The sequence below is a fragment of the Brucella sp. genome (assembly GCF_032066345.1).
Classification (GTDB): domain Bacteria; phylum Pseudomonadota; class Alphaproteobacteria; order Rhizobiales; family Rhizobiaceae; genus Brucella; species Brucella pseudogrignonensis.
Genome location: NZ_DAMBKZ010000006.1, coordinates 113017 through 170687 on the forward strand (window position 1 = coordinate 113017; position 57671 = coordinate 170687).

Below are 57671 nucleotides of genomic sequence, written 5' to 3' on the forward strand. Positions count from 1 at the left end.
GATACGATATGAGAACTCGCCTCTATGTTTTTGATCTACTTCCCGCAGCGTTGCGGGAACAAGGTCACATCAAATTGCTGCGCACCAAGCGTCGGATTCCTCTGAGGCTCAGTCACGATCATGGCCCGAATAGAGCATGGTCCGGCAATGACCCGATACTGATGGCGCTTCTGATAAATCACTTTTGTGATTGGATGAGCAGGAACCAGTTTGGCAACCGCTTCGATGACGGCAGTCATCTCTTTTGCTCTTTGGTAATTCGGAGCGATGGCAGCGTCAGCAGCGGATGACAATGCGCACAAGCCAACAAGGGCGGTAACAATGGATTTGAAATACATGCCCATCTCCTTAATTCAACTGTCTGAAGCCTCAATCATGGCCGGAAAGCAAGTGCAGACCCTGTTCGTGTCGCACAAGCAATGATCGCGTCACATTGCCTTGCACCGCTTTTCTCTCTTGAAGATAAAGTGACGGCCCCATTATGAGGTCGGTAAACCTGGATTTAAGTGGGAACTTTTCGCTCTGCTTGGTGGACGTTGCGGAGTCCGCACTCGCCGTATTGTCGCCTGGCTTTAAACTTTCACGCATCGCAAACCTCGTGAGGTCGGCGTCGAATTCAAAGCTGGTGGGGCTTTGGTTTCGATGTAGACGCCGATATCAGGTCGTCGACCCGGGACTATTCTGTTCGGCTAGAAAGCATCTGCGCCGCAACTTGAGCGTGATCGACCGCGATACGATCACGATTTCGCCCTTGAAGAGGCTTCGAAATCTGACACCGTTGTAACCGTGTACGGATTATTGGTCACCTTGGAATTTAAGCTTCTCGTAGGCTAAGAACAGGTCCGTCACGAGCACCCCATTAATCTTCATTCCGGTTAAATCAGCATCCTCAATGCTCGAGTTTGCCAATGTAACACCTGTTATAGACAGTCCTGATAGATTGGCGTTTGTGAGCGTGGCTGCTGATAAGTTCACGTTATTAAAGCGTGAGCCGGCAAGGTTGATGTCGTCAAAAATTGTTTCGCCCAAATTGGTGTCGGTGAATTTGGCTTTTGTGAGTACCGCATGAAATTGAGCACCCGCAAGGTTGACGCCATCGAAATGCGTACCCGTCATGTCAGCTCTCTCATAATGCATTCCCTGCAACTGGGGGCCATCAAAAGAGCCCTTTTTTTCTCGGTCGTTCATCGTCGCTGGCTCCAGGTTAACGTTCTCGATGATAAGAATGCTCGATTCCTTCGTGTTTGGCCATCATTGCTCATGAATGGAACGTGCTGAAACTAACGCCGACCATGCATATCCAATATGATTTCACGATCATAATCGCCAATTCTGCCTGCTCGACTTGTAAAGTCGGATTGTCACGCATCATTGTGCTGCGAGGTGTTTACTCTAGCCTTCAACCATTCAATCAGCCTGAATGCATTATCGCTGGGGGTTTTTATTCGGCTTTGTAACCAAATAGCATGATCACGTGGCAGTCGCCTTTCACTAAGTAAAACAAGCCGGCCGCTCCTGATTTCTTCCGCCGCCAAAAACTCGCTAACTAGTGCCACTCCCAATCCTTCGAGCGCAGCATGGATTATAGCTGTTGCTTCGCGAAGACGCAGAATCAGACCCGAATTTGAAGCTTCAGCAAAGAGCCCATCTGATTGCCATCTGCTCCAGTCGGAACCGAACGTGCCTATCTTTGGTATTCCCTCCAATTTATTGCCGTTGTTTCTAACCTGCTCGGCCAGTTCAGGCGATGCAACAAGGACAAGGCGATCAATCCATAGGAGTTCACTGTCGGGAGGAGGCGCTGCAGGTGATGCGCTCACAAGACTGAAATCCACCGATGAACCAGCCTCTCCTCGACCGGTACCTATAATCTGAAGCATGATGGTGGGGTGTAAAATACGAAATTCACGCAGACCAGGCAGGAACCAATGATGAAGAATTGAGCGGGCGCAAGCGACTGTGACCGGTGTCGTTTCAAGTGATAAGGCGTTGGTGGCTTCGAGAAGCTCCTCCAGTATTCTGCCCAGGTTAGTGGCAAATTGCCTTGCTTCCGGCGTTAACTGGATTGTCGCAGCGTGGCGCTTGAAAAGTTCACGTCCTAAGTGCTCTTCGAGCTGGCGCACTGCCTGGCTAACCGCTGACTGAGTGACGTTCAACTCCTGCGCGGCAGCTGTAAAGCTGCCGAGGCGCGCAGAGGCTTCAAAAGCGCGTAGAGATGGCAAGGGTGGAATATGTCGTGGGTTCATCGCCCATTAGTAGCACTAATCGGTAGGATAACAAAACCCCGTTCGACTGGTAACCCGCATTCGAGGTATTAATACAACTTCAAGAAATCACTGATGCCTGACGCTGGTTGTGACAAGACCCCAAACTCCGCAAAGGTTGCAAAATTGGTTAAACCGACCCTCCTTCTTGCTTGCGATTTTTCAGACCGATTCAAGGATATCCTCTCAGAAAACTACAAAATATCGTCGCCCGCTGCGGTTCGACAGATCGAGGTGGCTGCAATCAGGTTTGACGGTGTTGAAGCCCTGGTCACAAAAGGCGGAATAAAACAAAATCAGCAGATTATCGATGCTTCACCTGATCTCGGAATGGTTGCCTTCTTCGGCACCGGTTTCGAGGGTATTGATTTGGCAGCTGCATCAGCACGGGATCTGGTTGTTACCCACAGTCCCGGTGCCAATGCTTCAAGCGTTGCGGATTTCGCTATGGCGCAAATTTTGGCTTCGACACGTCAGATTCTTGCAGCAGATCGCTTCGTTCGGGACGGAAAATGGGTCAGCAATGCGCTCGTCAGCATGCCAGCGGTTGCCGGTGTCAAAGGGGCAAAGCTTGGAATATTTGGACTGGGCGCGATTGGTTGCAAAGTGGCACAGCGTGCTGCCATCTTTGAGATGGATATAGGCTACTTCAGTCGTGCACGCAAAAAGGAACAGCCCTACCGATATTTGCCAAGTCTTGAGCAATTGGCTGACTGGGCAGATATCCTGCTCGTTGCTGCTCGGGCAGATTGCAACAATCGCCACATCATTGGGAGTGATATAATCTCACGATTGGGAACAAGTGGCTATATTGTTAATATAGCGCGCGGTTCTTTGATAGATTCAGCCGCCCTTGCAAAAGCGCTTGAACAAGAAGCCATTGCGGGGGCTGCTCTTGATGTCTTTGAGAACGAGCCTCATGTCTCCGAACGCCTATTGAATGCCCCCAACCTGATCCTTTCTCCGCATATTGCCTACGCAACGGTTGAAGCGCGTGAGGCTCAGGAGGATATGGTACTTGCGAACCTGAAAGCATATTTTGCAGGTGCTGCTGTTCCTAATCCAGTCATCAAAGTTTGATGCGGTCACTCCCTGCGATGTGTGCTATGTTCTTCGCCTCCCAAGGCCTCGGGAGGCAGGATCGGAGCGCGCTGAGATCACGGAGAAGCTTCATCAAAACGCCGAAGGCCCTGGTGCGATTGTACGCACCAGATCAATATGAAAGTCATATCGGTGATCGCAACCAGAATGGGTCCGCGAGGGTGTCATAGAGCGCACATGATGACCACTGGCAGTGATGGTGCTGCTCCTTCAAAGTTTTTCTTAAGTGAAACTGTGTCGTTTCGGAGTACGTTACCGCTGTTCTATCTATCCAAGTTGATACGGTCAGTGGGCCGAAAGCGGCTGGCGAGCACCGCCAGAACCAGACACAAAGCAGCCATCAGCCACCAGGCAGGCGTGAGGTCGGCGAGGCTCTGCCTGATAATACCCGCAGCGAAAGGAAGTGATGCCGCAAGGACGTAGCCACCGCCCTGCACAAAATTAACGATCGCACCGGCTATCTCATCCTTGGTGCCATGGTCGAGAGCAGTGATGAGAGAAAGCGGAAACAATGCGCCTATGCCAAAGCCAGTGAGTATAGCGGCGGGCCATGCAAGAGCGACCGGCGCAAGACACAAACAGATTAGTCCGGCCAGCAGCGAGGCTAGTGCCGTCAACAGCATCCAGCGCCGATCTTTGATTTTGCTGACGAGCAAAGATACTGCAATTCCTGCTACCACTTCCGCTGCGGTCAGCAATCCTAGGATCGCCCCTGCTGCTTTGGCCGACCACCCCAACTGCGTGTAAAATGGTGGAAGCCATGCGAGAACCAGCGTGTAGGCGCCGGTGGCCAGTCCAAAGAAGACCAGGAGCGCCCAGGCGCGGAGACTCTTGTACGGGTTTCCTGGTGGCCTGGAAGATACTGATCCCACTCCTTCGCCAAGTCTCACCCACAATATAATCGCAATGATTGCGGGTATGGCCCATACACTCAGCGCGATTTGCCAGGAGCAAAGATCCGAGATCCATGGTGCCGCACTGCTGGCCACAAGTGCTCCACCCATAATAGCGGTTGAATAGATGCCCATCAGGCTTGCGGAGCGTTGTCGGCGCTGTGTTCTGATGACAATGGGCATGAGTGCCTGCACGATTGCGATTCCGATCCCACCGGCAATTGCCGTGATGAGGAGTTGCGCGGAACCCGGGGCGAACGCGCGCGCAATACTGGCAAGAAATATGAGAATAAGCCCCACAAGGATATCATTATGGTCAGTCAAAACTCTTCTGAGCCTTGTTGCGCCTAAAAGACATACACCCATCAGCACCACAGGCACTGTCGTCAAAAGGCTCGCTAAACTGTCATTGAGTCCGGTATTTTCCTGAATGACATCCATCAAAGGGCTGACAGATGCTAGTATAGGCCGGAGGTTCAGGCCGGCCAGAACGATACTGAGCGAGAATAAAAATGGGCGAACGGAATGCGACATGCCCTTATCCATCTCCTTGCAAATAGGGATTAGAGAATATATCTCTACGTAGAGATATTCAGTTCGTTTAGGTATAAAGTATCTCTACGTCAAGATAGGTGGGCGATGGATCGCGCAAAATTTGCGGCTACTCAATGGGCAAATGAATTGCCCGATCTCAAAACAGGACCAATGGTTCTGCTCGGGCGTCTGGGAGAGACAGCGTTGGTGATAACGCGAGACAGGGTGAATCCGCTCTTGGAAAAATTCGGGCTGCAGCCCGGAGAGTTCGATGTTCTTGCCACGCTAAGACGCAGTGGTGCACCCTATGCCCTAACGCCGACCGATCTTTACGAAGTGGCGATGATTTCGTCAGGAAGCATGACGAACAGATTGGATCGCCTGGAGAAAAGTGGCTTCATTGAGCGTCGTCCTAACCCAAATGATAAGCGCGGCTCAATTGTCGCGCTGACTGCGTCCGGAAGGAGGGTCATCGAAAGCGCTATACTCAGCCATGTCGATAATCTGGCCGCGATTGTTCAGGGCCTGAGCGACGACGAGCAGGCGGCACTCTCAACTTTGCTCGAAAAACTGCTCGCCTCACAGTTGAACCAGCCGTGACGATGACAGGGTTTTGTGAGAAAGGAAGCTGGCCTCTCGGTGCGGACCATGGGTGCATCCAAGAACCGTTCTGCCGTGCTATGGTTAGCGCGGGCTTGTTTGGAATGAACTCCTATCCAGACAGCGGAAGCGTTTCCAACGCGGCGTTAGAGGGGTGTGGTAAACTGTTCTGCTGAATGCGTATCGTTCGCAGGACACGCCTGTGTTCGGTTGTGGAAGACAGACGATCATCTTTATTTATCCCGAGCCTTTCAGCGTGAGCGGACGCTACCGCCTTAACTTTGCCCCACAGGGCAGGTTAGCGACAATGCATATAATCACTCTCGGTCTTTATGGAGCTGCAAAATGAAGCTGTCCTCGCTATCGCTCAAGCTGATACCGCTACTCGTGGCGTTTGATCCCACGCTGGTGATGGCAAATGATTTTCAAACCAAAGCGCAAGCAGCCTTTGCGCCTATTGTGCAAGAGTTTAATGTCCCAGGCCTGATTGTCGGTATAACACGAGATGGTGTCCATGAGTTTTATGCGACGGGATTGGCGTCGCGCGAACAACAAAGTCCCGTGACGCCTGATACACTTTTTGAACTGGGCTCCATCAGTAAGATCTTCACCGCCACCCTCGCAGCCTGGGCTGAACAACGCGGGGACCTCGATCTCAATGAAACAATGGCGCATCATCTTTGCGAGGACAAATGTACAATCGGCGATAAACTCACCCTGATGGACCTTGCGACCCATCATTCGGGCGGCCTGCCGCTGCAGGTACCCGAAAAGGTTGGGGACATAGCCGGCTTGGTCAACTGGCTGAAGGAGTGGCGGCCCTCCGATCCGGGTGCGCGGAGCTATTCGAATATCAGCATTGGAATGCTTGGCTATATTAGTGGCAAAGCCTTGGGTAGCGATTACAGGACCGCTGTGCAAACAATGCTGTTTCCGGCGCTCGGTCTGCGCAATAGCTGGATAGATATTCCCAGCGACAAAATAGAAACCTATGCCTTTGGTTATGATCGGAAGACCGATGCTCCCATCAGGGTCACGCCGGGCGTCCTCGACGCCGAGGCCTATGGTGTGAAATCGACCGCCCGTGACATGCTCAAACTTCTTGATATCGAATTGGGAACGGGTGCCGTCTCGCACGAGCTGCAGCAAGCTATCAACCGCACGCAGCAAGGCCAATACAAGACGGCTCTGTTCACGCAGGATATGATCTGGGAACAGTATCCGTGGCCAGTCGCCGTCAAACAGATGGTGGAGGGCAACGGGTATGATTTTATCTTGAAACCACAACCGGTTGAAAAGATCGACCCCACTCTTGCGCCTCAGAAGCAGGTTATTCTCAATAAAACCGGCTCAACCAACGGATTTGGTGGCTATGTCGCCATGATCCCAGGCGAACGTCTGGGAGTCGTGGTGCTCGCAAACAAGAATTATCCCAACGAAGCCCGCGTTACCGCCACATACGCACTGATCGAAAGCTTGCTCAAGCAGTAGTTTCGCCTGCGGAGTGAGCAGAAGCAAAGGCAGTAACATTTCGTCGCGCCAACCGTTACGCCGTAGTTGTGGCGCAAGATCAACACCGTGAAAGCGCCTTCAGCAAATCAGCTCCATCGCCCTATGGCAGCGGATTGATTTCAACGGCTGTGCTGGGAGGTAAGAGACATCTTCTCCCGCATGCTGTGGGTATCTTTGCATTCCGGATGGTGGTGAAGCGTAGCGTGCTGGAACGAGCCGGGATCCCGCTGATGGAGATCGGCCAGTTTGAAAAGCACAGACTGCAAGATGCACTGTCCAAACGGTTCAAAACATTACTGGGCAGAGTGACGGCGGGGGGCTAAGGCATAGCTGCCTTGCTCCATTCATCGTTTGACAATCAGGCCGGCCGGCAAATGCATGCAGCGGCTCAATGTCCTTGCGCAAAACAGAGCCGCCGGCTACGGCGACGACGGCCCCGTCTGGCCGATCACAACACTGTTCGGGCGGGTTTCAGCGACAGGCCAAGCCTTGCTTGTCAAATGGCAACAGATTGCCTAAAGCAAAGCAGCGTCCAGCGCCGCCGCATTCAATCCTGTCAGGATGATTGTTCAATGAATCTCGTCTTGCATCTGCCCTATCATGAAGCGTTGGCGCGTGAGCGCGCCCTGCTCGGCGAGACACCGCACGACCCTGAGCTCAAGTGGATGCTCTGGCAGACGCCACCCTGTATTGTCGTGCCGCGCAGCCATGCCAATTATCACAATTTCGAGCAGGCGATCGCAGCATCGGAAGCCAGAGGATGGCCGGTATTCCTGCGCGAAACGGGTGGCGGGGCCGTCGTGCAGGGGCCAGACGTCATCAACCTCTCAATGCGCTTTTCGGCCGATGCCACTGGCCATGATCGGATCGGATCAGCCTATCGCCTGTTGTGCCAGCCCTTGATAGCGATGCTTGCCACGCGCGGGATCACGGGTCACTACCAAGCGGTTTCAGGTTCGATGTGTGATGGAATCTATAACGTCGTGGTCGCGGATCGAAAGCTCGCCGGCACCGCGCAGCGCTGGAAGGCACTTGGGCGCGATCATCCCGGAGAATACGCAGTTCTTGCGCATTTTGCGATGTTCCTGAGCCTTGATCACGATATTGCAGCACAGGCTATCAACGCATTATATGCCGATATGGCCATGGAAAGTGGTGTCCAGGCGCCAACCCATATCAACTGGATCGAGATCGATCCGACAGCCCGCGCCGACGTCGTGGATTGGGTAGCCCATCAACTCAATGGCTAGTGTGTGCGGCTGAGAATCCGTCCATCCTGAGCAGTCCCATCAAGCAACAGCGTGATGAGAAGGGGATCACGCCTCTCCACACGCATGATCGTGCCGCGTGACGCCGGTGCGTTAGACCCTGTTCGAAAATGAGGTGGAGGCCTGGCAGGTTCCCTGCTGTCCCAGCACCGACAAGGCGAGGAGCTTGTCGACCGGCAAATTCAAATGCAGCGTAAGGCATTCAAAAGCTAAGCCCTTTAGACGACATAGATTTTGCTGCTCCCTCCGCATGTTCCATTGCAGGCAGGCCAGCGAGCAAAGGGAGCACGGGCTCTCCGGTATTTGTGGATAGGGCAGGCTAAGCCAGAGTGCGACGCTTGTGAAGGCTTGGGCGAAAGCAAGCGCTGCTGCAATGAAGCATCTTTGCCCGAAGAAGCCAACTGCAATAAAAAGGGATGATTATAAGTCACCAGAAGATCAGGTCCGCGTGAAGAAGCAATGCAGAATGCGAACAGCTGTGATCTGGCACATTCTTTGTGATCATCGGCGGGCAGCCTCACACAATCTCGTGGATTGCAGAAAGCAACCTGTCAATCTGCAGCGGACTATGCTCGGAAAAGACTGCCAGCCGCATTGTGGGGACATCAGGGGCATCCGAATAGCCATGGGCCGGCGTGATTTTCACCACGATGTCGCGCTTGTCGAGTTCCCGTCGCAGATGTTCGAGATCGACGGCCCGGCGCAGCGAGATGATGGGGACCGGACTATCATCGACAGCAAAACCAAGCCTTCTCAATCCGCCCCGAAGATGCAGCACATTGCGTTGAAGATTCGCGCGCATCTGCGGCTGCGCCTTCAACAGTCTCAGCGCGGTAATTGCCGCTGCAGCAGCAGCCGGCGGTGGCAGCGACGCCCCGCGCAGGATCATCGATTTCTGCCTGATCTTTTCCGCAAGCATGCAGGTCGCGGGAACGATCCCACCAAGCGAACCAAACGCCTTGCTCAAAGTTCCCGACAAATAATGTCCCTCCCGCTCCAGATTGGCATATTGCAATGATCCGCGACCACTTTGTCCCAGCACTCCAACCCCATGTGAATCATCGACACAGAGCAGGCAATTGTCATAGGGTGCCATCGCATCGGTGTAATCGGCAAGCGGCGCCAGTGCCCCCGTTGAGGGAAACACGCCGTCGGTGACAATCACCGCGCGTTGTCTTGCCGCCAGATGAAAGCCAAGCGCCTCACTGAGACTGTTGGAATCAAGATGCCGGAATTGATAAACCGGCTTACCAAGTCCGGCGATCGCATCCCGGCTGCTATAGTGGGTCGCCTGATCAACGAACACCACATCAAAGTCATCGCGCAGCCCCTGCAACAGGGCCATCGGGCTGACATAGCCGGATATCATCGGCACCACATCCTCTGTGGCAAACCAAGCGCATAATGCGGCGTTGAGTTCCGCATAAATGGGCATCAGCGCAAGCGTCCCCGGACCAAGCCCATACTGTCTTGTTGCGGCACAGGCCGCATCAATAACGTCTTTGTGGCCGTGCAGGCAAAAATAGCTCGTGCCACAAAAATAATCGACCGGGCGGCCATTAATCCGCATGCGCGCGGCCAGTGGTTCTTCCATGGTGATCGTGATAGCCATCAGCGCCAGTAACCTTAAGCTGCCTGTGCCGCCTGACGGCGCTGCAGGAACATCGGTCCCACGCGGATGCCCTCTCTGCCATTCTCGTCAACGGCGCCGAGTTCCAGAATCTCCTCTTCATAAAGAAGCCCGCGCATCCGGAAACGGCCCCCATCGACAGGCTCGCAGCTATGGGTGCAGAAATACTCGATCAGGCATTTCAGCTGGCCATGGCTATAGGTCAGGTAAGTGATGTTGAAATCCGGTCCGTATTCACCCAGATGGATGGCGATCTCTGGCGGTACCTGCTCGGCCGGGAGGCTGTCGACCCTCACCCAGTCCTGGTCCTTCCAGTTCAAGGAGTCGGCGCCGTTAAATGACAGGTTCATATGCGGATAGTCGGCGCCACGGCCATAAATGCGGCCGTCGATGACGAAGGCGTCATCAACTGTCGGACGGATCTGCAACGGTACGCCTTCGCCCATCAGATAGAGTTTGCCCGCCTTTTCCTTGACCTCCACGACCTCGCCGGTTTCCTGCTGGCGATACAGTCCGGGCAGCCGTGCGAACTGCTCGCTGGTAATCGCGGGTGGCAACGCGGCGCTTTGCGGGCGCTGACCCATTCTGCGTTCAAAGAGCGCGAGGCGCAGACCATCGCTTGCCAGACGGGATGCGATCTGATTGGCGAAATCCAGCGTTGCAAAGATCAGGACGCCAATCCCAGCCTGTGGCAGCAATGTCATTTGCGATGCATAGCCATAAACGGCCCCGCCATGGCCAACCGAAGTCCAGCCGTCCATGTCACCCACACCAAAGCACAGCCCGTAGCCGTTCAGGGTCTTGTCATGATTGCTCGGCCGCCGTCCGATCGGGTTCCACATCTCGCGCAAGGAGGCGGGACTGAGAAGTGGCTGGCCATCCGGTGTAAACCCGCCCCGCAACAGGCATTGGGCATAATGCGCCATATCGGTATTTGTCGAGAAAATATTGCCGGCCGGCGACCCGCCGAGGCTGAACACCGGGGCAGGGCTGTCGCCATCAAGCGTCCACATATGCGCCGGCGCCAGCCGTTCGCGAATGCCATCCGCCATGCCGGATGAGGTGTCGGACATCTCAAGCGGCTTGAGGATATTTTCCGCTATGTAGTCGGCGTAGGATTTTTTTGACACTTTCTCAATCACCAGACCGACAACCGCAATGCCGGCATTGGAATAATGCATGGTCCCGGCACTGGGATCCTGCTTGAGCGTTGACGTGGCAAGCTCGGTGACAGTATCCGCCAGCGGCGGCCGGTGGGCATCAAGATAATGCCCGCTTTTGGGTTCTCTCACGATGCCCGCCGTGTGGCTCATCAGCTTGCGCAGGCTGATATGGGAACCATAGGGCCCGCTTTCGCGTCCGATGAACGGATTGACCGGCTGAAATCCGGGAAGATATTCCGCCACATCGACATCCAGATCCACGAGACCTCTTTCTACCAACTGCATGATCGCCACCGCGGTGAAGGTCTTGGTGATCGAACCAATACGGAAACAGGTCTTGTCATTCATCTCGAAATGACGCGTGGAATGCTGAACATGCCCCTCCGCCAGCAAGCCATTCCGGTCGACAAGAGCGTAGGAAATCGAGGGGATGGCCTTGTCTTCGACTTCGTGGCGAATGAGGCTCTCAAAGAGTTCGATCGATAAATTGGAAAGCGTAGGCACAGTTATTCTCCCACTTTAGCTTGAGTGACGGGGGTCAAGAATGTCGCGCAACGTGTCGCCGACTAGGTTCCATGACAAAACGAACAGAAAGATCGCAGCGCCGGGAAAGGCCAGGGTGTACCAGTATTGAAACGGGTTGCCCGGCTGACCGACAATCCAGTTGCGTGAATAGGCAATGAACTGCCCCCAGTCGGCATAGCCTTCTTCTGTGCCCACGCCCAGAAAGCTCAGCGCCGAGGCGGACAGAACCATCGAACCGGTTGCCATGGTGGCAAGCACCAGGACCGGGAAAAAGGCATTGGGCAGAATATGCCGCAGGATCAGGCGCAGATCGCCGGCACCATAGCTGCGGGCCGCATGGATATAGTCCATTTCCCGAATTCGCAGGATTTCACTGCGAACCACCCGTGCATAGCCCATCCAGCCGAAAGTCGTCAGCGCAATGGTGATCGGGCCGATGCCCTTGCCAAGCAATGCCGTTAAGACCATCGCAGCAATCAGAAACGGTACCGCCATGAAGACATCGACGATCCGCATCAGGATTTCATCGATCTTGCCGCCGTAATAGGCTGCCAGGGCACCGATCAAGGTGCCGATAAAGACCGAGATGGCAACAACCCCGAGCCCGATCTTGAAAGCGGTGCGGGTGCCCCATATCACGGCATAATAGATGTCGTACTGACCCTCGGTGGTGCCAAATATCGCCTCAGGCGAGGGCGGTTGCGGGGTCGCAAGAAAGCCGGCACGCGGCGTGTCATAGGCCGACATCTGAAACTCCTGCGGCGGGGCCAGCCAGGGTGCGAAAAACGCGATCAGCACGAAGCCGATCAGGATCAAAACGCCGATCATCGAGACGGGATTGCGCAAAAGATAGGAAAGCAGTTTCATCGCGTCTTCACCCTCGGATCGAGCAATGGATAGATCAGGTCAACGACCAGGTTCATCAGCACAAGCACGATCGCAAAATACAGGCTGAAGCCGAGGATGGCCGGAAAATCCAGATTGGCGGCGGATTTGGCGGCAAACTGGCCGAGGCCGGCATAGTCGAAGATGGTCTCGGTAATCACCACGCCACCCATCATGGTTGCAAGCTCCATGCCGGCAATGGTGGTCACCGGCAGCAGTGCGTTGCGCCGCGCATGCCGCAACTCCACCACCCGCCGCGGCATCCCCTTGGCGCGCGCCGTGCGCACATAGTCCTGCCGCAGGGTTTCGAGCATCGATGTGCGCATCACCCGTGTCATGCTGGCGAGATTGACATAGGTCAGCGTGATCACCGGTGCGGCCAGGTGGCGAAGTGAATCCCCCAGAACCCGGAAATTGCCATTCAGCAGCGCATCGATCGTGTTGGCGCCGGTATACCGGGTGAATTCGGACGACATCACCGTGGCCTGCGCCCATTGACTGAGCCGTCCAGGCGGAAACCAGTCCAATGCCGAATAAAAGATCAGCAGCATCAACAGGCCAAACACGTAAACCGGGAACGACCAGCCGAGAATCGTGAAGATCCGGATGATGTGATCGGGCCATTTATTCAGATAGATACCGGCCCGCGAGCCAAGATAGATCGCCAAAAGAAAGCTTGGAATGAAGGCCAGAAGCACCAGTTCAAGCGTTGCCGGCAACAAGGAGGTTAAGGCATGGGCCACCGGCTGGCGCGCGGTCTCGGACCAGCCGAGATTGCCGGTGATGATATTGCCGATCCATTTGCCATACTGCACATGAAAGGGATCGTTGAGCCCATATTGTTCGATCATCCGGCGGATGCTCTCCTGCCCACCCTTGAGAAAGTCAGGTGAGGGTGCATAGGCCGCCAGCCGCTGGGTCGGCGACAAGGACATCTGCAACGCAAACAGCATGATCGAAAGGGCGAAAAGCACCACCGGGAGTGTTAAGAGCCGCCGCAACGCGTAATTGAGCACGCCATTACCTCTATCGCTTTATATGAAGGGGAAGCATCGGGCGCAGATCTCGCCCGATGCGCGTCAGGGGCTCAGTTCGCTTTGCTCACCGGATAGAAATCCCATGCGCCATAAAGGATCATGTTGTGGACATAGCCATCAATATTGGAGCGGGTGACGATATAGCCAAAATCCTCCCACAGAAATTGCGTGGTGGCATAGTCATGCGACATCGCCTGAAGCTTGGCATAGATCGGTTCACGCACCGCCGGATCCGAGGAAGCCCAGGCTTCATCGAGCAAAGGTTTGAACTGCTCGGTCATCAACTGGCGGTAGCCATCGCCAAGCATGCCGCCGACCAGTCCGGTCGGGGACAGGTAGTAGGTCGCAGCACCCAGAGGGCCGCCCGGATCCGAATAATCCGGTCCCCAGCCCATATAGGTGAGCGGTGAAGCCGGTTTGGCGCGATTGTTCAGCTTGTCGGAAATCGATGCCCAGGGCAGCGACTGGATTTTCATCTTGAATTTGGGATTGATCCGCTGCAATCCTTGTTGCAGCGCTGAAAGCGCCGCAGTGCCCTGCGGTGTCCCTTCCTGGACATAGGCGGTCAAGGTGAAGCCTGTCTCCCACAACTTGCCGTCAAAGGCCTTCTTGAAATGTTCCGCAGCCTTCTTCGGATCATAGCTGTAGATCGGAGAGTCCGCGCGATAGCCCATGATGCCCCGCACCGTCGGACCGCGCGACTGTACGGTCTTGTTCAAAAGGACCTGCTTGAGCAATGCATCGTAGTTCTGCGCATAGTTGAAGCCCTTGCGGACATCGATATCGGCAAAGAAATCTGGCGGAATGCCATTGCCATCGAGCTTTCCGCTGCCGATCGCCGGATTGTCGGTGTCCTCAAGCGGCCAGGCGAAATAAAGCCCGCGCCCAAACACCTTCGGCAATCCATCAACAACCTTGACACCATCGGACTTGCTCAACTCATCAAGAAACTCGACGGGTGCCGTGACAAAATCAGCATCGCCTGACAAAAGCTGCAGACGGCGGGTGGTCCATTCCGGCACCGTGCGCATCACCACGCGCTCCAGCTTGGCCGGACCCATGAAATAATTGTCAAACCGCTTGAGTGTTATCCGGCGATCGGTTCGGTCCCATTCCTCCAGCATGAAAGGGCCGGTACCGTTTTCCTGGGCAAATAGCGGATCGTCACCAAGTTCGGGCCGATAATATTTCTTCCAGCTGTCGCCATCACCATCCCAGCCGCCCACCGAGGCAACCCATTCCTTGTCAACGATCGAAGCACCAAAGGGCAGGGCGAGAACCCCAAGCGTCGCAGGAAAGGATTTTGGCAGCTTCAGCACGACATTGTCGCCTTCCACCGTGATCTGGGAGGCCAGCTGATCATAGACCTTGCGCAAGGCCTCCGGTCCGGCATCATTGATATTCTTGACGTTGGCTTCCGTCTCCACCCATTTGGTGATGTCCGGATATTTGCCCGCCGTCACCACTTCAGTGATCGCATTGGACATCCAGGACTGCCCCATCAGGATCGCCCGCAGCAGGGAATAGCGCACATCCTCAGGGGTGATCTGCCCGTAGCCGGGTTCAATCTTTGCCTTCTGATCCTCTGTCAGCCCATCATAGGCCTGCCAGCTGATCTTGCCGTCATCCCCTTTGATGCCGACCTTATGGGCATAGATGTCCTTGCGGATAGGAAAGCTATAGGTGATCGAGCCATCATCGCCGTTCTTGATCAACCCATTGTCAAGGCTTGGCACCGCGCTTGAAATCGCCGGCACAAATTCCGAGATTTCCGATCCATTGTAATTGAGCAACCGGCTATAGACATTCAACGCGCCGTAGGAGCTCGGCGTGTTGGCAATATAGGCGGGATCGAACGACTGCACGTCGTCGGTCCACAAAAACACAAAGGTTCCCGGATTTTTGGTCTGGGCAACAGCTGGCGCTGCCGCCAGGCCAAGGCCCCAGGAAAGGGCCAGTGCCAAAGCAAGTTTCATGGATAGTTCCCCTATTTCGATCTTCGATCTTGTTTTATTTTTTCTCAGGCTAGGAGCACACTTGCGCTGCTGTCCAATGCGTAGTTAGAATGAACTATGCAAAGAACGCATGAGGTTGCGATGGAGCTCGCCTGGCTCGAAGACTTCCTGGAAATTGTGGCAACGCGGAACTTCTCGACCGCTGCTGCGGCAAGGAATATTTCCCAACCGGCATTCAGTCGCCGCATCCGGTCATTGGAAAACTGGGTCGGCGCAGACCTTCTCGACCGCAGCACCTATCCGGTGCATCTCACCAGCGCCGGGAACATGTTCGTACCGCGATGCCAGGAACTCGTGCGTGACATGTATCGATTGCGCACCGATTGCCGCAATGTCGCCGGCGCTAGCTCGCAACTCTTGACGTTCACTGCGTTTCACACGCTGGCAATCTATTTCTTTCCCGACTGGATTTCGCGCTGCCAGGGCGCAGATACTCCGGTTCGCAGCAGCATGCATACCGCCGATTTCCTGGAATGCATCGAACATCTGTCATCAGGCAAATGCAATTTCGCGATCATCTATGATCATCCCGATGGCCCGCCGGTTCTCGAAGCCGGTCCATTTGAATCCCTGCAGATCGGCAAGGATCGCCTGATCCTCGTTTCAGGCGCCGATCCTGACGGCAAACCGCTTTTTGATCTTGACGTGCCGGAGGGGACGAAAATCCCCTATCTCTCCTATTCGTGGAACGACGGCTATCTCGGCAAGCTGATTTCGCTTATCCAGTCGCGCCGCCGCCATCCGCCCAATCTGAGCACCGTCTATCAATCCTCTCTCGCCGTCAGCCTCAAGGAAATGGCAATCGCCGGACACGGCATCGCCTGGCTGCCGCAGATCTGCGTCCAGAAGTCGATCAATCAGGGTCATTTGGTGCAGATTGGCGGCCAGCAAATGGCGCTGGAAATGGAGATCCGGATCTTCCGCCGCGCCGGCGCAAAAAACCGCGATGTCGAGGCATTCTGGAACCAGCTCGTCGACAATCAAAGCCATTTGCGCAGCGTCACCGATCCCGCTCTGCGACTGCGCTAGGGGATCAAGACACCGTCATGCGAAAACAGAGACGGTAATGCAAATTATGCATAACCTTTTTGCAGTCAATCTGACCGGGGGCTTTTCGCAGGCAATAGCCGGGCCGGTGCCATCAATGACGGCGCAATCTGCACTCACCCATCCCGGCTGCGTCGCTTGCGTGTTGACACCATCGTCGCAGCAAGGGTTAGATTGGCAAAACGCGAAAAATCGCAGGGGAACACAATTTGACCAGATCATCCAGCAGCAGTGCCACTCTGCCCGACACTGTCATTCTCTCGGTCGAGAACCTTGATGTCTGTTTTGCACCCGATGCGGCAAATCCGGTGCGGGCTGTCAAGAATGTCTCGCTGCAGATTAGCCACGGCGAAACACTGGCGCTGGTTGGCGAATCCGGTTCCGGCAAATCCGTGACCGCAATGACAATCATGCGGCTGACCGAATTTGATGGAGCCAGGATCACCGGTGGCCGGATCTTGATGCGCATGAAGGATCACTCGATCGTCGATCTCACAAAACTGTCGGACAAGCGTATCGAAGCCTTGCGTGGCTTTGAGCTGTCGATCGTCTTTCAGGACCCGATGTCCAGTCTCAATCCTGTTTTTACGGTCGCCGATCAGATCATGGAAGCGGTGATCCGGCATCAGAAGAAGACAGCGCGCGAGGCCAGACAGATTGCGCTCAATGTGCTCAAACTGGTGCGGGTGCCCGATGCGGAACGTCGGCTCGATCAATATCCGCACCAGCTTTCCGGCGGCATGCGCCAGCGTGTGATGATCGCGATGGCCCTGGCCTGCCGACCCTCGCTGATGATCCTCGACGAACCCACCACCGCCCTTGATGTCACCATCCAGGCCCAGATCCTCGACCTGGTTCGCGCGCTGCAACGCGAGATCGGCATGGCGGTTTTGTTCATTACCCACGACATGGGAGTGGTGGCCGAAATCGCCGACCGTGTCTGCGTGATGCTGAAGGGCGAGATCGTCGAGACGGGACCCGTCCATGATATCTTCAACAATCCCAAACATCGTTATACCCGCGCGCTGATTTCGGCAGTGCCGCGTCTGGGCAGCATGGCTGACAAGCAGGGGCCGGAAAAATTCCCTTTGCTTGTCTATGAGGAGGAACAAGCACTCACGGGGGCGGCGCAATGAACACGATCCAACATCTGGCACAGGCCAAAAAGCCGCTGATCGAAGTGCGGGAGCTCGTCACCCGCTTCGACCTGAAAGGCGGTCTGCTCGGCCGCACCACGGGCCGCGTTCACGCGGTCGAAAATGTTTCCTTCGATATTTTCCCCGGCGAAACATTGGCGCTGGTGGGAGAATCGGGTTGCGGCAAATCCACTGTCGCGCGCAGCATCATGCAGCTTGATCGACCGCAATCAGGGTCGATCCGCTATCAGGGAACCGAGCTGGTCGGCGCATCAAACAGAGATCTGCGACGATTTCGCCGTGAAGCACAGATGGTTTTTCAGGACCCTTTCTCCTCACTCAATCCGCGCATGACCATTGCCCAGGCATTGATCGACCCCATGCGCGTGCATCGGCTGGGCGGTTCCGCTGCGCTGCGGGCGCGCGCAGCTGATCTGCTGGCCAAGGTCAATCTTCCGAGCGAGTATCTTGAGCGCTATCCGCATGCCTTTTCCGGTGGTCAGCGCCAGCGGATCTGTATTGCCCGCGCTCTGGCGCTTGATCCCCGCCTGATGATCGCTGACGAAGCCGTGGCCTCGCTTGATGTGACAATTCAAGCCCAGGTCATCAATCTGTTGATGGACCTGCAGCAGGATATGGGGATCGCAATCCTGTTCATCAGTCACGACATGGCGGTCGTCGAGCGCATCGCCCATCGCGTCGCAGTGATGTATCTGGGCGAAATCGTCGAGATCGGCGATCGCCGCTCCGTCTTCGGCAATCCCCAGCATCCCTATACGCGCAAACTGCTTTCCACCGTGCCGGTGGCCGATCCAGCGCGGCGTTCGATCGCGCGCGAACCATTGTCCGATGAAATTCCCAGTGCGGTGCGATCGCCGGATTTCGTGCCTGTGGCCCTGCCGATCATCAAGGTCAGTCCAACCCATTATGTCCGCGCGACCCAGCCCGTTTGACAGCAGACAGCGGCCCGTCTCAGCAAAAGGCGGGTCTGTAAAGGGATCGGGTTGCGTCTGCGGTGCGGGGCTGCTGCAGGCTGCATTAAAGGGCTCCACCCCCACGGGCGCGAGTGGCGCCGTCAGATCTCGGGCGCGACCGGGACTTTGACCGGGCTTGAGAACACCCGATGCAACTGACCCCAGCCGGGATCATGCATATGCGAGGACAGGCCGGCTCTCATCACAAGCGCCCGGGCCTCACTTTCTCCAAAGTCCAGAGCCTCCTGCATATTGACGGTCAGCACCTTGCCGTCCCGCATCAAGATCTTGCCGTCAACAATCACCGTGTCCACATCGCTGCCAAGCACCTGGTGGATCAAGCGGTGGACCGGCATCCAGTTGGGGGTTAGATGTGGTTTACGCATATCGATGATCGCGATATCGGCTTTCTTGCCACTTTCAAGCGATCCAATCTCATGCTCCATGCCGATCGCGCGAGCCGCATCAATGGTGATCATCTCGAAGACCTTGCCGGGCGGCAGAATATAGCGATCATGATTGTGCAGGACATGCTGGGTCGCCTGCGCGATGCGGGCGATCTGCAACATGTCGAAATGACGGCTTGGCGCGGCACCGTCCGATGTGAGGGCAATCGACACGCCGCGCGCCATCATCTGCATGATTGGTGTCGAGCGGCCGGGTGGTGCGTGGGTCACATGCGTGCCTGTCTCAGCCAGAATGTCGATTTCTTCGTGTGAGATCCCCCAGCAGTGCTGCAGATGCACATCGGGGCCGAGCAAGGCATTTTCCTTATCCTGAAACGCCATTCGCACCTGACCGGCAAAGGCGTCGGAATGAATGCGTATTCCCCATTTGCGCGCCGTCTCGCGAATGCGGCGGGCCTGCATACGGTCCTGCGGCGTCAGACAAACGGCACAATCCGGTGTCGATGCGTTGGAGGGTTCCACCGAGGGCACAATGGTAAAAGGTGTCAAGAATACCTTGATCCGTCCATCGGCTGTCCCATTGAGTGTGTCAATCACGCTCTCCGCACCCGCAAGCATGTCTTCAAAATCCACCTCCCGACGCTGCGGTTGTCCGCTCTCCCACCGCGTTACCGATTGCGGCCAGGGCAGGCCTGCAGGACCAACGCAGATAATCTCGCGCAGCCCGAGCTCCGCATAGGCACGCGCATGATTGATGGCAAATTGCGGATCGTCGCTGCGCGGCATCGAACTGATGATGCTGGCCGCAGTCGTAACCCCGGCACAAAGTCGCTCAAGACCGGAGACCAGGCCGTCCGCATACCAGTAGTCGCGGGTGACATAATGATAGTAAGTCGGCGTAACAATCTTCATCCACAGCGCATTGGTATCGGCGCCAATGCTGCGGATCAAGGCATGACCCGCATGGCCATGCGCATCTATGAGGCCGGGAATGATCAGCTTGCCGGTACAGTCGATGATCTGCTTGCTTGAATGGCGGGCCGCAATATCCGCTGCCCTGCCGATCTCGACGATCCGGTCGCCGTCTATCGCCAGTCCCCCATCCTCAATAATCCGGCGATCGGCGTCGACGGTGACGATCGTCCCATGAAGCAGCAGCAGGCCTTGCATCGCATCCCCCTCTTGTTAGGTTCGACCCGGTCGGAACTGCCAGGCTGAACATTTCCCTCTGTTGATGTTTTCATTCATAATTGCCAACAATATCGTTGACAATACACAAGCAGCTTATGATAGTGCGACAAAATCCGATGCAACGGATCGATCGTCATTCATGAAGGGAAGAGCATGACGCGTTTCAACAGGTTTCTCATCGCCGCACTCAGCGCCGTGGCAATTGCAGCCCCGCTTGCGGTCTCCTCGGCCGATGCTGCAACCTTGCGCTGGGGAAGCAGGGCCGATATCTATTCTCTCGATCCAGACTCCGTCCCTTCGACCTCGAACCTTGCATTTCTCAACCATATCTATGAGGGACTGATCCGCTACGGTCCCAATTTCGAGATCGAGCCGGCATTGGCTGTCGAATGGAAACTGATCGACAACAAATTCTGGCGGTTCAGCCTGCGCAAGGGCGTGAAGTTCCACAATGGCGCCGATTTCACCGCCGATGATGTGGTCGCATCGATGAACCGTGTCGCCGACCCGACCTCGCCGTTGCGTGGCAATATTCCGCTTTATGTCGGCGTCAAGAAAGTCGATGATTTCACGGTGGATATCGAGGTTTCAGCGCCAACCGCGCTCTTCCTCAATGATATGACCAATATCTTCATGTTCAATGCGCAGTGGCTCACCGACAACAAGGCAGAAAAGCCAACCGATATCGCCTCGAAGACCGAGAATTACGCCACCCACAACACCAATGGCACCGGCCCGTTCAAGCTCGACAGCCGCGTTCCCGATGCCAAGACGGTGCTGGTAGCCAACGAGCAATGGTGGGATGAAAAGAAGCACAATCTCGACCGGATTGAATATGTGCCGATTTCGTCCGCCGCCACCCGCGTTGCTGCATTGCTGTCAGGGGAAATCGATCTGGTCGATTCTGCGCCGGTTCAGGATCTGCCGCGGCTCGAATCCTCCCCCGGCATCAAGGTCAGCAAACGCACAGAACTGCGCACCGTCTTCATTGGTTTCAATGGCAAGGAAAAGCTGGAGGACGGACGTCCCAACCCGTTTCTGGACGCGCGCGTGCGTCAGGCGGTCGAAGCAAGCATCGACCGCGATCTCATCAACAAGAAGATCATGCGCGGTCTGGCACGTCCGTCCGGCTCGCTGATTGCACCAGAAATCGCCGGCTATGCCGAGGCACTGGATGTCTACCAGCCGGCGGATCCAAAACGCGCGCAGAAATTGCTCGAGGAGGCCAACCAGAAGGGTCTGGCTTTCACCTATCTCTGCATGAATGACGAAAGCATCAATGAAGAGGACATTTGTTCGGGCATTGCAAATATGCTCAAGCGCGCCGGTTTCGAACCCACCATCGACATGGGGCCGCGCGCCGTGCAGCAGCCAAAGCGCACCAATGGCAAGGCCGACATGTTCAATCTGAGCTGGGCCAATGAGCCAACGCTTGATGCCTATTCCCTGCTCTCGCAGGTGCTGTCCACCCGCAGTGGCTCCACCGGTGTCTCCAACTATGGCGGCTGGTCCTATCCGGAACTCGATGATCTGGTCAAAAAGGCAGCCGAAGAGCCTGACACTGCAAAGCGGCTGGCACTGGAAGAACAGGCACTCAAGATTGCCAAGGATCAGGCAATCCTGATCCCGTTGCATCAGCAACCCATCGCCTGGGGCATGCTTGAAAAGGTTGAAGCTGTGGATTTCCGTGCCGATAACAAGCCGCGCCATTGGCATACGAAGATGGCCGAATAATCCCCCCGACTGCGTCACCGGAAAGAGCGCCTCACCGCGGTGAGGCGCTCTTTGCACATCAAGCGCCAGGATCAGTCCGATGCACACCCCATCGCTTCCGCTCTCCGCAGCCGCACAATTGCCGCTGGGGCGGCGACCGAAAGGCAAAACCCTGTTGACCGCCGAATGGCTGCTTGGCTGGCGCAACGGCGGCCATTGTCTGCTGCATAACGGCGAAATCGTCTTTGAACACAATCAGATCCTCTATGTCGGTCCGGCTTTTGCAGGCGAAGTGGCCCGCCGCATCGACTTTGGCAAGGCATTGATCAGCCCCGGACTGATCGATCTCGATGCCCTTTCCGATCTTGATACCTATCTCCTGGTGCAGGACAACCAGCCCGGCTGGGCGAAAGGCCGGGTCTGGCCACGCTCCTATCTAGAGCGTGGCCCCTATGAAATGTATTCCGACGAGGAGCTGGCCTTTCAAAAACGTTTCAGCTTCGGTCTTCTCCTGCTGAACGGGATTACCAGCGCCGCGCCTGTCGCCTCGCTCTATTATCGCAAATGGGCGGAAACGGTCACCGAATTCGAAGCGGCGGCAGCGGCCGCCGGCGAACTGGGATTGCGGGTGTTCCTCAGTCCTGCCTATCGCTCCGGCGGCATGGTTCTGGAAGCACCCGGGCGGATCGAACCGGTATTTGATGAGGCGCGCGGCCTTGACGGCCTGCGCGACGCCATCGGCTTTATCGAGCGCAATCACGGCGGTTTCGACGGCTTGATCAATGGCCTGCTGACGCCCGACCGGATCGAAACCTGCACGCTGCCCTTGCTTGAACGCACCATGGCGGCGGCTGCGGATCTGGACTGCCGGGTGCGGATCCATATGGCGCAGGGCCAGCTTGAGCGTGACACCATGCAGCGGCTTCACAAGATGTCGGCGCCGCAATGGCTCGCCAAACATCACCTGTTGAGCGAGCGGCTTTACGCCCCCCATGCCACGCATGCCTCATCTTGCGATCTCGACCTCTATGCCGAGCATGGCGTTTCAATTGCCCATTCACCGCTGGTCTCCGCCCGGATGGGCAGCATGCTCCATTCCTTCGCCGCCTGCCGCGCGCGCGGCATCAATATCGGCATGGCAACCGACACCGCACCCCCCGACATGCTGATGAACCTGCTTGTTGGCCTGATCGCCTGCCGGATCGGGGAAAAGGCGTCGGATGCCGCCTTCTCCCGAGATCTGTTTGATGCTGCTACGCTGGGCGGTGCTCAGGCGCTGGGGCGCACGGATATTGGGCGGCTCAAGACCGGCGCAAAAGCCGACATAGCGGTGTTTCGCCTCGATGATATTTTCATGACCCCCAGCGTCGACCCGATCACCACACTCCTCACCGGCGGTTCGGGCAAGGTAACCGAGGCGGTTTTCGTCGACGGCCGCCTCTCAATGCTCTCGGGTGCAGTCGCCGGTATCGATATGCGTGCGGCAAGGATCAGGGCACAGCAGCAATATGAAGGGCTGATCCGCAAATATTCCGATCGCAGCTGGCAACACCCCCCGCTCGAAGACATCTTCCAATCCAGCTATCCTCTCTGGGAGGTCTGATCAGGGAAAATGCGCGCTGGCATTTTTGTCGACATGTATCGCGCGCAAACATGCAAATATTGTCAACAATCACGTTGACAACTTTTTGCTAATAGACTTATGTTGCCCTTGGTCCACAAGCAAAGCCACAAAGGCAGGATCATCAGTGAGGGAGGAAATCACATTCAATGCAAGCCGTGCATGCGGCACGCAGCAGTTACGTCGCCGCACCCATCATGGTGTGGAGATGCAGGAAGAACAGATCCCCGCAAAGGGGGCGCAAATTTCCAGAAGCGGAGCAATCAATGTTGAACAGACCGGGCCTCGCGGCCGTCGTGCTGGCGAGCCTGACATTGTCAGGTCATGCCGAAACACTCAAATGGGGGGCGTCGCGCGATATCTATTCGCTAGATCCCTATTCCTATGGGGATAGTTACACACTTTCCTTTCTCAATCATGTCTATGAAGGCCTTGTCCGCTACGACGCCGATCTGAAGATCGAGCCAGCGCTCGCTGAATCCTTTGAAAACATCTCCGACACCACCTGGCGCTTTCATCTGCGCAAGGGCGTCACTTTCCACGATGGTGCCGAATTCACTGCCGATGATGTGATCGCTTCGCTCAAGCGGGTCAGTGATCCGGTCTCACCCTTGCGCGGTAACCTGCCCGCCTATAAATCGGCGAGCAAGGTCGATGATCATACCGTTGATATCCAATTGAGCGGTCCTTATCCGCTGCTTCTTAACGACCTGACCAATATCCATATCTTTGACGCCGGTTGGCTGAAGACCAACAATTCAGAAAAGCCCACCGATGTCGGTGCCAAGATCGAGGGCTATGCCACTTATAACACCAATGGCACCGGACCCTTCAAGCTTGAAAGCCGTGTGCCCGATTCAAAAACCGTACTGGTCAAGAACCCGGCCTGGTGGGACCAGTCGCAATCCAATATTGACCGGATAGAATTCACCCCGATCACCTCTGCCGCAACGCGGGTGGCGGCTCTGCTTTCCGGCGAAATCAATTTCACGGAAAACGCGCCGTCCCAGGACCTGCCGCGTCTACAGGCACAGCCTGAACTCAGCGTGCTCGAGCGCACCGATCTTCGCACGGTCATGGTTGGCTTCAATCGCAAGCCCGCGCTTGCTGACGGTTCCCCAAACAAGTTCAATGATCTGCGCGTCAGACAGGCTTTCGCGCATGCGCTTGATCGCGATCTTATCCAGAAGCGGATCATGCGCGGCAAGTCGCGCACAGCCGGTGCGGTGATCGCCCCGGAAATCCCCGGTTATACCCCACAACTCGACACCACGCTCGCCTATGATCCCGAGCTCTCGAAAAAGCTCCTTGCCGATGCGGGCGCGCAGGACTTCCCCTTCACGCTGGTCTGCACCACCGACGCCTATGTCAACGAGGAGGAACTGTGCCAGGGCATGGTCAATATGTTGAGCCGTGGCGGTTTCAAACCGCAGCTCGACATTGCGCCGACCGCAGCGCAGGCACCCAAGCGGACCGGCGGCAAGGCAGATGTCTATCTGATCGGTTGGGCAACCGAGCCGATGCTCGACAGCTATTCGATCCTGCTGCAGATGATCGCGACCAAATCAGCCAATGCCGGTGTCTTCAACTGGGGTGGCTGGAGCTATCCGGAGATTGACAAGCTGATCAATGAAGCATCCACCGACATGGATCGCGAAAACCGGCTGTCAGTCCAAACGAAGGCGCTTGAAATGGCGAAGGACGAGATTGTGATGCTGCCGCTGCACCAGCAGCCAATGGCATGGGTCATGTCGAAGAAGATCGACAAGATCGTGCAATTGCCAGACAACAAGCCGCGTCACTGGCTGACGCATTTTGCCCCATAATCCACTTGTGATGCGCCGGGGGGCATGCCCCCGGCGCGCCCCGCTGTTACCGAGGGAATTTTATGCTGGTTTTTATCATTAAGCGCCTGGCAAACGCTGTCATGGTGATGTTGGCCGTCGCCTTGCTCGCCTTCCTGATCTTCCGGCTGGCCGGCGACCCGGTCGAAATGATGGCCAATGAGCAGATGACGCAAGCAGACCGCGATAATCTGCGTGAGCGCCTGGGCCTTAACGATGGCCTGATGACCCAATATGGCCGCTTTGTGGTCAATGCAGCCCAGGGCAATTTCGGTATATCCTACCGCAACGGCCAGGATGTGCTCAGCCTGATCGCCGAGCGCTTTCCAGCGACACTGGAACTGGTGTTCGTGGCAACGCTGATCTCCTTGCTGCTCGGATTGCCACTGGGGGTTCTCACCGCCATCAAACGCGGAAAATGGTATACGGAGGGTCTGCAGTTTCTGTCGATTGTCGGGGTCTCCTTGCCAAGCTTCGTGGTCGGCATCCTGCTTATCCTGGTGTTCTCAGTCTCGCTTGGCTGGTTTCCAGCCTTCGGGCGCGGGGATGTCGTTCAGCTCGGTGGATGGTCCACCGGTCTTCTCACCCCATCGGGCCGCTTGGCGATCCTCTTGCCCGCCATCGCGCTCTCGCTTTATCAGGTCACGCTGGTCATGCGTCTCGTGCGCGCGGAAATGCTCGAGGTGCTACGATCCGACTATGTCAAATTCGCGCGTGCCCGCGGGATCCCGCGCTGGCGGATTTATTTCAGCCATGCCCTGCGCAACTGCCTGATGCCGGTTGTCACGATGACCGCGATGAATATCGGTTCGCTGATTGCCTTCGCGCTGATCACCGAAACAGTCTTCCAATGGCCGGGCATGGGCATGTTGTTCATCCAGGCCGTCACATTTCTCGATATTCCGGTGATGGCGGCCTATCTGTGCATCATTTCCTTCATTTTCGTCGTGCTCAACACCCTGGTTGATGTTGCCTATGCAGTCATCGATCCGCGCTTGCGCACCGCTCGCTGATCAAACGGGAGACTAATGTCATGAGCACCTCACCCGCCAATCCCGTTGCGCGCGCCTCGCTGTTGAGCCGTATCAGCAAAAGTGATCTCTGGTGGTCATTTACCCATAGCAAGACCGCGATGGTCAGTGCAGCCCTTCTGGCAGTGCTGATCCTGACCGCAATCTTTGCACCATTGATCGCCCCGCAAAACCCCTATGATGGGGCTGCGCTTGATATGTGGAAGGCGGAATTGCCGCCGCTCTGGGAGGAGGGCGGTGAATGGCCGTTCCTGCTCGGCACCGACACCCAGGGACGCGACATGCTGTCGGCCATTCTCTATGGGACGCGGATTTCGATCGTCATCGGCATCGCATCGGTGATCCTCTCGCTGATCATCGGGCTGACCGCTGGCCTCATCTCAGGCTATTTCGGTGGTTTCATCGATAATCTGCTAATGCGCTTTGGCGATATCACATTATCCATTCCAACCATTCTTGTCGCCATTCTGGTGTCGACGGTTGTCCGCCAGATGTTGCCGGTGAGCCTGCGTGAGATTGGCGCTTCCGCCGTGCTGATCTTGGCGATCTCGCTTTCGGCCTGGGTGCAATATGCGCGCACCGTGCGCGCCCAGGCGATCGTCGAAACCGGCAAGGATTACGTTTCGGCAGCGCGGCTGATCGGAGTGCCGGCGCGGCGGATCATGGCCCAGCATATCCTGCCCAACACCCTCACACCCATCATGGTCGCCGCGACGCTGAATTTCGGGATGGCGATCCTGACCGAGGCGACACTCTCCTTCCTGGGTATCGGCATGCCGCCGAGCCAGCCGTCACTGGGAACGCTGATCCGTATCGGAAATCAGTTCCTGTTCTCCGGCTCCTGGTGGATCGTGGTGTTTCCCGTCATTCAGCTCTGCCTGCTCGTGGTTGCCGTCAATATGCTCGGTGACTGGCTGCGCGATGCTCTTAATCCAAAACTGAGGTAAGCCATATGAACGATCTTTTGCTCCGCAACATCCGCCCGATGGCGGGAGAGCGCTGTGACATGCTGATCCGGGACGGCAAAATTGCCGGCTTCGGTCAGCTTGAGGGAGAAGCCGGTATGGCGGTCGAAGATGGCGAGGGCGCCATTGTCGCCCCCGGGCTGATCGACGCCCATACCCATCTCGACAAGACGACCTGGGGCATGCCTTGGCACGTCAACAACCGTGCTGCCATCCTGCGCGAGCGGATCGATTTTGAACGCGACAACCGCCTTGAAATCGGCATCGATCCGCACCGACAATCAATGCGCCATGCCATCGGTCTCGCCGCCCATGGCGGCACCCATATCCGCAGTCATGTCGATATTGATCCCACCCATGGCCTGTCGCTGGTGGAAGGTGTGTGGGAAACCCGTGAGAAACTCAAAGACATCATCGACATTGAAATCGTCGCTTTCCCGCAATCCGGCCTGATGGTCATGCCGGGCACGAAGGACTTGCTCGACGAAGCCTTACGTCAGGGCTGCGAAGTGCTCGGCGGGATTGATCCATGCGGGATCGATCGTGACCCGAAGGGCCAGCTCGATATCCTGTTCGCCCTCGCTACAAAGCATGGGGTGCCCATCGATATCCACCTGCATGAAACCGGTGATCTGGGCGCCTTTACCATGGAGCTGATTTTCGAGCGTATCCGCGCGCATGGCATGCAAGGCAAGGTGGCGATCAGCCACGCCTTCGCGCTTGGCATGAATGACTATCTGCGGGTCGGCCAGCTGATCGAACAGATCGCCCTGCTCGATGTCGCCATCCTGACCACCGGCGCGCCGTCGGCCACTGTGCCATCGATCAGGCGGCTCAAGGAAGCGGGCGTGCGCATTGGCGGCGGTTGTGATGGCATTCGCGACACTTGGGGACCCTGGGGACAGCCCGACATGCTTGATCGTGCCCGGATCATCGGCATGAAGAATGGTGTGCGCTCCGATGATGACCTCGAGCATCTGCTCCACATTGTCTCGCAGGGCGGTGCCGATGTCATGGGGCTAAAAAACTACGGTCTCACCGTTGGCTGCAACGCCGATTTCACCCTATTGACCGGTGAAACACTGGCGCATGCCGTCGTCGATGTGGCGCCGCGTCCGCTGGTGGTCAAGAATGGTCGCGTGAGCGCACGCAACGGTGTAGCCGTGGTGGAGATGCCATGATGACCCCGGATTTGCAGGCGCTGGTGCTCGGCGAAAGACCTAACGGGCGCACATGGATCACCGCCGACTGGGTGGTTGGTCACAAGGATGGCGGGCATCGGCTGCTCAGACACGGCGAAGTGGTGTTTGAAAACGGTGAAATCCTGTTTGTCGGCCATAATTTTACCGGTGAAGTCGCTCGCCGGATCGATTTCGGCTGTGCCCTGATCAGTCCCGGACTGATCGATCTCGACGCGCTGTCTGATCTCGACACCACTATTCTTGGCATCGACCATCATCCCGGCTGGGCCAAGGGCCGGGTATGGCCACGCAGCTACGTCGATGCCGGTCCCTATGAAATGTATAGCGAGAAGCAACTGGCGTTCCAGAAACGCTTCGCCTTCGCGCAACTGCTGGTAAACGGGATCACCACCGCTGCGCCAATCGCCTCGCTGTTTTATCGGCAATGGGGGGAAACGGTCGCGGAATTCGATGCTGCAGCCGACGCTGCCGGCGATCTGGGTCTGCGCGTTTATCTCAGTCCCGCCTACCGCTCCGGCGGCATGGTGCTCGAAGCCCCGGGTCGGATCGTTCCGGTGTTTGACGAACAACGTGGCTTTCAGGGCTTGAACGATGCAATCGCCTATATCGAGCGCCAGAGCGGCCGTCATGGCGATCTGATCCGCGGCATGCTCGCTCCAGACCGGGTGGAGACCTCGACCCTTGAACTGCTCAAGCGCACCGATGCGGCCGCGCGCGATCTGGGATGCAAATTTCGCCTGCACATGGCGCAAGGCGCAATGGAAGTGGAAACAGTGCAACAACTGCATGGTTCAACTGCCCCGGTCTGGCTTTCAGAACACGGTTTGTTGAGCGAGCGTCTCATCGCACCCCATGCGACCAATGCGACCGACCAAGATCTCGATCTTTATGCCCAGAACGGCGTTTCCATCGTCCATTGCCCACTGGTTTCCGGGCGGGGCGGGTCGATCCTCAAATCCTTCTCCGATTGTCGCAGCCGCGGCATCAACATCGCGATGGGGACCGATACAACCCCGCCTGATATGCTGATGAACCTTCTGGCCGGTCTCATCACCGGCCGGGTCGCCGATCAGGCGCCCGATCGTCTGCGCTGCGCAGATCTGTTTGATGCGGCGACCCTTGGCGGCGCGAAGGCTCTGGGGCGGACGGATCTGGGACATTTGTCGCAAGGGGCGCGGGCAGATATCGCCGTCTTCCGCCTCGATGACAGTTGCATGGCGCCCTCCATCGATCCGATTACCACCATCATAACCGGCGGATCGGGCAAGATCACCCAGGCCGTGTTTGTCGATGGCCGCCTCTCGATGCTCGATCGCAAGCTGGCAGGCTTTGATCTGATTGCGGCGCGGGAGAGTGCGCAGGCGCAGTTTGACAGCCTTATTGCCAAATATCCCGAGCGCAGCTTTGGCAATCCGCCCGTCGCCGACATCTTTCCACCCAGCTATCCGCTCGAGGGCAATCCCCATGATTGAGACACAGAAAGCCGTCGTCGAAGTCCGCAATCTTCGTGTTGATTTTCCCGGCCGCCGTGGCACCGTCACCGCACTTTCCGATGTCAGCCTGTCCATTCGCCCTGGTGAAATCCTCGGTGTGGTGGGTGAATCGGGCGCCGGAAAGTCTATGACCGGCCTGGCGATCCAGGGGCTGCTCGAGCGACCCGGCCATATTGCTGGCGGTGAGGTCTGGCTTGGACAGCAGCGCATTGATACGCTTGACGACCGGGCCATGGAGAAAATTCGCGGCCGGGAGATCGGCGCAATCTTCCAGGACCCGCTCACCTCGCTCAATCCGCTGTTTACCGTCGGCGCGCAGCTCGATGAAACCATCCGCAGGCATCTTTGTCTGAACAAGGCGCAGGCCCGCGAACGCGCCGTGCAGCTTTTGCGGGATGTCGGCATTCCTTCGCCCGAAGAGCGCGTCAATCATTATCCGCATCAGTTTTCTGGCGGCATGCGCCAGCGTGTGGTGATCGCACTTGCGCTTGCGGCATCGCCCAAACTGGTGATTGCCGATGAGCCGACCACCGCTCTTGATGTGTCGATCCAGGCGCAGATCATCTCGCTGTTGCGCAAACTCTGCAAGGAAAAGCAAACCGCCGTCATGCTGGTGACCCACGATATGGGGGTGATTGCTGAAGCCGCCGACCGCATCGCGGTCATGTATGCCGGACGGCTCATCGAAGTGGGGCCTGTCGAACAGGTGCTGCACCAGCCACGCCATCCCTATACCCAGGGTTTGATGGCGTCGATCCCGTCATTGGGCGCACGGGTCGAGAAACTCAACCAGATCGATGGCTCAATGCCGCGCCTGGATGCGATCCCAGACGGTTGCGCCTTTAATCCACGCTGCAAAAGCGCAGGCCCACGCTGCCATCGCGAAAGACCGGAACTGATATTTTCTGAAGCGAGCGCCAGCGCATGCTGGCTCAATGCAGGAGGCACCGCATGACGATCCATGCAAACAATCAACCGGCCTTGACGGTCGAGCGGCTCGTCAAGACCTTCGATGTGTCGGCGCCCTGGCTCAACCGCCTGGTGGAACGCAAACCCAAGCAATATCTCAAGGCTGTCAATGACATCAGTTTCACAGTGCCGGCGGGCGGCTGCCTGAGTATTGTGGGGGAAAGCGGTTGCGGCAAGTCGACAGTCGCGCGCCTGGTTACCGGTCTTTATCCCGCCACAAGCGGTGGCATGCGCTTTGCACCAGGCAAAAGCGGGGCACCGCTATCGGCGCAGATGATTTTCCAGGACCCCTACGCTTCTCTCAATCCGCGCTGGCGGGTCAAGAATATCATTGCGGAACCACTGCGTGAGCTGAAGCTGCGTGCCACGGCCTCCGCAATCACCGGACGCGTCGAGGAACTGCTCACCATTGTCGGGCTCTCGGTCTCCGATGGCGAGAAATTCCCACATGAATTTTCAGGCGGCCAGCGTCAGCGCATTTCGATCGCCCGCGCCTTGGCCAGCGAGCCAGAGTTCCTGGTTTGCGATGAACCGACCTCAGCCCTCGACGTGTCCGTGCAGGCGCAGGTGCTCAATCTGATGCGCCGCCTGCAGGACGAACTTGGTTTGACCTATCTGTTCATCAGCCATGACATGAGCGTTGTCCGCCACATGTCTGACCGGATTGCCGTGATGTATCTTGGACGGATTGTCGAGGAGGGCGAGACCGAAGAACTTTTTGCCGCACCCCGTCATCCCTATACCAAGCTGTTGTTGCAGACGATCCCCAATATTGCTGCACCCAACCGCAATCGTGAGCCGACGACAGGTGAGGTGCCGAGCCCGTTGAAGCCACCGTCGGGCTGCACCTTCCATCCGCGCTGCCCCTTCGCTATCGAACGCTGCGCACGGGAAGCGCCGGCAATGCAGCTCCTCCCCAACAAGACCCGCGTGGCCTGCCACCTGGTGGAAATGGAGATTTGAGCGCCCGTCAATCGGCGCCGGCAAAACCGGCACCGTCCCCGTTACGCCAGCGCCGTGCGCAGATCGTAAGACAGCTCGCGGATCTCGCTCAGATCAAGCTCGGATTCCACATGCTCAAGATGATGGGCCATCAAATGAACCGCTTTATCTACCGCCTTTGCCGAAATTGCCTTCACGATTTCAGCATGTTCGTCCGGACCGCAATTGAAGCGGTCGGTATTGCGATAAATCGCGGTGATCAGCGAACTGCGGGAAATCAGATCCCGCATGGTGGCAAACAGAAAGTCAGATCCGGTGAGTTCAGCCAACAGAAGATGAAACCCGCCGGAAAGTTTGATGATGTCGGTGGTGCTGTCTTCGGCATTGGCAATCCGCTCCAGCTCGACATGCGCGCGCAATCGCTTGACACTGTCCTTGAGCTGCGAGCCGCACAGCCGCTCAATGATGCAGCGCTCCACCGCCTGTCGCACCGAAAACACATCACGCGCTTCCTGCACGGTCGGTTTGCTGACAAAGGCGCCGCGATTGGGGATCATCGTCACAAGCCCATCGCGTTCAAGCACCATCAGCGCCTGGCGAATGCGGGCGCGACTGACACTGAAAATAGAGGCAAGCTGTTCTTCCTTGAGCTGGATGCCAGGCCGCAATCGCCGCTCGGCGATCGAAAGCCAGACTTTCTCGACGATCTGTTCGATCGACATGGCCGTTGCTGCATTCATTAAGACTTCTCCGTGTTGGATTCGACAATCGTCATGTGCGGGAAAAAGTCAACTCGCACATTTATACAGTTGCTTTATTGTCGACAATAAAAGATAGTTTTGTAGATGATTTTATCACAGTCTGGGCTGCCCATGGAATTTGACTTCGAGAACCTCGACCCGCAAAGCCGCTATCGTCTGCTGACCAACTTCATTGGTCCGCGTCCGATCGCGCTGGTCACAACACGCTCGGCTGCCGGGCACAACAACGCTGCGCCGATGAGTTTCTTCAATGTTTTCTCGCACGATCCGGCGATCGTCGTTCTTGGCATCCAGCCGCGGCTGTCGGGAGAGGAAAAGGACACCATGGCCAATATTCGCCGCTCTGGCGATTTCGCCATCAGCATGGTCGACATGGCGCTGTCGCAGCAGATGCTGGTCTGCGGACTGGGTTTTGACACTGAGGTCGATGAAATGGAAATGGCAGGATTGACCGCGCAGCCCTGCAGCAAGATCGATGCCGCCTATCCACTCGAAGCGCCCTGTGTCTTTGAGTGTCGGGTCGAGCGGCTCATCGATTATCCGCGGCGCACGCTGGTTCTGGGCGAGGTGGTGCAGATGCATGTCCGCCGCAATTGTCTGGACGCCGAAGGCCATTATGTCGATCCCGAATTCTACCAGCCGATCGCCCGATTACACGCCGATAACTATCTTACCTCAGACCGTCAATTTGTTTTGAAAGCCCCGCCGATCGGTAATTTCAGCAAGCCGGACCGATAGACCCGCAGCCAGGCAACAGAGAATTTCAGCATGCATATTCACTTGATCAATCCCAATTCCACCGCCTCCATGACACAACAGGCGCTCGCCAGCGCCTTGCTGGTCAAGCAGAGCCAGACCCGGCTCTCGGCCACCAATCCATTGGATACGCCTGCCAGTATCGAAGGGGGCGCGGACGAGGCTCTGGCAGTGCCCTCCATGCTTGCGGAAATCCGCAAGGGTGAGAGCCAGGGGGTCGATGCCTTTGTCATTGCCTGTTTCGATGATCCGGGCCTTAACGCCGCGCGCGAGGTAGCGGCAGGGCCGGTGATCGGCATTTGTCAGGCGGCGATCCAGGTTGCAATGACCATCAGCCGGCGCTTTTCGGTCATCACCACATTGCCGCGCTCGGTCGCTATCATCGAGGATCTGGTGACCGCTTATGGCGCGGAGCGCCATTGCCGCAAGGTGCGGGCGATCGATTTGCCGGTTCTGGCTCTGGAAGAGGAGCGCGAGCGGGCCGAACAATTGCTGATTTTAGAGATCAAACGCGCCAGGGATGAGGATGGCGCCGAAGCCATCGTGCTCGGCTGCGCCGGCATGTCGTCGCTATGCACGCGCCTTAAACACGCAACCGGTGTTCCAGTCATTGACGGTGTAACCGCAGCAGTCAAGATGGCCGAAGCCCTGGTCGGTGCGGGCTATGCGACCTCAAAGGTCAACAGTTACGACTACCCGCTCAGCAAGGGCCCTATTTTGACCAAACGGATCGCATAGCCGGAAATCGCGGCTTATTGTAGACAATTTTGTCCCCTTTACCTTGCCATGATGGTTGACTTTTTCTTCTGCAGCGCGCTTGTTGATGCAGAAGGGGAGGAGGGCTCATGGCAGGGCAGAGGGACGCGTCAACACAGCATATTGTCGAGAAAGTCTGGCTGTCGATCGCCGAGCGGCGCCTGCGCCCTGGCGTCCAGCTCAAAGAAGAGGAAATGGCGACCATCTTCAAGGTCAGCCGTGCGCGTATCCGGCAGGCGCTCGCCGCCCTCAAACGCGAGGGACTGGTGGATATCCTGCCCAATCGCGGCGCCTTCGTCTGCAAGCCAACCGTCCGGGAAGCCCGCGACGTGTTCTTCGTGCGGCGCACGGTGGAGCGTTGCGTGGTCGAACATCTTTGCCGATCCGCCACACGCGCCGACATAAAACGGCTCCAGGATCATGTTGCCAAGGAACGCGTGGCCAATAGCCGCAATATCACCACCGACATCATCAGATTATCCGGCGGTTTTCATCTGCTGCTGGCAGAACTCGCACACTCCAATTTTCTTTCGCCCATGATGCGCGACCTGGTCTCGCGGACCTCGCTGATCACCGCCGTCTATCGCAACACCGACCAGTTTAATTGCGGACCCGATGAACATGCAGAAATTGTCGAAGCGATCGCCAGCCAGCAGCGGGACAAAGCTGTCCACCTGATGTCTCATCATCTTGATCATGTCGAATCCGAGCTTGATCTGCGCGATGGCAACGATCATGCCCATGATCTCAGCGCCCTGCTCGCCTGAGATGCCGGACTTTGCTTTCCGGTAAACAAACAGGACAGAACGCAGCATCATTGCGCAATGCAGGGAAAAGTCCTGCAAAGCGTCGATCGACCTGCTCAATGACGGACCGCTGTCGATCATGCGAGCGCGTCGGGATCCTAGGACGATCGGTCTCCACCCCTGAAAGCCGACGCGGTCTTGTGCCAATCGTCACCAGACTGGGGCAGCGGGAACAGCCCACCCTTGGGGCTGATAGGCGCAATTGTGTGACTGCTTATATCTTCCCCACCGACTTGCGATTGGCAGCGCTCGCCCGACATGGTTCATTGCCGAGGCCTCAGGCTTTCCTCGCAGTTTCGCCTGACGCAGCACTCTGAACCGATCGACCGCTTTCTCTTGGTTCGGAGTGCTTTAGCAAGGCCGTTGACAGGATGCATTGTCGATCAAGCGGGCCAAGGAGTTTTTGCGTTTAGGAGGCAGTTTTGGTCCGTGGCGATCTGTTGGATTGGGAATGGCAGATCATCCAGCGACTGCTTCCCGCCGAACGCGGCAGACGTGCGCGCCCTTCCTATGACAATCGACGCTATTTCAATGGAATGCTCCATGTGCTCCGATCGGGCTGTTGCTGGCGCGACATGGATCAACGCTATGGCAAGTGGAATTCGGTTGACGTGCGCTCTCGTCGCTGGGCCGAGGCGGGCTTGTGGGACAGCATCCTTGAAACCTGCGTGAAACTCGGTCTGACAGACGACTGGCAGCCGATTAAATATAGCAACAGACGCAGGCGGCGGTCCGGCTGCAAGGGCGGATATCTGCGCAAGCTGCTGATCCATCAGGCGTCGATCCTCAGACAAAGCGCAACCCCCAGCCACTCCATCAAAGAGAGCCTTCTCACCCTCAGCTGAATGGACCTGGCACCTGCGCTTGCATGCACAGAACCGAAACCCGGCACGCCTGTGTAAAAGCCAGAGCCGGTGATCTGGAACCTTTTTGCAAGCCGCTCGTTTTGCGCAATATTTCCAATCCATGGTCTTGCAAGCAGGAGCACGGCATGCAACCCAATTCGGGTAATGGCTTGTCAGATCGGTCACTGGTGGCCCTGGCTGTTCTCAACTTTTTTCTCGCCGATGCGCGCGATGGACTGGGTCCATTTCTCGATGGATTTCTGGCAACCCAAGGTTGGTCTCCAATGACATTGGGCATTGTTGCCACTTTGGGCGGTGTGCTCGGGATGATTGCGACACCGCTGTTCGGCGCATGGGTGGACGCGTCCCATCGCAAGCGTACCCTGATCATAATCCCGGTCATTCTGGTGACACTCGCGGCATTTTGGACGCTGGCAAGTCCCGGCAATGCTTCGGTGTTTGGCGGACAATCAGCGACAGCGATTGTCGGCGCTGTCATTGGTCCCGCACTGATGGGGCTGACCCTGGGGCTTGTGGGAGAGGCGCGTTTCTCGCGACAGGTCGCGCGCAACGAATTCTGGAATCACGCTGGCAATGTCGTATCGCTCGCCGCGATCTATTTCGCGACAGCCGCCTTCGGAACCAAAGGTATTATTGCCTTGATGCTCTTAAGCGCTACAGCAACGATTGTTTCAGTGCTTGCAATCCATCCACAAGACATCGATCATGATGTCGCCCGCGGACTTGCCCATGATGACGGCACGCCAGGACCATCGGGCATTGCGGTGCTGTTCAGTCGCAAGGGCCTGCTGCTGCTGGCGGGCGTGCTGATGATCTTTCATTTCGGCAATGCGCCAATGAGCCGCCTGATCGCCCAGGACTTCTCGATCCAACTCGACACGCCGTTTCGCACCACCGCGATCATCACCGGCGTGTCCCAGCTTTCCATGATCGCAATGGCACTTGTTGCACCCTTTCTCGTCCGCCGCTTCTCCCTTGCAACCGTTTTCATCATCGCACTGATGGCCTTGCCCATCCGCGGCGCGATCGCCGGCTGGTTCAGTTCCTATGCGGTGATCTTCCCGGTGCAGATCCTCGATGGTATAGGCGCGGGCCTGATTGGCATCGCAACACCGGTCGCAGCCGAACAGATCCTGTCTGGGACGGGGCGGTTCAATGTTGGGCTGGCTGCAGTGATGACAGTTCAGGGCATTGGTGCTTCTTTGAGCAATGTCGTTGCTGGCTGGCTGACAAATTATGGCGGCTACGCTCTTGCCTATTGGGTTCACGGTACCATCGCGCTTTTCGCCTTGGCGCTTTTTCTGATCGGTCGCAGAGAGATCGCCCCGGTTCGCCCAGGCGCTAGCAATCAGGGTGGCAGCCCCGCGATCGCCAGCGGATCGTGAGCTGCAGCTTTGTCTTTGAGATGAGGCCTGGCTCGCATCCGTTTCGACCGATGCCGGTCGCAATACCGGCAGCATTGCGTGTTCACCGCTGTCATGGCGGGCCTGTGATCCTATCACCTTCTCCCTGAAGGTTGATCTGGAGGTGATATGGTGCCCAGAAAAATTAGCAACTCCGCTAATCTTTCCATGATGATCAAGGATATAATCTGTCAAAAATTGACAGAATGGCCGTTACTGCGATTCATTAATTATATTTAATGACAAATCGATCGCGTAAAAATCACTTATATTGTAATGGCTTAAAATATAGCCCGATTGTATTACAATCAACACGATCCAAAGGATTGATTTCGATCAAGGGTTATCAATAACAGATAATTTATATTACCAAACAACCGTGCTCATGGCCAATACTCTGCCGTAGCATTGACGAAAACCCGATTGAGAACGACCGGCTGGCTGTTTCAAGCCACAGTTGTTTGGCGCCGACATTCCGCTTATATCCTCTCTGGGCGCTGCATATTTCAATCGTTTGGCCTCTCACTCTAAAAGAGAGCCAAATTAGGCAAAGTGTGCATCGATGAAACATCTAGTCGAAAACGCCGTCGAGACGGCAGCTTTTCCTGATCGCGGGGAGAAATTCCCCATTCTGGGCAAGGACACCTCCCTTTTTGTCACCACGGAAGTCAAAACCATCCGCAGCAGCCAGAGACACGGCTGGCAGGATCTCTTTGCAGCCCATACGCTCGAACATCCCCATGAATGTCTGCATCATTCGGTGCCATTTTTCTGGCTGAGCATGGGGTTGCGCGAAACAGAAGTCCATCGAAGCATTGGCGGTCGTGGCGAACTCGCCGTGCTTCCAGCCTATTCGATCAGCATGGCTGAACCGCTCACTGCGGTTTATTGCCTGATCGGCAACGCCACCGAGGCGGTTCATGTTTTTCTAAGGCCAGAACTTCTCCAGGAGACTGCCTATGAGCTCTTTGAGATAGAGCCTGATCGTGTCTCGCTGCTTCCGGTATTCGGACGCACAAGTACCAGCCTGAGCTGGTTGTTGCGCGCCATCAAGCAGTCGCTGGCTGAGCCGGCTAATCTTTCCCAATTAAAGATTGACTATCTTGCACGTGCACTCTGTGCCGACCTGCTGGCGAAATATTCGGTCGTCTCGCCTGCGGCCATCAAGCCCGATCGATATGGCGGGCTGACGTCAAGACAGTTGCGGCGAATTGATGACTATATCACTGAACATCTGACCCGCGATATTCACATCGGTGAGCTGGCATCTCTGTCCGGTATGGGGCGGACGAGCTTTCATCAACGTTTCAAAGCGGCAATGCATATCACTCCGCATCAATATGTCATGCGCGTGCGGGTTCAAAAGGCCAAAGAGATGCTCGGCACATCCGTCCTGCCGCTTGCCGAAATCGGCTTTGCCTGCGGGTTCTCGGACCAGGCGCATTTTGCAACGCTTTTCAAGCGGATCGCTGGCACCACACCCGCTTCGTTCCGGCGCAGCGTTGCCTGACCCAGGAAGGCCGCTTTGCGGCCTTTCCATTGCGAAAATCTCTGATGGGCTGCGCAGTCAGGCTCGCACGCCTGCGCCCTCGTCAGGCGCAGTTGCAGGCCCCATCAGACAGAGCATCCATTCTCCGCCTAGCGTTCCAACTTTGCGTGGCGCTTCTCCTCTGCAGAGATTATCATCCTCCTAATTTGCAGTATTGAGAATGATTTGCTCAATTAGCGGCCTTTTATAAAAACCACTGAAGTTTTATGCAATTCTCCTGCATCCAGATTGAATACATAGCGGCAGAAATCAAAAAGCAGGTTGCCGCACGCATCGCTTTTTATGCCAATGATCTGACAGGACTGGGGCCCGCTTGCAATTGATTGTGAGCGAGTGCGGTCTTGTTTGGTCTTCTGGATGATCGCAGAAATGCCGTGTTTGCGGCAGGTTCTGTGGGCGATGGCGGCTCTCCACCAAGGATGGCCCTTATGTTGTCTCTAAAGCATTGCATTGAATTTTCCGGTTTAAGCCGTCACCGGCTGACATGCCTGTTGGGCGTTTCATCGCTGGCGATGGGCCTCGTCCTGGCGCCGGCCAATGCCCAGCAGATCAGAGTCGGATCCGGTCAGGAAAGCGTGATCGACAACGGGGAAGCCCGAGCCCATACAACCGGTGTCGCGGGTCAGCTTGATGCGGCAGCAGTCTGGGTCACCAATGGAACTCTCGCTATCACCAATTCCGATGTCGATTTCTTGAGTGAAGGTCGCGCGGCGGAAGCCTTGCGGGTGGAAAGCTACAGTTCTTCTGCGCCCAGCGTCGTGCGGATCGTCGGCGCGCCGGGCAAGACCGCACGGCTGGTGGCAACCGGCGTCGCAGGCAATGTCGTCAATCTGTCCGGCGACCGCTCTTCGCTTCATCTAGAGAATGTCGAAATCATTGGAACCGGTGCAGGTCGCCGTGGCATTCTGACGATGGGAGAAAGCCAGCTTTCGCTGATCGGCAGCAGCATAGTTGCGGACGATATCGGCATTTCGATGCAGGGAAAATACGGTTCGACCGCCGCGTCGACGCTGGTGGAGAACAGCAGCATCACCAGCTATAATGGTGCCGGAATTTCCGCCATGAGTGGTCAGCTCATCGCCAATAATTTCGATATACGCGCAGGCTTCAACCCGGTTAACGACGCAACGACCACCAGTCGGGGCGCCTATGGGATAAACGCCAATTCAAACAGCAATGTTATCTTGAATAACGGTCGGATCGAAACCTTTGGCGATTATGGTAACGGCATCTTTGCAGCCAATGACTCAAGTGATACCAGGCAGGTCAAATTGCAGGTGGATAATGTTGATATCATTACCCATGGCAGCAACGCGACCGGCATCGAGAACATCCATGTTCGCTCTGTCATCAATGGCGGATCTATCCACACCTACGGACTGGGTGGTCATGGTGTGGGTTCAAGCAATGGCGGCGTTGCCAGCTGGGCGCCTTCGCATGTGACGCTCACGGGCACCAAAATTACCACCGAGGGTGAGAGCGCCTATGGCCTTGTCGCGACCACCAAATCGACAATTGACGGTCGCGGACTAACCATTTCGACCAGTGGCGAAAGTGCGATCGGCGCCCGCAGCCATGGTACGGGCATGGTGACCCTTTCTCAAGGCACAGCAATCAAGACTGCTGGCGATTATGCCCATGGCGCCGCCGTCACATTCGGATCACAGATGGATATCTCTGATACCAGCATTGAGACGACAGGTCAGAATGCGGCCGGCATTTATCTTGTCGGCTATAACACACCTGAAAATGTCACGCCGGTCACAAAGCATGTCAATCGCGTAAATGTTGCAGGATCCACAATTACGGCGGCAAAAGGGCCGGCCCTGCGGGTGGGTGGCGGTGCGACAAGCACATTCAATCTCGAAAACAGTCACGTGCGCGGCACAGGCGACGACGCCCTGCTGTTTTCCAGTGCGGATTATATCTATGTTGATGGCACGAATGTCATTCCAATGCCGGTCGGTACCGCAAGCGTGAACGCGCAAGGTTCGTTGCTGGAAGGCGATTTTGTTGCCGCTAGCGGTATCGTCGATTTCAATCTGCGCGATAAGAGCCTGCTCAAAGGTGCTGCGCGGGTGAGCGAAACGGGTGGCATTCTTGATCGTTTGTCGATTGACGCCACCAGTGGCTGGGAGATCACCGGCGCCTCGACCTTGAACGATATGGAAAGTGCTGGCACGATTTCATTTGCCGCCCCCGGTTCGGCAGGTTTCAAGACCCTGACTGTCAAGGGTGCCTTCACCTCGTCTGACAGTCTTTTTGTGCTCAACAGCAAGCTTGGCGATGATGGCTCGGAAACCGATCGACTGATCTTTGAAGGCAATGTCAGCGGCACGAGTTCCGTGAGTGTCAACAATGCCGGAGGCCTGGGAGCGCTGACTCTGGGCGATGGGATCATGATTGTGGATGCCGCAAAGGCCAGCAATGATGCCTTTGTCCAGCAGGGGCGTATCGCAGCCGGCGCTTACGACTATACGCTGTTTGCCGAGGACCGCTCCGGCAATTTCGATGGTAAATGGTATCTTCGCTCGAGCTATAATCCCGCTCCGACCCCGGATCCCGACCCAGACCCAAACCCGGAGCCAGACCCAAATCCAAATCCCAAACCGGAGCCTGAGCTACCCAATTATCGGCCTGAAGTTCCGCTCGATATGGTTGCCCCCGTTCTCGCAAACCGTTTTGGACTGGCGATGCTCGGTACCTATCACGACAGGCGTGACACGCTTGATCCAAAGCTTTCAGCCCTCTGGCTGCGCGGCTTTGGCGAACACGGTCACGCGGGGTCGGCCTCCGGCAATGCACAGGGCCATTTGAATGATTTTTACCGAGATGGGCCGTCCTATGACTTCACCCTCGGTGGGTTTCAGGCGGGTATTGACCTTTATCGCCGTGAACAGGAAAGCGGATCGCGCGATCTGGCTGGCCTGTTTGTAGGGGCAGGGCGCGCTGAAGCCAATGTCGATCGGGTCTATGGCGGCAATGCCGGTCAACTGACAATGAATGGCTATAGTTTTGGCGGCTATTGGACCCATCTCGACCAAACAGGTTTTTATACGGATGCCGTCATCCAGGGCACCCGCTATGACCGGATCGAAAGCAGTTCTGCCGACCAGATCGCCATGCGCACAGCAGGCTGGGGCTTCATTTCCTCGCTTGAAGGCGGCTATCGTTATGGGCTCGGCAATGGCTGGACGGTCGAACCTCAGGCGCAATTGATCTATCAGCACCTCTCGCTCGACAACACATCGGATCGATTTGGACGGATCGCATTTTCCGACACCGACACAGTCTATGGCAGGGTCGGGGCGAAGATCGGCCGACAATGGCAGGCCGAAAGCGGGCGTCGCTATGCAGCCTGGGCACGGGTCAATCTCTGGCACACAATGGGTGGGGAGGCGAAGACCAGTTTCTCCAATCTGCAAGGTGAAAACCGCGTCTCGCTCGTCAGTGATGCGCAAGGAAGCTGGGGACAATTTGGTCTCGGTTTCTCCGGTCAATTGACTGAGACAGTCTCGCTGTTTGCCAGCGGCGATTATAGCCACAGCCTTGGCCATAACGGGGTCAAGAACGACAGTCTGGCCGGTCGTGTTGGTCTGAAGATGAAGTGGTAAATCCAACCATTCCTGCATCTAGCAGCGCCCCCGCAAGGGATGCAGGGATCGTCTCCTTCGCGCAAATTGCGAAGGAGACGCCTTTCTGAGGACTATATTTGTGAACCGGATCGCAAAAATACGGATCATCATTGGCACAGGTCTGGTTTTGACCCTATTGGCGCAAGTTGGCTTGTTGTTTGCCGCCGGGCTGCCGGGCAGTAAAATCGCAATTGTCTCGGGTACTCTGCCGCTGTTCTGTGCAGGTGCAGCTTGGCTGTGGTTTGCGGATGATGTTTCATTCAGACGCAAATTGTCGGCGGCGCTTGAGAACCGTGAACTTGAAGTTCATTACCAGCCATTTGTGCGGTTGCGCGATCACAGGATCATTGGAGCAGAAGCTTTGCTGCGCTGGCCCGGCTGCAAGACCAGCATTGAAAGCCTCGTCGCGCGGGCCGAGCAAACCGGCATGATTGCGGTGCTCACCGATTACGTGATTGCGCGGGTTGCCGATGATTGGCCGTCTTTTCAGGCAATGGACCGTGATTTTCGCATTAGCATCAATATCTCTGCACCGGATCTTGCGACTGGCACGCTTTGCGATCGGTTGAAGCGGCTTGCCTTTAACATGCCTGCGCAAGCAGTGGCATTGGAAATAACCGAAAGGCAGTCCGCACCGCTCGACGAGATCGGCCTCCATCTCTGCGAGTTACGGAACCTGGGATACCAGGTCTATGTTGACGATTTTGGCGCGGGCTTTTCCAGCATGACGCGTTTGCTGCACCTGTCCTTCGACGGCTGCAAACTTGATGCATCCTTTCTTAAAATGCCTGTCGCCGCCGCCGCGATCAGCGCAATGCAGATATTTGCGCAGGCAAGCGGGGTCGAACTGATTGTTGAAGGCGTGGAAACCGCGGCACAGGAAAACATGTTGGCAGAAATCAATCCTGACCTGATTGTGCAGGGCTGGCTTTTTGGGCGAGCCGCAACAAAGTCGGAGCTGATCGAACGGCAAAAAAAGCAGCGGCGGACCTTGAACTGTTCTTTGCGCGCCTCTCCAATAATCAGGTTTGTCGGCGGCCGGGCATAGTGGCTCCCTAAGACTGCACAGCGGCCAAGCGATATCGCAAGGCGCAGCGAGGTCACAATGCTTTTTGTTGCAGACCGAAATGGGTAGTGGGCCTCGTTTGCGAGCCTCGGGCGGCTGGCTAATACGCAACGAAATAATAGGGGATTGTAGAAAGGCTGAGACTCAGCTTGCTTTGTCTTAAATCTACCGGAGGGAAATTATGCTCAACTCAGTTTGGTGCAATGCTCTGCGTGCTCAAAATTGCCTTGAACTTCGATATGATGGATTTACGAGAATTGTCGAAGTCCATGCTGTTGGCGTTTCGAAAGAAGGCAACGAAATCGCGCGCGTTTGGCAGGTCAGAGGCGGTAGCAATAGCAATGAGCGTACCGGTTGGAAGCTGCTGAGGCTCGATGAAGCACTCTCGGCACATGTGATTAATGAAAAGTCCGATGCACCGCGTCAAGGGTATAAACGTGGGGACGTAGCAATGAGCCGGATAGCCTGTCAGGTCTAAGTCGCCGCAATTAAACCCTCGACCTTCCCTATCGTGCAATGCGACAAATGCATGCCTATTGTCCGTCCAAAAAAGCCCCCCAGACTGGACGGTAGAACCCGTAGCTTTCATAAAAAATTATTTCTGTGTCACTTGTCGATGACAATTGATCGAAGTTTGCCAAACCACTCAGTTCCTGGACTGCATACAAAAAACTCAAAGAGGATCGCGCCAGAAAGCGCAGTGCGGCAGCGTATCGTTAAGTTACGGCAGGCCTTTTCGGTGGTTCAAAACTTTTTTTGGTATTGGTGAACTGCGTGTGGATTACGGGCTTCGGTTATCGCGAATATTTCGGACAACGCGGCAAGGTCCTAATCATTCTGCTTTCTGGTGGCGACAAGGCCTACCAAAAGAAAGACATCAAGGAAGCCATAAAAGTGGCGAAGGAGGCGTAAAGCCTATAGAGACAATTCCCTTCGATGCTTCTGAATTCCTAGGAAGCCAAGAGGTTCTGTTGCAAACTTTTCATCAACGGATGGACTGATAGTATTTCGGCTTTTAATCAGCTGAGTATTTTAGATGTTCAAAGGTCGCCATTTTGATAAATCCGTCATTCTGCTTTGTGTTCGGGGGTATCTGGTTTACAATTTGAGCCTTCGCAATGTGAAGGAAATGATGGCGGAGCGCGGTATTGATCTGGACCATTCAACCGTCCATCGCTGGGTCATCTGCTTTAGTCCAAAACTGCCTGAATGTTTCAATCGGAAGAAGCGGCAGGTCACACGCAAATGGAACCTCGATGAGACTTACATCAAGGTCAAAGGAGAGTGGCTGTACTTATATCGTGCCATCGATAGCAATGGCGATACGGTTGAGTTCTATTTCAGCAAACATCGTGATCTGACCGCTGCTAAACGCTTTATACGCAAGGCCCTGGCCCGCCACGGCAGGCCAGCGCGCATTGCCATCGATGGAAGCGAGACCAACAGAATAGCTATAGTACAATGCGATGCAGAGAGCCGGCTCAGCCAGACTGGAAAACCTATTGCCATTCGTTGCAGTGAATATATGAACAACACGATTGAGCGGGATCATCGTCGCATCAAACGACGCACACGCTCCATGCTTGGTTTCAAGTCAGAAACCGCAGCGGGCATCACGCTTGCCGGTATCGAACTCATTCACATGATGCGTAAACAACAATGCATCTTTGAATATCAGAAAGCACTCTCTATCAAACAACAGTTCGAAGTACTCGCAGCATAATTGCGTCCAGAGCTAAGCAGTGCTCCGTGCAAATAAAATTTTTGCAACAGAACCTTTCGTTTGCTCCATAAAAAAAGCCGCCCAAAATGGACGGCGATAAAATTGCGCCATCGGCGCATTATTCTACTTGCATCGTGCGCCATTGGCGTATAAATAACGAATATGAGAATAGTTCGTACGCATCGCTACACAAAAGACCTGCGCAGACTGCGGCTATCAGAGCGCCATCAAGGCGCTCTTGAGCAGAGCATAGCAAACGACCCACAGGTCGGAGCGGTCATTCCCGGCCTTGAGGGCGTACGGAAAGTTCGCTTTGCAATGCAGGGGAGAGGAAAGAGCGGCGGCAGCAGAGCTATTATTACCTGATGCTTTCAGACGATCTTGCAATTATGCTGACAGCGTATGCTAAGAATGAGCAAGAAAACCTCTCTCCTGAACAGAAGAAAGCAATTCTTGCAGCCCTTAAGGAGTTGAACAATGGCTGACAAAAACAAAGATTTTGGCGACGGCATCCTTGAAGGCCTCAAAGAAGCATTGGCTTGGAAGCGTGGCGAGGTCGCGCTTGAGGTTCGGAATATCGATCCAATGCCAGCCTCTCGCATTAAAGAAATCCGTAAACGCCACGCACGCTCAACAAAAGAGTTTGAACGTCGGTTTGGCATTCCCGCCGCCACAATGAACAATTGGGAGCAAGGTCGCCGTAAGCCCGACCCAACCGCGCGTCTCTTGTTGAAAGTGATTGAGGACGCACCGGACGTTGTGGAGAAAGCCGCCCACGTAGCTTAATCCTAGCTCCCCAACTCCTAGCGATACCTATTAGCGCGCAACCTCGAATAAGCTCCCTCTGTTTTTGATGGAGGGAATGATGAGATCACAGCTTTCACTGATGTGGCTTGCCGCCATGACTGCGGCGGCATCGGCGATGCCTCTCGACGGAACAATATCAACAAGTTTTCAACCAAATATGGAAAACGGCAACTTAGTTGGGTGCTCTATAATTTATAGTGTTATTGACCATCCTGAAATATTTGGAAAAAATAGACAAAATACATTTGCGGGCTCTATCGGAATAGGGCTCAACAGGGAAAATAAAAATTTAGAATTATTGGTGTTAACTAGCTGATTTGCATCAATAGGCGATTTTTCTTCTGGTGTTGAAATCGACCCATTTCATATAGATTCTACATATATATTGATATAGACTTTGCGACAAACTTAAAGTTTCAGCATAAGAAGCTTCAAGGGGCGCAAGGAGGAGTTATTAGCTGGTTTGATTTGGTAAAATCAGCCGAGATTTTATCTAACTCACTTGAAAAAAGAAAGTTACGCATCGGTTACAAGACAGAAAAGAATGACTTAGAAAATTATTTCGATGTCGATCTGTCTGTACTTGATACCAATGCCAATGGTGAGCACTATAGGGGAGAAAAGACACTCGACGATTTCCGTCACTGCAATGAATCTCTTTCGAGATCAATCAAGCTTCACGATTGATAGAGCTATCCATCTTCTAGGGATACCAATTAGCGACAGCGATACACTACATTCCCTTTAGTTTTGAAAGGAATGAAGATGTACGCAATCCTTTATCTTATCGTTGTCGCTGTCATGGCGCTGATCATGCACTTCATCAGCATGGGAACCACGTCACTCGTAGACTTTTTTGGTCATGGCTTTGGTTGGGGCACGATCTTCGGAATGATGGTGACGGGCGCCACTGCCCTAATTTGCCAGCGCATCGAGGCGAGAAAGTAATTGGTGCGTCATATTTCCTCCTTTAGTTGCTCGATCCATCGTAATGGCCTCAATGACCTTTTGAACCTGTGGAGCGCCCACTTTCATGTTCTGCAAAAGGTTCATAGCTTCAAGATATGCAGGCCGATTGCTGGTTAGTGCCTGTGCGATCTGCGTGTTCCTCTTTTCGATCGCCTGCTGTTGGATCAATTTCATCACATGACCAACGGTTCTTACTCCGGCTGCTCGCAATGCCCCTAATGCTCCTTGAGCAGAATACGCCTCCTTTACACCGAAAGCAGGGGGCGCGGGCGGTGCAAAGTCTCTCTGAGCTGCTTGTCGTGCTGCCGTGTAGCTATTGCCCAGGACGTCGTTTTTTGTCGTAGCAAACAATGCGTCCCTGTCGAGAAGATCAAGTGCATCTTTCGTACGGTCCTGACCGAACAGCATCCCCATTCGATCACGGTTCCAGTCGCCCTCTCCCTTAATTATGTTTTTGAGCGCAACCAAGTCGTTCGCCTTTGTCCCGATCTGACGGTCAATATCGGCACGGGCGGCTTGCTGCATACGGAACGTTTTTGCAGATGGGCCAACCATTAGGCCTTCTGGATTAACGCCGTCCAGAACCTCCTGCTGGAGTTCCTCAGGTCGTAGCGCCTCGCGCCCACTGTCGAGCGCCTTTACACCGATCCGAAGCCCTTCATTCTGTCGTGCAAGTTCTCTAAACTGAGCGTCGGCCATTTTGATACCCGGAACATGCTGCGCCAAGCTATCATCGATCATCTGCCGCGTTTCAGTGAGTATTCTTGACACCTGCGGGTTAGCTTCATTCTTTTGAAGGCCATCAATTGCGTTTCTCGTCTGCAAGAGAGTGTAAGGATTGGTATCCAGCGTATTGCCGTTGTTCACGTTGAGCATATTGCGAATGTTCTTCGCGGCAGACTGCGCCGGTCCACGCAGGATAAAGTGCCAGATTATTGCCCGCTACGCAGCAACTCCACTATGCGCAATGATCTCCGGACTTTGTCTCAGCCCAAAACAAGATTGGTGATTTCGGGCTTCGTTGTGCTCAAGTATCAGCTTTTTGCAGGGCTTTACCACAAGTCCGTGCATCACCTCTCGGCAGATGTTGACAATGCCAATTAAAATATGACAAACGCGGTTAAGTATTTATCGTGCCAGATCTCATGCCATGCCTGCAGGCTTTTGGATCGCGGTCACTACAAAATCTTATCGTTACGACAGGTACGTGTGATGGTCCGTTCCTTGACTTCCTGGCTGAATGGCCTGTTTCGTCTTCATAACAGGGAAGCGGTACGTTTCGCTGCCCGATTGGTCGGCAGTCGCGACAATGGCGAGGAAATTGTTCAGAATGCCTGGCTAAGGCTGTGCGCCCGAACCGATACCACACCCATTGAGCATCCCCGGTCCTACCTGTTTCGTGCCTGTCGCAATGCAGCCATCGATTTTACATTGCGCCAACAGCGTGAGCGCAATTACCGTGTCGACCTGGACAGCCTCGACGAGGCTGAAGTTGCCGATAATACGCTCGAGCTTTACGAGCAACGGCGGCAATTGGCGGTCTTCGTCGTCTCGCTCAATGACCTTCCCACAGCCTGCCGCCTTGCCTTCGTCATGAACAAATATCAGGGCTATTCGCATCGCGAGATTGCCCAACAGCTTGGCATTTCTGTCAGTATGGTCGAAAAACACGTAGTCAGGGCTCTGATGCACTGCCGCAAATTCCTCACCGAAGATAGCGAGTGTTGATCAAAGCTTTGATGTTTTCACGCCTCTAAACCGTCTAGACAACAGGACGCAAGATGAGAAGGGACGGGATGCCCGCCAAAACAATGACGGAGGATCACCATGATCTTGCCGAACAGGCGCTACACTGGATTGTCAAACTCAATTCCGGAGAATCTGATCCCGAGCAGTTCAAGGCCTTCGCCGCATGGAGATCATCAAGCCTTTTAAACGAACAGGCAGCTGAGCAGGCGGAAGCACTCTGGAACGCCATGTCAGGGCTCCATGTCGACCCGAACAATGGACTGATGCGGCTATCGCCCATCGAAGCTCCGGTTTCCCGTCGCCATGTGCTGAAAGGCATTGCCGTTGTGAGTGCTGTCAGCACAGTCGGTGGCGCGCTCTGGGGCAGCGGACTTCTGCGGCAGATTTCTGCTGATTATGTTTCCATGACCGCTGATCTCAGGACCATCAACCTTGACGACGGCTCCCGCATTTTCCTCAATGCGCGTTCCGCCATCGATGTGAAACTCGCTCCGGCGTTGAGGCAAGTCATCCTGTATGAGGGGCAGGCCTATTTCGAAATCGCCGCAGATCCTGCCCGTCCGTTCGAAGTGCGGATCGGAGACTGTTCGGTGGTCGCCTTGGGGACGGCCTTTGATGTCTCCAAAAACCTAGTTGATGCTTTGGCCGAGGTTGCGGTGACGGAACACGCCGTGCTGGTGCGATCTCAATCGGGCCAAACCCGCCAAATCGCGGCAGGCCAGTCCGTCTCCATCGATAAAATGGGGGCCATTGGTCCGGTCGTCCTTCAGGAAAGCGCTGTGACAACTGCATGGAGGGACGGCGTCTATATCGCGCAGGACCGCTCGTTAGGCGATATCATCGCCGCACTTGCTGCCTGGTATCCCGGCCTCATCTATCTCCGTGACCCCTCACTTGCCAAACTCAGGGTCAACACCGTGCTTGATCTCCACGACCCAGTCGCTTCGCTTAATACGCTGCAGGCCGGGCTGCCGATCCGCAGTCGTCATTACTCCCGCTATCTGACGGTCATTCTGCCTGCCTAAGCGCCCTTCAAAATAGTGCGCTCGCCAATTGAGGTTTTTCTGAACCAGACCGGTCTCAGCTATAGACGGGCAGCATCATCGGACTACCAGCGCGATCCCGTCTGGCGTTTTGCGGACAGGAGAATATCATGAGAATGTTGATGAGGGTAAAATGGCTGAATGCTTTTCTGGTTGCCACAACGGCAATCATGCCACTTGTAGCCATTGGTGAAGGCTATGCTGTTGCGCAAACAGCGCAAAACCGGGTTCCCTATCATATCCCCGCTCAATCTCTCGCCTCGTCGCTCTCAGCCTTCGCGCGCGCCAGCAATTACAAGATTGCCTATACTACTTCCTTGACGCTCGGCAAGATGGCGCCAGCGATCGAGGGCAATTACACTGCAGAAGACGTGCTCGAAAGATTGCTGTCAGGGAGCGGGCTGTCCTACCGCTTCACTGGCGAAAAATCCGTGTCCATCGCAGCGATCGGCCAGCAGGACGCGGCATTTCAGGCGGAAGGAACGACGCTCCTTGACACGATCACCGTGACTGGCGGCCAGGGCATTGCGGCAGCAGATGCACCCTATTCCACGGCTGCACCCACCGCTTATATTTCCGAGCAGACCATTGATCGGTTTCGCGGCTCGAGTCCCGCCGATATCTTTCGCGGAACTGCCGGCGTGATGTCCGCTGAAGCCCGCAATGGAGCAGGCTCGATCGATGTGAATATTCGGGGCATGCAGGGCATGGGGCGAGTCAAAACCACCATTGATGGTGCGGAAAACGCCATCAATATCTATCAGGGCTATCAGGGTATATCCAATCGAACCTTTGTCGATCCTGACCTGCTGGCAGGTGTCGAGATCCAGAAAGGGTCTGATGCCGCATCAAGTGGTATCGCGGGCACCGTCGCCATGCGCACCGTCGAGGCCGGTGACATTGTCAAGGAGGGCAATCGCTTTGGCATTCGCGTCAAGGGTGGATTTGGCACCAATTCGAGCAAAACTGTCGGTGACACGGTTGCCGGATATCAAGTGATCAACAAGGGCTATGCCGGTCCCAAGATCGACGATCCGGAACTGCCTGATTATGACAGTCTTTTTGTGCCTTCGGTCACGAGTGGAGAGGGCACGATGAACCGGCCGGCGTTCCTGCAACCCACAAACGGTTCCGGTAGCATCGTTGCGGCAATGAAGGATGAGCAGGTTGAATTGCTTGCAGGCTATGCCTACCGCAAACGCGGAAACTATCATGCAGGCAAGCACGGCTCAGCGGCGCAAGTCAATGACAGGGGACCCACCTCGGTCTGCAACACATTGTCGTGCCAACTCAATCCCGATGACCCCTACAATTGGATGTGGTATCCGCAATACATGGAGCACAGCGGGCTCACCAATTACCGTGCCGGTGAACAGGTGCTCAATACTCAGCTTGAGACAGGCTCCTGGCTTTTGAAAGGCAAGCTCAAATTTGGTGACGGGCACAGCATTCAGCTCGGTTACACCGGGTTCAAGAGCATTTCTGGCGATCGCATGGCTTCCAATCTCAACGGGCTTGGCGCGCAGGCCCGGCAGCAAAGCAAAACCACCGATGCCGATATCCATACCGGCACTTTCAAATATCGCTGGAACCCGGAAGACAATGATGTGATCAATCTCAAATCCAATCTTTGGGTCACCCGTCTCGAACAGCGCAGCCCGCCGGCTTATGGCGGCAGCGCGAACGCACCCTCCGGATTTAAATCCGGTCCAGATCTTTTGACCTGGGGGGCTGATATCAGCAATGAATCTCATTTTTCTACAGCCTATGGTGATCTCGTTCTCACCTATGGGGCATCCTACAAGCTCGAGGATACCGCGCCATCCGAAGGCACGCGCAAATGGGATACCTGGCTTGATCTGCGTGATGGCAAGCGAGAAGAGGCTGCAGGCTATATCAAGGCGGGCTACAAGCCGGTGGACTGGCTGACGCTGAATGGCGGGCTGCGTTACTCCCATATGTGGTCACAAGACCGAAGCGATCCAGCCGTCAAGCTCCCGGAAATGGATTATTCGACCGCAGCTTTCAGGGAAGGGGGCTTTAGTCCTTCTTTTGGTGTGACGGTTGAGCCGATAAAGGGCACGCAGTTCTATGCCAATTATTCCAGCACACTGCGTGCACCCAGCATTATGGAATCGGTCACCGCATTCAGTATGAACGTGAATGCGGACACCAAGTCAGAGCGCTCCAATAATTGGGAGCTGGGTGTCAATCTGATCGAGGATAGTCTTCTCGCAGACAGTGATCAGACAATGGTCAAGTTAGGATATTTCAACTGGGATGTGCAAAACTATATTGCCCGCGAATGGTATCGGGACCCCAACAAGATCTATCCGGGCATGCGTATCATCAATATCGACCGTGCACGCTTCTCTGGACTTGAGCTCTCGACCCGCTATGAACTTGGCGGCTTCAGCGCGGAACTGGCTGCAAACTACTATCTCAATGTCGAGTTCTGTCGCACTGCGGATAGCTGTGAAGACAAGTCGCTTTACGCTGATTATTCCACCAATGCCGTGCCACCGAAATATGGCATCGATCTCACCTTGTCGCAGAAACTCATGGAGGATGCTCTCACCCTTGGTGGCCGCATCTCGCATGTATCAAGCAGAGCGATCGGCCATGGCGACGCCACCGCCCAGGGCATGTCACAATTTATCAGGCTCATTGAATGGGAACCCTATACGCTGGTCGATATCTTCGCAGAATATAAAATCAACGATAATTACACAGCCAGTGTCCGGGTCGAAAATCTGACGGATCAATATTATGTCGATCCGCTCAGTCTCGTGCAGCAGCCCGGACCCGGCCGGACATTCTATGCATCGCTGACCGCAAGCTTCTAGCGGCTGCGGGGCTGCTTCAAATCTCCAACACTCATGAGACCGGGTTTGCAGTTGAAGCTGCGTCCGGTCGCTTCCTGGTTCGATCAGGCGGAGAAAGCTGCGCGCGGCATCAATGAGATGCACGGCAATCATCAGCTATCGACGCAGATCCTACGTCCCTTGGATTGATAAAATCAAAGCGCCGCAGGCGCAGCTCTTCCGGCTCAGTTTCGATGGGCCTTCTTTTGCGCCTCGCGTGGGCTCATTCCGAATTGGCGCCGAAAGGCTGTGGCGAAGTTTTCTGGACGCGTATAGCCCGCGAGCAAACTTGCGCGTGAAACAGGCACTTCTCCTGAAACAAGCGCATGATAGGCAGTGTCGAGACGAGACCTGCGGATATAATCGAAGACGCTTGCACCCTCGCAAAGTTGAAACAACCGTTGCAGGCTGCCCGAATTGATACCGGCTGCGCGGGCTATCGTCGGCACATTGAGCGGTTCCGCAAGGTTCTCGGCAATGAAATCCTTTGCGCGCGCAAGCCGCAAACGGTCGAGCCGGTTTAAAGCAGGTGTCGACGGCTGCTGTGGTGCTGCCCGCGTCATCGCGCAAAGCGCCTCCGCCACGATTTCAACGGCACGGCTCTCAAAGAACAGCTTTCGCAAAGCGGGCGTCAAATGTGGTGGCATGACAATCTGCTGCAACAATTGAAGGGTTCGCGGCGTTACGGTCCAGTGATGACTGGCAAGATGATCCCGCAAAAAATGGGGGGTGTCACCTTCTGAGGCGGTCTGCAATCCGTCAATATCCAGCCATTCCGGTGTGGCCGAAACCACCAGATGCCGCAATCGCTGGCCGCCAGGCGAACTGCGCTGAAAGCTATCTGCGCGGGCATTCATGATCGCTGTACCCTCCAGAGCCTGAGCGTTTCCCTCAAAATGGAACGCTCGTTCGCCCATTTTCATATCGACTGCGCCGTCGAGGAAGAAAATACAGGAAAGACCGGCCGGTAAATGCGAGGAGGCAGTAAATGCCCGTTCCTCCGATGCGTCGCTCACATGCAAGAAAAGCCCCGGCCGCAATTCTTCATGAATGAACTGTCCCTCGATCAAGGTGTCTTCGGGTGAAAGCCGGTCGTCCGGACTTTCCAATGTCACGCCATCCCGCTGCAGAAAATCACGTACCAGCAGCTTCTTATGACTCGCGTCAACGGATGGTGCCGGAAGTGCGTGTTGGGGCGATGTCATCAGAAAAAACCCTTCAATGCGATTGCCACACCCGATGTTGCAACCCGCCTGACCCTTCGGTGAGCTCGCATGCTGCCTTGTCTGAACTCAGCCTCACGTTTTTTGCCTCCGGCAAAGGTTTTTCTGTCTTTGCCAAAGCTTGGCGACTTGCGCATAGCTCGATGCTTTCTCTATTCGTAACTTAATATGATTTTAAAGGTCAAGTTTAATCGGTTGTGTTTGCAACCGCTTTATCTGCGGCCTTGAACAAAGCATCAGAACGAGGTTTCCGTGACACAGTGGATTGCTGCCTATCATAATATCAAAAGGGCTCCGAAACGGCATCGCGCCGGACTGTCACGGCTTCTCATGCTCTCGACAGCCATCGGACTGCTGGCAACCCATTCCGCCCTGGCGCAACAACAGGACGAAGCCGCGACAGTGCTCGGAACGATCACCATTGATGCTAAAGGCGAAAGTCCGACGGGCCCCGATCATTCGATCGTCGCCAAGAAAAGCCGCGCTGCATCGAAAACCAGCACTTCTCTGCTGGAAACACCGCAGGCTTTGAGCGTCGTCACCCGGCAACAGATGGATGCACAGGGGGCGGATAGCGTGCCGCAGGCGCTCCGCTATACGCCCGGCATTCTTTCCGAAGCCAATGGATATGACATCCGCTACGACTGGCTCAATATTCGCGGCTTCAACACCTATGGCACCATCTGGATGGATGGGCTCGCACTTCCGGGTGACCCAAGCAGCTACGCAACACCCAGCGTCAATCCCTATGCGCTCGAACGGATCGAGGTTATCAAAGGGCCGGCATCTGTCCTCTATGGACGCACGATGCCCGGTGGACTTGTCAACTATGTCAGCAAACGCCCGCAGCAGACAGCAAGAAATGAGGTCGTGATCGGGACGTCGGCCTTCGGCGGCGTGCAGACATCGGTTGATTCAACCGGGCCGGTAACCAAGGATGGCGACTTTCTTTATCGCTTTGTCGGGCAATGGCGCAACATGCACACCCAGATCGATCAGGAACGGGATCGATCCTTCATGCTGGCCCCGAGTTTGACGTGGAGCCCTTCAACCGATACCTCGCTCACCCTGAGTGGCTATTACCAGCGTGATCGCGCAATCTTCAATCCTCGCTTCTATCCTGCGACAGGGACATTGCTCAAAAATCCCCACGGACAAATCCCGCGCGATCTTTATCTCGGCGACCCTGAAGCCAATCAATTCAACCGCGATTTCTATACGCTCGGCTATCAATTCTCGCACCAGTTCAATGACAACTGGAGCATCCGACAGAACCTGCGCTACAGCCGGTCGAGCCAGGACATGTTTCTTGTGCTGGTCAATCCCGCCTTTGCCTACCAATCCGACGGTCACACACTCAATCGCGCTTCGGGTGCCTCGGAAGATACACTGAGCGCATTCAGCGTCGATACCCAGGCTGAGGCTCGGTTTGAGACCGGCCATCTCGACCATACGCTGCTGTTCGGTCTGGAATATATCAATGCCAGCTCCGATCGCAATTTCGGCAATGCAACGGCAGGTGTGCCGCCGCTCGATTATCTTGATCCGCACTATGGCGGCATTTCCATTGCCTATCCCGCCTACACAGCCTCTGCCTTGCAGAAGCAGCGTCAGCTCGGTGTCTATCTACAGGATCAGATCCGCTACGATCGGCTGATTGCCACTTTGGGCCTGCGTTATGATCGGTCGGAAATCTCCACCTTTAACAGGCGTGCAAAGCCGGAACAGGCCTTTGTCGAGAATGAGGAAGGCCAGGTGTCGGGGAGGGCCGGGCTCAGCTATCTCTTCGACAATGGCCTTGCGCCCTATCTGAGCTATTCTACCACGTTCACGCCTTTACTGGGTGTGGATGCATTCGAAACGCCCTATAAGGCGCAGCAGGCCGGGCAATTCGAAGTCGGGATCAAATATGAACCGGTTGCCCACAACGCCATGGTGGCAATATCGCTGTTTAATCTTGATATCAAAAATGCACTGACGCCCTATCTGACAAGCGGAATTCAGACGGGCTATATTCAGTCTGGCCGGCAGCGGGTCCGTGGCGTCGAACTTGAAGGCAAGATGGAACTGAGCCAGGAAATCGAACTTCTGGGCTCCTATGCCTATTCGCATTCCGAAATACTTGAATCCAATCTCGCCGTCGAAAAAGGCCGCGAAATCCTCAGACTGCCGGAACATCAGGCAAGCATCTGGGTCCGCTATAGCCCGGCCTTTATTCCCGGCCTCTCGCTGAATGCCGGTATCCGCGGCTGGTCCTCCTATCAGACCGACAGCAAATATCTGGAAAAACTTCGCATTCCCGGCCAAACACTGGTTGATCTGGGCGCTGAACTTGATTTTGGCGCCGTCAAGAAGGAGCTCGAGGGGATGACGCTGCGGGTAAACGCCAGCAATCTGTTTGACAGGAAATATGTGTCCCATTGTCTCAACGACACGGGCGGGAGCTGCAATTATGGAGCAGGCCGGGCGATCAATGCCAGCCTGAGATATAGCTGGTGAAGATGCTCGAAACCCCTGGCGCATACCGTAGGTTCATCATCAAGCTGGGGCTTGCCTTTGCAGGCCTCGCTTTGCTGCTGTCTCATCCGGCACGTGCTGAGATCGTCATCACCGATGCTGCCGGCCGGACAGTGCGTCTGGAAGCCCCGGCAAAACGCATTGTCACCAATGAAAGCCTGCTACTGCTGTCACTGGCGCTGATTGATCCCGATCCCGTCTCGCTTATAGCCGGTTGGGCCAATCCGCAACGGATCGACCCGGGCATGTTAGCGGCGTTCCGCGCAAAGTTCCCCGCTATTGACGCGATCCCGACGGTCGGCGCGCTGCAGCCCACGCAGACATCTGTCGAGAGTATCCTGAGCGCCAGGCCGGATCTGGTTGTCATCCATCAGTGGCAACCGGGCTGGCAGGAGATCGTCGATCTGCTTGCATCCGCCGCCATTCCCGTCATCTTCCTGGATGGCCCGGTGAATGACCAACGCTTACCACAGGACGCCACAGCCTTTTCCATCGCACTGCTGGGCGAGGCCATTGGTCGTGCCGCTCCGGCGGCAGACTACGCAAGATTCGTGCGCGATCATTATGCAGCGATCACCGGATCGTTGCAAAATGTCACCACGCGACCCACGGTACTGGTGGATGGATTTGCCAGTTCAAGCTGCTGTTCGACGCCAGGCCGCGATAATCGCATGACCCAGAATATTGCGCTTGCCGGCGGGATCAGCATCGGTGCCAGTGCGGTTGCTGGTTATGAAGGCAGATTGAATCCCGAATATGTGTTGGAAACCGACCCGGCAGTCTACATTGCCACCGGCGTGCCACAAATATCGTCGCAAGCCAGTCTGACAATCGGCGGCAACGTCGCAAAAGATGTGGCACGCAGCTCGCTTAACACGCTGGTCGATACGACAATCCGACGGGACCTGCACGCTGTCGCGCAAAAACGCGTCCATGGGATCTCCCATCAACTGTCGATCTCTGCATTGAATGTGGTGATTTTTGAGTGTTTCGCCAAATGGATTAACCCCGAACGCTTCGCGGACATTGATCCGGACAAGACCCTGGCTGAGATCAACAAGCGTTTCCTCGCGGTAGAGCTCGACGGCACCTTTTTTATCTCCCTGTCTGATGAGCGCTGATTGCCAATGGCAAAGATCGCGGCGACCGAACTCGATCCTATTTTTTAAGTGCAGTTCGGTCCGGCCAGCCGTGCCAGTAGCCTTCTGACTCGCCT

At 55.7% G+C, this 57671-nt stretch carries 49 protein-coding genes; 36 read left to right on the top strand and 13 right to left on the bottom strand.

Annotated elements, in window-relative coordinates; translation table 11 throughout:
• Nucleotides 1-35 precede the first annotated feature (35 nt).
• The 3 genes from RT142_RS09905 to RT142_RS09915 all read right to left on the bottom strand — a co-directional run bounded on the left by RT142_RS09905 (nucleotide 36) and on the right by RT142_RS09915 (nucleotide 2222).
• Entirely contained in the window at nucleotides 36-338 is a 303-nt protein-coding gene (locus RT142_RS09905; RefSeq protein WP_007880897.1) for a hypothetical protein, read from the bottom strand.
• A gap of 457 nt (nucleotides 339-795) precedes the next feature.
• Complete coding sequence (locus RT142_RS09910) at nucleotides 796-1188, bottom strand: pentapeptide repeat-containing protein (protein ID WP_064322860.1); 393 nt, start codon at nucleotides 1186-1188, stop codon at nucleotides 796-798.
• Between the two features lie 173 nt (nucleotides 1189-1361).
• On the bottom strand, nucleotides 1362-2222 hold the full coding sequence (locus RT142_RS09915; RefSeq protein WP_064322859.1) for a LysR family transcriptional regulator: 861 nt from the start codon (nucleotides 2220-2222) through the stop codon (nucleotides 1362-1364).
• A gap of 168 nt (nucleotides 2223-2390) precedes the next feature.
• On the opposite strand from RT142_RS09915, the gene RT142_RS09920 reads away from it, so the two are divergent.
• Nucleotides 2391-3344, top strand: coding sequence for a 2-hydroxyacid dehydrogenase (locus RT142_RS09920; protein ID WP_313028467.1), 954 nt, complete (start codon nucleotides 2391-2393; stop codon nucleotides 3342-3344).
• A gap of 284 nt (nucleotides 3345-3628) precedes the next feature.
• Here the strand turns inward: RT142_RS09920 and RT142_RS09925 are convergent, their stop codons facing one another.
• Entirely contained in the window at nucleotides 3629-4792 is a 1164-nt protein-coding gene (locus tag RT142_RS09925) for an MFS transporter (protein ID WP_007880893.1), read from the bottom strand.
• 105 nt (nucleotides 4793-4897) lie between these two features.
• On the opposite strand from RT142_RS09925, the gene RT142_RS09930 reads away from it, so the two are divergent.
• The 3 genes from RT142_RS09930 (at nucleotide 4898) to RT142_RS09940 (ending at nucleotide 8154) form a co-directional block, all read left to right on the top strand.
• Entirely contained in the window at nucleotides 4898-5392 is a 495-nt protein-coding gene (locus tag RT142_RS09930; protein ID WP_064322857.1) for a MarR family winged helix-turn-helix transcriptional regulator, read from the top strand.
• 345 nt (nucleotides 5393-5737) lie between these two features.
• Nucleotides 5738-6883 (top strand): class C beta-lactamase, encoded by a 1146-nt coding sequence (ampC, locus tag RT142_RS09935; protein WP_171380340.1) that lies wholly within the window; start codon nucleotides 5738-5740, stop codon nucleotides 6881-6883.
• 593 nt (nucleotides 6884-7476) lie between these two features.
• Nucleotides 7477-8154, top strand: coding sequence for a lipoyl protein ligase domain-containing protein (locus tag RT142_RS09940; protein ID WP_171380339.1), 678 nt, complete (start codon nucleotides 7477-7479; stop codon nucleotides 8152-8154).
• A 535-nt stretch (nucleotides 8155-8689) separates the two neighbouring features.
• Here the strand turns inward: RT142_RS09940 and RT142_RS09945 are convergent.
• The 5 genes from RT142_RS09945 to RT142_RS09965 all read right to left on the bottom strand — a co-directional run bounded on the left by RT142_RS09945 (nucleotide 8690) and on the right by RT142_RS09965 (nucleotide 15388).
• Nucleotides 8690-9784: an aminotransferase class I/II-fold pyridoxal phosphate-dependent enzyme gene (locus tag RT142_RS09945; protein ID WP_171380338.1), complete on the bottom strand. Its 1095-nt coding sequence runs from the start codon at nucleotides 9782-9784 to the stop codon at nucleotides 8690-8692.
• Nucleotides 9785-9798: 14 nt separating this feature from the next.
• Nucleotides 9799-11469 carry a serine hydrolase domain-containing protein gene (locus RT142_RS09950; RefSeq protein WP_171380337.1) on the bottom strand — a complete coding sequence of 557 codons (1671 nt, stop codon included), beginning with the start codon at nucleotides 11467-11469 and terminating at the stop codon, nucleotides 9799-9801.
• A gap of 15 nt (nucleotides 11470-11484) precedes the next feature.
• Nucleotides 11485-12357, bottom strand: a complete 873-nt coding sequence (locus RT142_RS09955) for an ABC transporter permease (protein ID WP_171380336.1) — start codon at nucleotides 12355-12357, stop codon at nucleotides 11485-11487.
• Nucleotides 12354-13391, bottom strand: coding sequence for an ABC transporter permease (locus RT142_RS09960; RefSeq protein ID WP_235972534.1), 1038 nt, complete (start codon nucleotides 13389-13391; stop codon nucleotides 12354-12356). Before RT142_RS09960 ends, RT142_RS09955 begins: the two co-directional genes overlap by 4 nt.
• A 71-nt stretch (nucleotides 13392-13462) precedes the next feature.
• The gene (locus RT142_RS09965; protein WP_171380335.1) at nucleotides 13463-15388 is read right to left on the bottom strand and encodes an ABC transporter substrate-binding protein; all 1926 of its coding nucleotides are present in this window, start codon (nucleotides 15386-15388) and stop codon (nucleotides 13463-13465) included.
• A gap of 96 nt (nucleotides 15389-15484) precedes the next feature.
• Between RT142_RS09965 and RT142_RS09970 the strand changes: the two genes are divergently transcribed.
• The 3 genes from RT142_RS09970 to RT142_RS09980 all read left to right on the top strand — a co-directional run bounded on the left by RT142_RS09970 (nucleotide 15485) and on the right by RT142_RS09980 (nucleotide 18563).
• Nucleotides 15485-16456 carry a LysR substrate-binding domain-containing protein gene (locus tag RT142_RS09970; protein ID WP_171380334.1) on the top strand — a complete coding sequence of 324 codons (972 nt, stop codon included), beginning with the start codon at nucleotides 15485-15487 and terminating at the stop codon, nucleotides 16454-16456.
• A 227-nt stretch (nucleotides 16457-16683) separates the two neighbouring features.
• Nucleotides 16684-17610: an ABC transporter ATP-binding protein gene (locus tag RT142_RS09975; RefSeq protein WP_007880871.1), complete on the top strand. Its 927-nt coding sequence runs from the start codon at nucleotides 16684-16686 to the stop codon at nucleotides 17608-17610.
• Nucleotides 17607-18563, top strand: coding sequence for an ABC transporter ATP-binding protein (locus RT142_RS09980; protein ID WP_007880862.1), 957 nt, complete (start codon nucleotides 17607-17609; stop codon nucleotides 18561-18563). The genes RT142_RS09975 and RT142_RS09980 overlap by 4 nt, the downstream gene beginning before the upstream one ends.
• 122 nt (nucleotides 18564-18685) lie before the next feature.
• Here RT142_RS09980 and RT142_RS09985 read toward each other — a convergent pair whose 3' ends face one another.
• Nucleotides 18686-20161: an amidohydrolase family protein gene (locus RT142_RS09985; protein WP_171380333.1), complete on the bottom strand. Its 1476-nt coding sequence runs from the start codon at nucleotides 20159-20161 to the stop codon at nucleotides 18686-18688.
• 174 nt (nucleotides 20162-20335) lie between these two features.
• Between RT142_RS09985 and RT142_RS09990 the strand changes: the two genes are divergently transcribed.
• The 9 genes from RT142_RS09990 to RT142_RS10030 all read left to right on the top strand — a co-directional run bounded on the left by RT142_RS09990 (nucleotide 20336) and on the right by RT142_RS10030 (nucleotide 31983).
• Complete coding sequence (locus tag RT142_RS09990; protein WP_007880859.1) at nucleotides 20336-21916, top strand: ABC transporter substrate-binding protein; 1581 nt, start codon at nucleotides 20336-20338, stop codon at nucleotides 21914-21916.
• A gap of 79 nt (nucleotides 21917-21995) precedes the next feature.
• Nucleotides 21996-23498 (top strand): amidohydrolase family protein, encoded by a 1503-nt coding sequence (locus RT142_RS09995; RefSeq protein WP_171380332.1) that lies wholly within the window; start codon nucleotides 21996-21998, stop codon nucleotides 23496-23498.
• A 284-nt stretch (nucleotides 23499-23782) separates the two neighbouring features.
• A complete protein-coding gene (locus RT142_RS10000; RefSeq protein ID WP_171380331.1) occupies nucleotides 23783-25342 on the top strand; it encodes an ABC transporter substrate-binding protein in 1560 nt (519 codons plus the stop codon).
• A 62-nt stretch (nucleotides 25343-25404) separates the two neighbouring features.
• Nucleotides 25405-26373 (top strand): ABC transporter permease, encoded by a 969-nt coding sequence (locus RT142_RS10005; protein ID WP_007880856.1) that lies wholly within the window; start codon nucleotides 25405-25407, stop codon nucleotides 26371-26373.
• A 20-nt stretch (nucleotides 26374-26393) separates the two neighbouring features.
• Nucleotides 26394-27338, top strand: coding sequence for an ABC transporter permease (locus RT142_RS10010; protein ID WP_007880855.1), 945 nt, complete (start codon nucleotides 26394-26396; stop codon nucleotides 27336-27338).
• Between the two features lie 5 nt (nucleotides 27339-27343).
• Nucleotides 27344-28537 (top strand): amidohydrolase family protein, encoded by a 1194-nt coding sequence (locus tag RT142_RS10015; protein ID WP_171380330.1) that lies wholly within the window; start codon nucleotides 27344-27346, stop codon nucleotides 28535-28537.
• A complete protein-coding gene (locus tag RT142_RS10020) occupies nucleotides 28537-30030 on the top strand; it encodes an amidohydrolase family protein (RefSeq protein WP_007880850.1) in 1494 nt (497 codons plus the stop codon). Before RT142_RS10015 ends, RT142_RS10020 begins: the two co-directional genes overlap by 1 nt.
• Nucleotides 30023-31006, top strand: coding sequence for an ABC transporter ATP-binding protein (locus tag RT142_RS10025; protein WP_171380329.1), 984 nt, complete (start codon nucleotides 30023-30025; stop codon nucleotides 31004-31006). Before RT142_RS10020 ends, RT142_RS10025 begins: the two co-directional genes overlap by 8 nt.
• Nucleotides 31003-31983 carry an ABC transporter ATP-binding protein gene (locus RT142_RS10030; RefSeq protein ID WP_112804404.1) on the top strand — a complete coding sequence of 327 codons (981 nt, stop codon included), beginning with the start codon at nucleotides 31003-31005 and terminating at the stop codon, nucleotides 31981-31983. The genes RT142_RS10025 and RT142_RS10030 overlap by 4 nt, the downstream gene beginning before the upstream one ends.
• 41 nt (nucleotides 31984-32024) lie before the next feature.
• Here RT142_RS10030 and RT142_RS10035 read toward each other — a convergent pair whose 3' ends face one another.
• Nucleotides 32025-32702 (bottom strand): GntR family transcriptional regulator, encoded by a 678-nt coding sequence (locus RT142_RS10035; protein WP_313028475.1) that lies wholly within the window; start codon nucleotides 32700-32702, stop codon nucleotides 32025-32027.
• Between the two features lie 132 nt (nucleotides 32703-32834).
• Between RT142_RS10035 and RT142_RS10040 the strand changes: the two genes are divergently transcribed.
• From RT142_RS10040 to RT142_RS10105, 14 genes are all read left to right on the top strand, one after another.
• Complete coding sequence (locus RT142_RS10040) at nucleotides 32835-33461, top strand: flavin reductase family protein (RefSeq protein ID WP_007880833.1); 627 nt, start codon at nucleotides 32835-32837, stop codon at nucleotides 33459-33461.
• Nucleotides 33462-33491: 30 nt separating this feature from the next.
• On the top strand, nucleotides 33492-34217 hold the full coding sequence (locus RT142_RS10045) for an aspartate/glutamate racemase family protein (RefSeq protein ID WP_171380326.1): 726 nt from the start codon (nucleotides 33492-33494) through the stop codon (nucleotides 34215-34217).
• A gap of 107 nt (nucleotides 34218-34324) precedes the next feature.
• Nucleotides 34325-35002, top strand: a complete 678-nt coding sequence (locus RT142_RS10050; protein ID WP_007880829.1) for a GntR family transcriptional regulator — start codon at nucleotides 34325-34327, stop codon at nucleotides 35000-35002.
• A 461-nt stretch (nucleotides 35003-35463) separates the two neighbouring features.
• A complete protein-coding gene (locus tag RT142_RS10055; protein ID WP_235972533.1) occupies nucleotides 35464-35886 on the top strand; it encodes a transposase in 423 nt (140 codons plus the stop codon).
• A 146-nt stretch (nucleotides 35887-36032) separates the two neighbouring features.
• Complete coding sequence (locus RT142_RS10060) at nucleotides 36033-37292, top strand: MFS transporter (protein WP_171380325.1); 1260 nt, start codon at nucleotides 36033-36035, stop codon at nucleotides 37290-37292.
• Between the two features lie 580 nt (nucleotides 37293-37872).
• Entirely contained in the window at nucleotides 37873-38820 is a 948-nt protein-coding gene (locus RT142_RS10065; protein WP_313028477.1) for an AraC family transcriptional regulator, read from the top strand.
• A gap of 467 nt (nucleotides 38821-39287) precedes the next feature.
• The gene (locus tag RT142_RS10070) at nucleotides 39288-42473 is read left to right on the top strand and encodes an autotransporter outer membrane beta-barrel domain-containing protein (protein WP_313028479.1); all 3186 of its coding nucleotides are present in this window, start codon (nucleotides 39288-39290) and stop codon (nucleotides 42471-42473) included.
• 100 nt (nucleotides 42474-42573) lie between these two features.
• Nucleotides 42574-43542, top strand: coding sequence for an EAL domain-containing protein (locus RT142_RS10075; protein WP_171380323.1), 969 nt, complete (start codon nucleotides 42574-42576; stop codon nucleotides 43540-43542).
• Nucleotides 43543-43741: 199 nt separating this feature from the next.
• Nucleotides 43742-44038, top strand: a complete 297-nt coding sequence (locus RT142_RS10080) for a hypothetical protein (protein WP_007880821.1) — start codon at nucleotides 43742-43744, stop codon at nucleotides 44036-44038.
• Nucleotides 44039-44334: 296 nt separating this feature from the next.
• Complete coding sequence (locus RT142_RS10085) at nucleotides 44335-44472, top strand: hypothetical protein (protein WP_231194167.1); 138 nt, start codon at nucleotides 44335-44337, stop codon at nucleotides 44470-44472.
• A 124-nt stretch (nucleotides 44473-44596) separates the two neighbouring features.
• Nucleotides 44597-45283: an IS6 family transposase gene (locus RT142_RS10090; protein ID WP_171380614.1), complete on the top strand. Its 687-nt coding sequence runs from the start codon at nucleotides 44597-44599 to the stop codon at nucleotides 45281-45283.
• Between the two features lie 477 nt (nucleotides 45284-45760).
• On the top strand, nucleotides 45761-46069 hold the full coding sequence (locus tag RT142_RS10095) for a helix-turn-helix domain-containing protein (protein ID WP_094544397.1): 309 nt from the start codon (nucleotides 45761-45763) through the stop codon (nucleotides 46067-46069).
• Between the two features lie 76 nt (nucleotides 46070-46145).
• Nucleotides 46146-46406, top strand: a complete 261-nt coding sequence (locus tag RT142_RS10100) for a hypothetical protein (RefSeq protein WP_171380322.1) — start codon at nucleotides 46146-46148, stop codon at nucleotides 46404-46406.
• 449 nt (nucleotides 46407-46855) lie between these two features.
• Nucleotides 46856-47038, top strand: a complete 183-nt coding sequence (locus RT142_RS10105) for a hypothetical protein (protein ID WP_171380321.1) — start codon at nucleotides 46856-46858, stop codon at nucleotides 47036-47038.
• Here the strand turns inward: RT142_RS10105 and RT142_RS10110 are convergent.
• Complete coding sequence (locus RT142_RS10110; RefSeq protein WP_171380320.1) at nucleotides 47006-47935, bottom strand: hypothetical protein; 930 nt, start codon at nucleotides 47933-47935, stop codon at nucleotides 47006-47008. The genes RT142_RS10105 and RT142_RS10110 overlap by 33 nt on opposite strands.
• An 84-nt stretch (nucleotides 47936-48019) precedes the next feature.
• On the opposite strand from RT142_RS10110, the gene RT142_RS10115 reads away from it, so the two are divergent.
• The 4 genes from RT142_RS10115 (at nucleotide 48020) to RT142_RS10130 (ending at nucleotide 52697) form a co-directional block, all read left to right on the top strand.
• The gene (locus tag RT142_RS10115) at nucleotides 48020-48163 is read left to right on the top strand and encodes a hypothetical protein (RefSeq protein WP_007880812.1); all 144 of its coding nucleotides are present in this window, start codon (nucleotides 48020-48022) and stop codon (nucleotides 48161-48163) included.
• A gap of 108 nt (nucleotides 48164-48271) precedes the next feature.
• Nucleotides 48272-48787, top strand: coding sequence for a sigma-70 family RNA polymerase sigma factor (locus RT142_RS10120; protein ID WP_007880811.1), 516 nt, complete (start codon nucleotides 48272-48274; stop codon nucleotides 48785-48787).
• Between the two features lie 68 nt (nucleotides 48788-48855).
• Complete coding sequence (locus RT142_RS10125; protein WP_094544394.1) at nucleotides 48856-49833, top strand: FecR family protein; 978 nt, start codon at nucleotides 48856-48858, stop codon at nucleotides 49831-49833.
• A gap of 128 nt (nucleotides 49834-49961) precedes the next feature.
• Nucleotides 49962-52697, top strand: a complete 2736-nt coding sequence (locus RT142_RS10130) for a TonB-dependent receptor (RefSeq protein ID WP_235972532.1) — start codon at nucleotides 49962-49964, stop codon at nucleotides 52695-52697.
• 203 nt (nucleotides 52698-52900) lie between these two features.
• Here RT142_RS10130 and RT142_RS10135 read toward each other — a convergent pair whose 3' ends face one another.
• Nucleotides 52901-53920: an AraC family transcriptional regulator gene (locus RT142_RS10135; RefSeq protein ID WP_313028483.1), complete on the bottom strand. Its 1020-nt coding sequence runs from the start codon at nucleotides 53918-53920 to the stop codon at nucleotides 52901-52903.
• A 270-nt stretch (nucleotides 53921-54190) separates the two neighbouring features.
• Between RT142_RS10135 and RT142_RS10140 the strand changes: the two genes are divergently transcribed.
• On the top strand, nucleotides 54191-56437 hold the full coding sequence (locus RT142_RS10140; protein ID WP_094544391.1) for a TonB-dependent siderophore receptor: 2247 nt from the start codon (nucleotides 54191-54193) through the stop codon (nucleotides 56435-56437).
• A gap of 2 nt (nucleotides 56438-56439) precedes the next feature.
• A complete protein-coding gene (locus RT142_RS10145; protein WP_235819141.1) occupies nucleotides 56440-57576 on the top strand; it encodes an ABC transporter substrate-binding protein in 1137 nt (378 codons plus the stop codon).
• The last annotated feature ends 95 nt before the right edge of the window (nucleotides 57577-57671 follow it).

Bases quoted from the DNA above. Each gene is read 5' to 3' on its own strand.
- RT142_RS10100 (WP_171380322.1), top strand. From the start codon at position 46,146: ATGATGAGATCACAGCTTTCACTGATGTGGCTTGCCGCCATGACTGCG.
- RT142_RS09905 (WP_007880897.1), bottom strand. From the start codon at position 338: ATGTATTTCAAATCCATTGTTACCGCCCTTGTTGGCTTGTGCGCATTG.
- RT142_RS10000 (WP_171380331.1), top strand. From the start codon at position 23,783: ATGTTGAACAGACCGGGCCTCGCGGCCGTCGTGCTGGCGAGCCTGACA.
- RT142_RS10035 (WP_313028475.1), bottom strand. From the start codon at position 32,702: ATGAATGCAGCAACGGCCATGTCGATCGAACAGATCGTCGAGAAAGTC.
- RT142_RS10120 (WP_007880811.1), top strand. From the start codon at position 48,272: ATGGTCCGTTCCTTGACTTCCTGGCTGAATGGCCTGTTTCGTCTTCAT.
- RT142_RS10015 (WP_171380330.1), top strand. From the start codon at position 27,344: ATGAACGATCTTTTGCTCCGCAACATCCGCCCGATGGCGGGAGAGCGC.
- RT142_RS10025 (WP_171380329.1), top strand. From the start codon at position 30,023: ATGATTGAGACACAGAAAGCCGTCGTCGAAGTCCGCAATCTTCGTGTT.
- RT142_RS10070 (WP_313028479.1), top strand. From the start codon at position 39,288: ATGTTGTCTCTAAAGCATTGCATTGAATTTTCCGGTTTAAGCCGTCAC.
- RT142_RS10005 (WP_007880856.1), top strand. From the start codon at position 25,405: ATGCTGGTTTTTATCATTAAGCGCCTGGCAAACGCTGTCATGGTGATG.
- RT142_RS09990 (WP_007880859.1), top strand. From the start codon at position 20,336: ATGACGCGTTTCAACAGGTTTCTCATCGCCGCACTCAGCGCCGTGGCA.
- RT142_RS09955 (WP_171380336.1), bottom strand. From the start codon at position 12,357: ATGAAACTGCTTTCCTATCTTTTGCGCAATCCCGTCTCGATGATCGGC.
- RT142_RS10135 (WP_313028483.1), bottom strand. From the start codon at position 53,920: ATGACATCGCCCCAACACGCACTTCCGGCACCATCCGTTGACGCGAGT.
- RT142_RS09970 (WP_171380334.1), top strand. From the start codon at position 15,485: ATGCAAAGAACGCATGAGGTTGCGATGGAGCTCGCCTGGCTCGAAGAC.
- RT142_RS10040 (WP_007880833.1), top strand. From the start codon at position 32,835: ATGGAATTTGACTTCGAGAACCTCGACCCGCAAAGCCGCTATCGTCTG.
- RT142_RS09925 (WP_007880893.1), bottom strand. From the start codon at position 4,792: ATGTCGCATTCCGTTCGCCCATTTTTATTCTCGCTCAGTATCGTTCTG.
- RT142_RS10125 (WP_094544394.1), top strand. From the start codon at position 48,856: ATGCCCGCCAAAACAATGACGGAGGATCACCATGATCTTGCCGAACAG.
- RT142_RS10105 (WP_171380321.1), top strand. From the start codon at position 46,856: ATGTACGCAATCCTTTATCTTATCGTTGTCGCTGTCATGGCGCTGATC.
- RT142_RS09985 (WP_171380333.1), bottom strand. From the start codon at position 20,161: ATGCAAGGCCTGCTGCTGCTTCATGGGACGATCGTCACCGTCGACGCC.
- RT142_RS10115 (WP_007880812.1), top strand. From the start codon at position 48,020: ATGCGCAATGATCTCCGGACTTTGTCTCAGCCCAAAACAAGATTGGTG.
- ampC (WP_171380340.1), top strand. From the start codon at position 5,738: ATGAAGCTGTCCTCGCTATCGCTCAAGCTGATACCGCTACTCGTGGCG.
- RT142_RS10010 (WP_007880855.1), top strand. From the start codon at position 26,394: ATGAGCACCTCACCCGCCAATCCCGTTGCGCGCGCCTCGCTGTTGAGC.
- RT142_RS10060 (WP_171380325.1), top strand. From the start codon at position 36,033: ATGCAACCCAATTCGGGTAATGGCTTGTCAGATCGGTCACTGGTGGCC.
- RT142_RS09910 (WP_064322860.1), bottom strand. From the start codon at position 1,188: ATGAACGACCGAGAAAAAAAGGGCTCTTTTGATGGCCCCCAGTTGCAG.
- RT142_RS10095 (WP_094544397.1), top strand. From the start codon at position 45,761: ATGGCTGACAAAAACAAAGATTTTGGCGACGGCATCCTTGAAGGCCTC.
- RT142_RS09930 (WP_064322857.1), top strand. From the start codon at position 4,898: ATGGATCGCGCAAAATTTGCGGCTACTCAATGGGCAAATGAATTGCCC.
- RT142_RS10065 (WP_313028477.1), top strand. From the start codon at position 37,873: ATGAAACATCTAGTCGAAAACGCCGTCGAGACGGCAGCTTTTCCTGAT.
- RT142_RS09965 (WP_171380335.1), bottom strand. From the start codon at position 15,388: ATGAAACTTGCTTTGGCACTGGCCCTTTCCTGGGGCCTTGGCCTGGCG.
- RT142_RS09995 (WP_171380332.1), top strand. From the start codon at position 21,996: ATGCACACCCCATCGCTTCCGCTCTCCGCAGCCGCACAATTGCCGCTG.
- RT142_RS10145 (WP_235819141.1), top strand. From the start codon at position 56,440: ATGCTCGAAACCCCTGGCGCATACCGTAGGTTCATCATCAAGCTGGGG.
- RT142_RS09940 (WP_171380339.1), top strand. From the start codon at position 7,477: ATGAATCTCGTCTTGCATCTGCCCTATCATGAAGCGTTGGCGCGTGAG.
- RT142_RS10110 (WP_171380320.1), bottom strand. From the start codon at position 47,935: ATGCTCAACGTGAACAACGGCAATACGCTGGATACCAATCCTTACACT.
- RT142_RS10130 (WP_235972532.1), top strand. From the start codon at position 49,962: ATGAGAATGTTGATGAGGGTAAAATGGCTGAATGCTTTTCTGGTTGCC.
- RT142_RS09945 (WP_171380338.1), bottom strand. From the start codon at position 9,784: ATGGCTATCACGATCACCATGGAAGAACCACTGGCCGCGCGCATGCGG.
- RT142_RS10045 (WP_171380326.1), top strand. From the start codon at position 33,492: ATGCATATTCACTTGATCAATCCCAATTCCACCGCCTCCATGACACAA.
- RT142_RS10080 (WP_007880821.1), top strand. From the start codon at position 43,742: ATGCTCAACTCAGTTTGGTGCAATGCTCTGCGTGCTCAAAATTGCCTT.
- RT142_RS10050 (WP_007880829.1), top strand. From the start codon at position 34,325: ATGGCAGGGCAGAGGGACGCGTCAACACAGCATATTGTCGAGAAAGTC.
- RT142_RS10020 (WP_007880850.1), top strand. From the start codon at position 28,537: ATGACCCCGGATTTGCAGGCGCTGGTGCTCGGCGAAAGACCTAACGGG.
- RT142_RS09980 (WP_007880862.1), top strand. From the start codon at position 17,607: ATGAACACGATCCAACATCTGGCACAGGCCAAAAAGCCGCTGATCGAA.
- RT142_RS10030 (WP_112804404.1), top strand. From the start codon at position 31,003: ATGACGATCCATGCAAACAATCAACCGGCCTTGACGGTCGAGCGGCTC.
- RT142_RS10090 (WP_171380614.1), top strand. From the start codon at position 44,597: ATGTTCAAAGGTCGCCATTTTGATAAATCCGTCATTCTGCTTTGTGTT.